We start from the raw sequence: 57,671 nt of genomic DNA on the forward strand, positions 1-57,671 counted from the left end.
AACTTAAATTTTATCTTATTTTACCTCTAATTAAAGTCTGCTTAAACTCGCAATTTTAATATAAGGTGCATCCAATTACTTGGAGGCTTATTTCTCTTGATTAAAAAGGGAAGAATCATTGATTTCTATCACTACTCTAATCAGTGATATCAGTTTATTGTGAGGAAAATCGAGATGAAAATAGTTCCAAAATTAGCCATTGCTGCTGCTAGCCTAACTTTAGGTTTTGCTGTTGTAGATGCAAAATCTGTATCTGCTGCAATTATTAATTACGCTTTCACAGTTGATAGTCCTGTAACTAAGGGAAATGGCTTTTTTAGCTTTGACGACTCAACTCTGAGTAATGACTATACTCCCGAAGCTACTATTAAGTCACTCTCTTTTCAATTTGATGGTGATTCTACCATTTACACAGAACAAGATGATACGAATTATCCAGACTTTCCTGTTGCATTTCAAACCACATCTTTAACAGGACAAACATTTTTTACATTAGATTATCTGTTCAACGATAAATCTAATCCTGCCAGTTCTATCAGTTACGAAATCATCGGTGAAGATTTTACAATTTTCTCTAGAACTTCTCCAGATGCTGAACCCATATCAGGTAAAGTTTCCTATACACAAGTACCTGAACCTACACCTTTATTTGGCGCTCTCTTTGCTTGTAGCTTTGGCTTGATGATGAAGAGAAAAGTAACATTGATGAAAAAAGTTAAAATCTAACCTTCATTAAGTTGATATTAATGCTTTCTTTGCCAAAAATTAATCTCTTATTAGTAGGCTTTTCTGTAGCGACATAACATCTAACACATTGATAATAATGGGAAAAATGGGAATTAAAACCTGATTTTGGTAAGGGAATTAATTACGAATTTTGCCTACGATTACCCTGCCTTCTTTGTGTTAGCTGTTGCTGTGCTTTAACTTACCTGTTACTCAGGAGTAGAGAATGGTAGATTACCGGAATTTTGAGCAGTTCTTGCATAGTCGAATGAAACGACGCAACTTAATTATCGGGGCAGGAGCATTGTCTGGTTTAGCGATCGCTAATCAATTTTCTCATCAAACAGCGATCGCTACAGGTAGATTTTCTAATTATCCTTTTACCTTGGGTGTAGCGTCGGGCGAACCCTATCCTACCAGCGTAGTGATTTGGACTCGTCTGGCTCCTGAACCCTTAGAGGGAGGTGGAATGCCACCTGTGAATGTGCCAATTCGCTGGGAAGTAGCAACTGATTCTGACATGAGGCGCATTGTCTCTAGAGGTACGGTACTTGCAACCCCAGAACTAGCTCACTCAGTGCGAGTTGTGGTAGAAGGATTACAATCTGATACTTGGTATTGGTATCGATTTCTGGTTGGTCAAGATGCTAGCCCTATTGGTCGCACTCGTACAGCGCCTTTAGCAAATAGCTATTTGAGTAAATTTAACTTTGGTCTAGTCTCCTGCCAAAACTATCAGCAGGGATTCTATACCGCCTACAAATATCTAGCACAGGACGACCTTGATTTAGTAGTGCATGTTGGTGATTACATCTATGAAGGGGGAATCTCAACTACTAGTCCCAGACAACACAACAGTACAGAAATTCTCACCTTAGAAGATTACCGCAACCGTCACGCCCTTTATAAAACTGATACCAATCTGCAAGCAGCCCATGCAGCATTTCCTTGGATTGTTACCTGGGATGACCACGAAGTAGAAAACAACTATGCCAACAATATTTCAGAAATTGATACTGAACCAGATCAGGATCGAGCAATTTTCCTCCAACGGCGGGCTATTGCTTATCAGGCTTACTACGAACACATGCCACTGCGCCCCTTATCGCGTCCCGTTGGCCCCGATATGCAACTTTACCGTCGGCTTTCCTTTGGTAATTTAGCAACCTTCCATGTCTTAGATACCCGCCAATATCGCACCGATCAGCCATGTGGTGATGGTACTAAAGAACGTTGCCCAGAAAATTTAGATCCGAATGCAACCATTACCGGTAAGGCACAGGAAGATTGGTTATTCGATGGTTTAAATAGCTCACAGTCCAAGTGGAATGTTTTGGCGCAGCAGGTTCCCATTGCTCAACGAGACATGAAACCAGGAGAAGGCGGAACTTACAGCATGGATAAATGGGATGGTTATGTGGCTTCGCGCGATCGCCTCATGGCTTTCCTCGGACAGCGCCAGCCCTCTAATCCAGTATCCTTAGCAGGCGATGTGCATTCTCATTGGGCGATGAATCTCAAAGCTAACTTTGATAATCCACAATCCGCCACAGTTGGCAGTGAATTCGTCTGTTCTTCAATTAGCTCCGGTGGAGATGGATCAGACACCACCCCCGCAGTTGAAGCTTACTTACCCGATAACCCACATATTAAGTTCTTCAATAATCAACGGGGCTATGTTCGTTGTTCCCTGACTCCCACAAACTGGAAGACAGACTATTTGGTTATGTCAAATGTCACAACCCCATTTGGCACGATTAGTAAACGGGCTTCATTTGTGGTTGAAGATGGTCGTCCCGAAATACAACAAGTCTAATGGTTTAATTCCCAGGTATTGACACCACATAATCACAGATGGATACAGAGAAATTATCAGTGTTCATCTGTGTTTTTATTTTCATAAAATTGACTTTTGCAAGTCGATGCTTTCTAGCATCCACTCAATCGTTTCAATCCCTAATAGGGATTTTGATAAATTGCAATTTTGGCTTTGGCGGTGGTTCTGGTATTTTTCTGGTCTGTTTCAATCCCTAATAGGGATTTTGATAAATTGCAATCTTGTAAAGTTGATGAGCGTTCATATCAAATGTCGAGTTTCAATCCCTAATAGGGATTTTGATAAATTGCAATTATTGCTACAATATCTATTAGCAGTACGGGTTTGTTTCAATCCCTAATAGGGATTTTGATAAATTGCAATCCACCCCCGACACGGTGCTTTCATTCTCTCCAGAGTTTCAATCCCTAATAGGGATTTTGATAAATTGCAATGTGGAGTTGCGTTAGCTCTTGCGCTGCTTACCGATGTTTCAATCCCTAATAGGGATTTTGATAAATTGCAATATTAATCTTGCAGATATAGCTATTAAATAAAAGGTTTCAATCCCTAATAGGGATTTTGATAAATTGCAATTTCAGAAATTTGTTTACCATAAAATCCCAATTTCTGCGTTTCAATCCCTAATAGGGATTTTGATAAATTGCAATAGTGAATTGCTACTGCTGCGGAGGTGCAGTACCAGTTTCAATCCCTAATAGGGATTTTGATAAATTGCAATAAGTCGCAGCACTAGAGAAAGTGCTAGTAATCTGAGTTTCAATCCCTAATAGGGATTTTGATAAATTGCAATTTCCCCTCCCCCTCCACCAAGGGCGAGCGTTCCGCCTGGTTTCAATCCCTAATAGGGATTTTGATAAATTGCAATGTATCATCCCAATTTTTTGCCGACTTAGCGCACTCGTTTCAATCCCTAATAGGGATTTTGATAAATTGCAATGGATGGAAGAATTTTAGAAGTGTGGTATTTTTGTGTTTCAATCCCTAATAGGGATTTTGATAAATTGCAATTTGAAAAGCATGAGCGCCTTGGTGGTGGTCGTTGGTTTCAATCCCTAATAGGGATTTTGATAAATTGCAATGCTATTCAACGCAATATCACAAAGTACCTTCCTAAAAGTTTCAATCCCTAATAGGGATTTTGATAAATTGCAATGGTATTAACTGCCAGGTACTCTGGGTTGATCGGAATCGTTTCAATCCCTAATAGGGATTTTGATAAATTGCAATTTCAGAAATCTGTCTTCTTTTTGCTGCCCTTAAGTTTCAATCCCTAATAGGGATTTTGATAAATTGCAATCAACTAGTCAAACCGTGCGATCGCACTATTTTAGGTTTCAATCCCTAATAGGGATTTTGATAAATTGCAATTGTGTTGGCTTGTGTTTGCCATGAATCAAATAGTTTCAATCCCTAATAGGGATTTTGATAAATTGCAATTTACCCTGCTCAATTAAAGCTGCAACGCGATCGCGACTAGTTTCAATCCCTAATAGGGATTTTGATAAATTGCAATAGTATAGATTTACGGCTAGAAAATAGCTACAAACTAGTTTCAATCCCTAATAGGGATTTTGATAAATTGCAATTCCAGGTTTTCGTTACCTTCCCAGAGGTAAGCTGTTTCAATCCCTAATAGGGATTTTGATAAATTGCAATACTCATCGCGCATTTTACCCCAAAGGATTAATAATGTTTCAATCCCTAATAGGGATTTTGATAAATTGCAATAATACTAAAAAGGTTAATCCACTGGCTAAGATTTGGTTTCAATCCCTAATAGGGATTTTGATAAATTGCAATTCTATGCGGTCTTTAGGTACTGAGAATGGATTCAAAGTTTCAATCCCTAATAGGGATTTTGATAAATTGCAATTTGCGTCGGTTCAGCGCATCCACTACCGCATAGCCGTTTCAATCCCTAATAGGGATTTTGATAAATTGCAATTTCCGTCGTCTATCTTTTTCTGGCGCTCTGTGTCGTTTCAATCCCTAATAGGGATTTTGATAAATTGCAATAACAGCAGATGCTAAATGTCCACGTGCAGTCTCACGTTTCAATCCCTAATAGGGATTTTGATAAATTGCAATTCCACTATAGATACCCAATAGTAGTTAGGGTCAGGTTTCAATCCCTAATAGGGATTTTGATAAATTGCAATTCATTCTTGGTGTCATTTTCGATGTCATAAAAGATGTTTCAATCCCTAATAGGGATTTTGATAAATTGCAATCTCATTAATTCCTCCCAATATTCCAGGAATTTTTGCTAGTTTCAATCCCTAATAGGGATTTTGATAAATTGCAATCCTTTGGATGTTGATCGTTACCCAAACTATTACCCGTTTCAATCCCTAATAGGGATTTTGATAAATTGCAATCCAATAGGTTTACCGGACTTTCAAAGGGCATTAAGAGTTTCAATCCCTAATAGGGATTTTGATAAATTGCAATCATTACCAAAGGTTGAGCCGATGCTGCCATAGTTGTTTCAATCCCTAATAGGGATTTTGATAAATTGCAATCAGAATCAATGGGTTTATAGACCCGTTTATCGAGGTTTCAATCCCTAATAGGGATTTTGATAAATTGCAATATTATTCAGGAACTCCCGCTTTCATGCCAGGGGTAAAGTTTCAATCCCTAATAGGGATTTTGATAAATTGCAATTTTTGACATTAAAATTCTTCCTTAACTTTAGTTAGGTTTCAATCCCTAATAGGGATTTTGATAAATTGCAATAACTATTGCTGCGATTTGCACAAATTACCAAAGCTTGGTTTCAATCCCTAATAGGGATTTTGATAAATTGCAACCTTATTACTATCGTGATTGTCACCTCCAGAAAAAGTTTCAATCCCTAATAGGGATTTTGATAAATTGCAATGCGGGAGCCTGAAACCCGAGCTGTATTTAGTTTTCAAGGTACAGTTGCGCGATTCAAGGGCAATCATAACATTACAGAATTTGTTTGGAAAGAGCGCCAGGAAAATTTAAAGGCTGAAATCGTGTTTTGATAAGCATTTTAGAGATTGCGCGGATGAGGATTAGGGGAATAATAGGTTGAAAGCCTTACTGTGCTTGGAATATAATCACTTTTTGGGGGCTATAGAATTTGTACACCTACCCTTCCGCGCATTTGAGATATGGGAACTTAGCCAGAATGGAACTCAGTACAGAAAATTGTTTATTCCAGTGGCTTATTCTTTGCCAATACAGGCGGCTTTTCTCTGACAAGAGCCACATAGAAAAAACATTTGGACAGCAAACGAATCTAAGATATTACGGTAAGCTGATTCATAAATTTTAATATTTGTTGTCGTACTACTGTACTGATAACCAAAAATCAAGTTTCCGCCAATTTAAGGTAGAGATGATGAAAGAAATAACACGCCGCAAATTTATCGCAACAAGCACCTTGGCGACGGGTTTTGCCTTGGCAGTGCAACCCATTTCTGCTCAAGTCACCGCTACCGATGCTAAGGGGTTGGTAGCTGGTGCAGTGAAAATTCCCGTCGTCAAAGATGGCGAAATTCCTGCTTACAGAGCAGCACCGGCCACTGGTGAAAATTTCCCAATTGTCTTGGTAATCCAAGAAATCTTTGGTGTACACGAGCATATTCAAGATGTTACTCGTCGTTTTGCTCAGTTGGGATACTTGGCGATCGCACCGGAATTATTCATCCGTCAAGGTGATGTCACTAAGTTAAGCAGTATAGACGAGATTCGCCCAATTGTTGCCAAAGTACCAGATTCTCAAGTGTTATCCGATCTCGATGCCACGGTAAAATGGGCTGTCAAATCAGCTAAAGGCAATGCCAATAAATTGGCGATTACAGGTTTCTGCTGGGGTGGGCGCATTACCTGGTTGTATGCGGCACACAATCCCAAGGTGAAGGCAGGTGTTGCATGGTATGGGCGACTTGTGGGCGATGCTACCGAACTTCAGCCCAAGTATCCAATTGATATTGCATCAAAACTGACAGTCCCCATTCTCGGACTCTACGGTGGCAAAGATACGGGTATTCCTCTTGATACAGTAGAACAGATGCGCGATCGCTTAAAGTCTAGCAGCAGCAAATCTGAAATCATCGTCTACCCTGATGCACCCCACGCTTTTTTTGCCGATTATCGACCCTCCTACCGCGAAAAAGAAGCTAAGGACGGTTGGAAACGTCTTTTGGCGTGGTTTAAGAAAAATGGTGTTTCTTAAGCTGTTATGTCATTAGTCATTGGTCATTGGTCATTGGTTTTTAACAAAGGATAAAGCAATACGCTTGGGTTAAGCATTTCTTTGTTCTCTTTGCGGTAGCCTGCGGCAAGCCGCTCCGCATCTACGTTAGAAAAATTGACTTTGGCAAAGAGTTTTAGGCTTAACTGAACTGCATTGAAGGACAAATGACAAATGACAAATGACACATAGAAAAGCCTCCCGATAATGGGAGGCTTGAATGTGAGCGGAGACAACTTGCTAAACTACGGCCTTGCAGCCAGCGCTCCTCCTAATGCAGAGAAAACGGCGGAGACGGATGCTGTGGCAAACAGCCACCACGCTGCTGTAGCTGCGGCTTTGCGGGTTTCTTCAGCTTGTCGCTGTGCTTGATGCTTTACCTGTTCTAGGCGGCGTTGGGCTTCTTGCTGTATGCGTTCTGCACGTTGCAATACTGTGTTGCGGGCCCGTTCAATTTGGTCGATGATCCGGTTGGCATCTTCCTCAGAGATGTCCTCACGAGAACTCATAATTGCTACTAAAGTCTCACGATCAAAAGAAGATAGGCGATCGCGCAGGGCATCAAATCCCGCTTGAGGATCGTCAAAAAATATGCGGACATCGCGCTTGATACTATCGTAATTTAGTTCCGGGCGATCCAGAGAGTTAAGATAGTTGCGGATGCGGGCAAAAACCCCATCAATTGCATCTTGAATGCCTCGTTGGATATTCCGCACTTGTTCTACAAATTGATCCCTGACGGATACAATATTATCGGCAATCCGCGCTGCTTCTTCATCAGACATATCTTCCCGAATTTTCAGCAGGGCGATGATTGTAGAACGGTCAAAATGGGAAAGGCGATCGCTAAAACTTTCTACCCCCACTCGCGGATCGTGCAAGAGTAATTGTAGGTCGCGTTTAATACCTTCAGGATTGAGTTCTTCTTTACCAGTTTGGCGCAGATACTCTTCCAGATAAGCTTTGAATGTTTCTGCTCTTTGCTGTGTACGAGTAGCTAAACGACGAGGCGCACGTATAAAGTTACGAATCGAAGTTTGTGTGGAATCAATAATTTCATTGACTTGTTGTTCGCTCAAATCTTGACGTTGACTGAGCAACTTCACCAGTGTATCTCGGTCTAACTGCGACAATCGACGGCGCAGTGCGCTGGCTCCCTCTTTAGGATTTTCAAACAATTTGGTCAAATCTCGTTGAATACCTTCAGGATTGAGTTCTTGTTTACCAGTATTCCGTAGATAATCTGCGATCGTGGTGGTAACAGAGTCGTATTGCTCTTTGGCTTTATCCACTACAGCTTGGGGTGTGTGGCGAATATTATGCCACGACTCCTCAGCCGCATTGATGATTTGATTAACTTGATCTTCACTCAAATCTTGGCGCTGACTCAACAATTGCACCAAGGTATCGCGGTCAAAGCGAGACAACCGCGCCCGAATTGAGCTAATTCCAGCTTGGGGATCTTCTAATAGCTTTTTGAACTCCGCGCGGATAGCATCAGGATTCAGTTCAGATTTCCCGGTGTTACGCAGATATGATTCTACATTCAACCACAGGGTTTCTGCTTGATATTGTGCTTGTTCAGCTAATCCTTTGGATTCTATCAAGACGCGATCGCGTTGTTTTTCCAATTCATCCAGAATGCTGTCTACTTCATATAGCTGGATATCATTCCGTTCTAGCAATATCTCCCGAATTTCCTGACGTTCAATGTGCGCCAGTCGTAATGTCAGGGTCTCATAATCTGCATCTGGGTCTTGCAACAGTGGTTTAAAATTCTGTTCAATGCCTTCAGGTGTCAAATCTGTTTTCGGGGTAACGAGCAGATAACTTTCTACTGCGCGTTGCAAGTCTTGGACTATTTCTCTTTCTTCGATACCTGTAACTGTCACCAGCACATCTTTGCGGACAACTTCTAGCCGATCTGCAATGCGCTGAATTTGGCTTTGGGTAAGTAGTCCTCGTTGTTGGAGAATTTTGACGAAATCGTTACGTGATAATCTTTCTAGTTCTCTGCGGACTATTCCAGGATCAGCTGCTGGGTCGTAAATTACATCACGAAATTCTTGGGCAATTTTTTCTGGGCTTAGTTGCCAAGCATAAGTGTTGTACAGATAATTTTCGATATCAGATCGAATTGGGCTATAGGGTTGTGATGGTGTTGGCAAACCTAGCTTATCTGCTTGTTGGGTGACTTTATCTTTGGCTGTGGTAAGGCTACCTAAGATTTTTTCCACATCCAAATCAGATAAATCTGTGCGTCCCAACACAATGCCGGTTAATGCCGATAGTCCTTGCTGGATGGTACTTTGAATTGGCCCAGTAGTAGATGCCTTTTGGTCAGCATCCTTGGAACCACGTGTTTCTGCAACTAATCGATCCAGCTTGGCGTTAAGTTCATCTGTCTTACTTTGTCCTGCTGGAAGTGATTTCAGATAATCCATTAACTCACCCATCCGGTCTTCGGTGGGTGAATGTTGGCTCACTACCTGTTGCCAAACCTTATATAAAGTATCAGCAATGCGGGTAACGTCTTTTTTGGAAAGGTCGGTACGGCTGCTGACTAACTCGATAAACTTTTGGCGGTCAATGTTGCGAATATCTGGAGTCCCTGCGATCGCTTTTAATTGGGGATCGTTGAGTAAATTTTCAAAATCACTCCGAATTTTCGACACATCTAACTCTGGTGGACGCAGCTTATCTAAATAATCTTCTATGTTCTCCCGAATACTTCCAGGGTCGATGCCGCTTCCTAGTTCTCGGCGGACGGCGGCGGCGGCGGCTTCAGCTGTTGCTACAACTTGATTATTGACAGCCTTCGCGCCTAGTGCGGCTGTAGCTGTGCCCATAATCGCCTGAAAACCAGAAGTTGCCGTATTTACGACTGAGCCAATTAAGGAACCCACAGTAGTGGAACTCACCCAAACCAGGAGTAAAAAGTAAGCACCCCAAATTACCAAACCGAGAATTGCTCCTAAGCCTGGGTCTAAGATTACAAGGCTTAATTTAACTGCCAGAAAACAGGCAATTAATAAAGCGATCGTTACAGTGAATAACGTCCAAATCCCAACTGCTGTACCGATTTTGCGAATGTTGCCGCCCAAACTTCCGACTTCCCCAGAATCTGAATCCGAGTCAGATGAGTGCCCCAGATAGGAAATACCTGCTGCAAGGGAGAGATTAGTTAGAACTAATTGGAAAGCAAAGGCTAGGATCACGCCGGAGATTAAGGCCACAAAAAAGCGCGGCCCGGAAGTCAGAACCGATGCCTGTGCTGGCGTGACGTTTGAGGGATCTACTGGAATCTGTGCTAACCACAATAGTGGTTTGTAGAGTCCCAGCATGATTTCCGTATTTTGGAACATTGTATTTCCTTCTACTAAGTTTAAATTTGGGGAATTAAGATTTTCTTGAGAAGCAACTCTTAGTATTTTTGTCTGTACCTATGGCAATACCTAACTGTTTAGTTCAGAATCGTAGAATTTAGCTGTTGAAAGCATCTCTCCAAAGGCTGAAAACCATATACAGCAAAAGATATAAATTTTGTTATCTAACGGTAAAAGTAGTTAAAAACTTGGTTAATTATTGGTAGCCACACTCTTAATTTTAACTGCTTAATCAAAATGATTGATTTTGATTAAGCTATAGTTTAATTACTAGAACTTTACATTTATTTATAATTATCTTTTTATCACCCTCTCAGGGTGGATTTGTCTGCACTAATATGTTGTTGAGTATCGTCCAGAAGAAGTGCCTGTAGTTTGTGCCTACAGGCAGAAAGCAATCTAGTTATAAATAGCTACATTAAAGTTAACAAATGAATTGTTGACGACAACAAGATGGCAACTCATTATTCCAGAGATTTGCCAATACTTGTAAAAGAGTAATTTGCTTTGGAATTTAGTCGGTGATAGTGTCCAGCGCGATGTCTTACATCTGATTGGCTGCTAGAAATTCAACATCTAAAAAGCTAAGAAATTTTGGAGAAACAAATGGCAACTCAAGAAACTCGGTCTTCTACTGATTTACCAACTGTTGCACCAGAATACAACGGTGTAGATCGCAACGCTTTTCTGTTTGGCTGGACTCCTCAAGCCGAAATTTGGAATGGTCGTTTGGCAGCAATTGGTTTTCTCGCCTATTTACTTTGGGATTTAGCTGGCTATAGCGTTTTACGCGACGTACTGCACTTAGTTGGCTACTAAAGATTGAACCTTTGAAAACTTACTGGATATTGGAGAAAAAAATGGAACCTCGATCTTCTACTGATTTAGCACCTGTTGCTAAAGCCTACAATGGTGTAGACCGCAATGCTTTTTTGTTTGGCTGGACTCCTCAAGCCGAAATCTGGAACGGTCGTTTGGCAGCAATTGGTTTTCTCGCCTATTTGCTTTGGGATTTAGCTGGCTATAGTGTCTTACGCGATGTATTGCACATAATTAGCTATTAGTATCCACAGCTATATAAGACTTCTGCAAATAATAATCTAAACCCTAGTTTCCAGGTAGGGGCAATTTATGAATTGCCCCTACCTTTATCTAAAGCAGAAAGCGAAACAACACATACAAAGCCGAAGCTACCAGTTGCAACAGCATCACTGGAATGCCGTAGTGAAGGAAAGTTTTAAACGAGATGCGTCGTCCATGCTGCTCAGAAATACCGGCAGCGACGATATTAGATGATGCCCCTACTAATGTGCCATTACCTCCCAAAGTTGCACCAAACATCATGGCATAAAAAAGCGGTAATACTTCTGGGGGAAACTGCCCTTGAAAATCTTGCGCTAGAACTTCTGCGGGTGCTAATCCCACAGTAACAATGTATTGTTTGAGTAAGGGAACCATCCCCACCACTAAAGGAATATTGGGGACTACGCTGGATAATATACCTACAAAAAATAATAAAACTAGGGAACCCAAGATAATATTTTTTCCTAATATTGCTGCCAATATTCCTGATAAACCATTAATTACACCTGTTTTTTCTAACCCTCCAATTAGCACAAAAATACTCATAAAAAATATTAATGTACTCCAGTCTACATCCCGCAAAATATTGTTAACTGAATCGATTTTGCTATGGTGAGATAACAGCAAAGCTAAAGCTGCTCCTAACAAAGCTGCGGCAGCAGGCGAAACCGGAACTGGTAGAGTTTCTCCAACGACAAAAAATAGCAGGACGAAAAATACTATAACTGCACCAAAGCTTAAAGCTCGTGGATGATTGATTTGTGGATGTGGCAGTTCTTCTAAATTATCTAACTGGGTATTCCAAATTTTACGAAATAAAAATGGTAGTGTTGCAATTACTATAGCAACGGCAATTACCCCTCCTAAACTCAATTCCAATAAATAATCTGTAAAGCTGATATTCACAGCATCACCAACAATAAAGGTAGCTGGATCTCCAACTAAAGTTAGGAGTCCGGCACTATTAGCAACAAATACCATTAAAATTAACAAGGGAACAAAATTTATCCCCACTTCCTTTGCCATTGGTGGAATTAAAGGCGCTAATAACATTACTGTTGTGGCATTTGGTAAAACTGCACAGATGGGTGTCACAATAGCCACAATACCGAGTAATAGACGCTTACCTTGTCCCTTAGCCAGGAGTACTATTTGAGTTGCTAAATAATCAAATATCTTGGTAGGTTCAAAAGCTCGTACTAGCACCATAACTCCAAAGAATAAACCTAGTGTTCCATGACTGTTGCCGATATAACCAACAGCTTCTTCTAAAGTCATGACGTTGGTAAAAACTAATAATAATGCTCCCAATAATGCCGCGATGGTGAGATGTACCCATTCGGTCATCACTAAAATAATGACACTTATAAATGTAATTACACTAAGGATTGCTTGCCAGTTGTCCACATCTCACTCCTGAAGTTTTATTTGTTGCATATTAGCGAAAAAAGCCACCTAGTTTTAGGTGACTTATCTATGATTGCAATTGGATAAAAATTACTGAAATTTTAAACAGCGATTATTCATCAATACAACTGGGAATACCCAAAACTGCGCAGGGGAAATTATAACCTAATGCTTCAATCATCGGATGATTAACAGATTGGCAACCGAGAAATAGAATATCGGCGGCTTCTGATTCAACAACTTTGTGAAGTTCTGTGGAAATGCTGCCAAACCGCAAATGAGATTTGAAAGAACCTTGCCATTCTTCAGCCAGACTTCGGGCTTGCCAGAGAATTATATCTGCTTGTTGCAAGGGAGTTACCACTGTCTGCAATTTGGGTTGAGTTAACACCTGTGTAACAGACTTTGATACTTCACTAATTTGACATTCTAATGAAGGCTGTTGTGGAAAGCTCAAGATATTTGGATATTGACTGCTTTGATTGTCTTCTAATACATAAACAGCCTGAACTGTAACTTCTGCATTAGTAGCTAGACGGGTTTGATGGGCAATCCAGAAAGCAATATCTAGTGCTGTATGACTGTTAGGAGATGCGTTGTATGCAACAATTAAGTTAACTGCTTTTGATTCTTGAGGTTTTTTAGAAAAAGGTTTTTTGGGTTCTGGCAGCAGTACCATTTGTTCAATTAAGTCATCTCGACCTGTGGCACTTTGCAGACGTGCTAACATTGGCTTGATTTTCACAGCTTTACTTCTCCCAATGAAATGAATTAGTAATGAGAAAGAAGCAGGGGGACAAATTTTAGATTTTTAGACTTCGGCTATCCTTAGTCGAACAATTTTGGATTTTAGATTGAGTAACGATAACCAAAATTGCAAATCTGAAATCAGTCAAGGAAACCCCAATAATAACTGTATTACAGCCAAAATCTTGGGAGTTCCTTCCATTGCCTACGGAGTTAGCTGACGGGCTAAGACTGGAAGGTGTCTCTCGTAAGATTAGCCCCAAACATTGGTTCCTCCGTTCCAAATTCAGCTTTGATGAATTTGAATTAGGCTACCCACTAAAAAAAATGATAATCTAAATTTACTCGTCTTGGGCAAAATATCGATCGAGGAAATTCAGGGCGTGGTTGCGGAGTTCAAAATATTCTTTTGAGTTTCGCATGGCGGCGCGATCGCGTGGACGCTCAAAAGGAACTTCTAAAATCTCTCCTATACTAGCAGATGGGCCATTGGTCATCAAGACGATGCGATCGGACATATAAATTGCTTCGTCTACATCGTGGGTAATCATCATCACTGCTTGCCGATGGTTTTCCCAAATATCCAATACCTGCCGTTGCAATTTGCCGCGAGTTAGCGCATCTAGTGCCCCAAAAGGTTCATCCATCAGCAACATTTTGGGACGAATTGCTAAGGCTCTGGCAATACCTACTCTTTGTTTCATCCCTCCAGAGATTTCATCAGGATATTTGTCAGCTGCCGCCGTCAAGTTTACCATTGCCAAGTGTTCATTTACAATGCTGATTTTTTCAGCCCGATTAGCATTTTTTAGCACTTCATCCACAGCTAAACGGATATTCTCTCGCACGGTTAACCAAGGCAACAATGAATAGTTTTGAAATACCATCATCCTTTCGGCTCCTGGTTGACGGATTTCTTTGCCATCAAGCCGAACTGATCCGGAAGTGGCTTTTTCTAAACCAGCTACTATCTTTAATAGAGTTGATTTCCCACAACCAGAGTGACCAATTACAGAAATATATTCATCTTCACCAATCGTTAGATTAACTCCATCTAAAACGACAAAGTTATCTTTATCAGGTGTCGGATAAGACTTGACTAAATTTTCAATTTCTAAAAATCCAGTGCGGGGCAGAACTCCTGTCTGGGTATTAATAGGTAATGAGGTATATTCCATCATCAAAGGCTCCCGAAATAATTTAGTCAATCAATTTTGGATTAACCGCGATTTGTACCGAAAATCTAAAATCTAAAATTGCCAAGGTCAAGATTTAAAGTTGGGATTTAAGACATGAAAAAGTTAGTGGGAGCGTTAGCCCTGATAGCAAAACTATTCAGATAACCCACAGGATCGCTGGGATCGAAGCCTTTCTTATCTATAAATACCTCTGGTGGTTCGATTTTGTAATCATCCTTGGGACACTCGATGCCCATTTCAGATGCTATCTCTCGATATAAATCTGTTCTCCAGCCTTGTCCGGCTAGTTTCTCCGCATTTTTGGGGAATTCCTTAATTTGTCCCCACCGTGCTGCTTGTGTCATTAACCAGATACTTCTCGATCGCCATAAGAATGTTGAGTGTTCTCCTGGTTGTTTCGGAAGGTTGTCAGGAATATCGAAGAAAATCGTGGTGTCGGCGGCTTTGATGGTGCGGTCTTTGCCGTCAAAGCCGCCATAGTTATAGTTGCCGAGAATTCCGGGACTGGTAAACTTCGCAATTGGGGCATCTTTCTTTTTGGGTCTTGCACCTGTAAAGGAACGTTCTGTAAGCAGCTCAGCAACTTCTTGGCGATTTTCTGCTTTGCTGCAATATTGGCAAGCTTCAATCATTGCCTTAACTAGGGAACGATAGGTTTTGGGATATTTATCGATGAAAGATTCCATCACTCCCAATAAACGATCTGGGTGTCCTAACCAGACTTCCTTACCTTGTGCAAAGGTAAAACCGATGTTTTCGTTACCTGTTATTGCCCTTGTATTCCAGGGTTCTGCAACCATGTAAGCTTGCATTGCACCAATCCGCACGTTTGTCACCATTTGGGGTGGCGGTACGATGATGACGCGGAACTCCTTCAGGGGATCAACACCTGCGGCAGCGGATAAGTAACGGATAAAGTATTCGTAAATGGAAGAACTTAATACTACTGCCCAAACTCTGTTTTCTGGTGGTTGCTTGTCAAAGTAACCTCGGAAATCGCGCCCAAAGGCTTCTAAAGCACCATCGCCATATTTTTCTTGATACTCATACCATGGGCGCAGCCCAAAATCCCACATGGCTTTGTTCATCGTCATGGCGTTACCGTGGCGGTGAATGGTCATTGCTGCACACAAGGGGGCGTGACGTGCGCCTTCTGCACCAATTCTGGCGTTGGTGACGGCACCAGATACTACGGGTGAAGCATCTAGGCGACCAAAAATTAAACCGTCGCGGGAGGTGGCCCAGCTAGCCTCGCGGTTGAGTGTGACGTTCAAACCATATTTGCGGAAGAAGCCTTTTTTCCAGGCGATCGCAAATGGCGCACAATCATTAACGGGAACGTAACCAATGGTGAGATCGGATTTTTCTAAGTCTTGCGATCTAACTACTGGTTGTACAGCCAAGGCTTCTTCTGTTAGCCCTTTGGCGGATCTATCTCCTGAAATTCCACAGGAGGACAGCGCTATCCCAGTTGTGGTTGCTCCTATTCCCTTAATAAAATCTCGTCGAGTCCAGTTTATATCACCCATTTTTATAGCTCCATTTGTGATGAATTGCTCACGCAGAAGCGCAGAGTTTGGTTACATCTTGCTGTTTTGATCGCAGTCGAATTTTGTTAGTTGGAAGTTTTCGGACGATGGGTTACTAATTCTTCGAGTTTGCCCACGGCGTAATCCAAAACTAACCCGGTTAAGCCAATTATGAATACAGCTAAAAAGACTGAACTCAGGTTTAAACGACTCCATTCATCCCAGACGAAAAAGCCGATACCAATACCACCTGTAAGCATTTCCACAGCAACGATTACTAGCCAAGCTATACCTAAACTAATCCGTAAACCTGTAAAAATATACGGTAAACTTGCAGGCCAAATTATTTTGGTAATCCGTCTCCAACGGGGCATTTCTAGCACTTGTGCCACATCTAAATAATCTTTGGGAACACTAGAAACTCCTAAAGCGGTATTAATAATTGTCGGCCATAAGGAGGTAATGAAAATGACAAAAATGGCTGAAGGATCTGCTAAATTGAAAATTGCTAAGGCGATAGGAAGCCAAGCTAAGGGTGATACGGGTTTAAAAATTTGAATGATCGGATTAAGCGCTAGCATTGCCGATCTAGACATCCCAATTAAAAACCCCACAGGAATCGCTACTACTGCTCCTAACAAAAAACCCAGTAATACCCGGCGCAGACTTGCGATCAACAACCAACCAATTCCCAAGTTCCCTGGGCCTCTTTGGTAGAAGGGATTTAAGATGTAGTCTAGATTAGCAATGAGTGCTTCTGGTGGAGTGGGCATTAATTCATGGTTGGCAAGTGCAATAATCCACCACAGCACAATTATTCCCAAGAAGCCCAATACTGGTAAAATAAATACATCTCTGAGGATGACAGGTTTTGTCTTTTTCCACGCAGCTTGTGTTGCGATCGCAGCGATCGCAGCCAAATTTAGTTGAAATATCATTTACGACCTCAACAGATTTAAGTGCAGGTACAAAGAATCCGAGCAGTACCAGCCTTGGACACCGATGAGATCGGAACATTATAAAAATGCCGTCTCTTCAGTCTCCTCCCAATGCCTACGAAGTTAGCTGACGGGCTAGGGCTGAGAGATGCCCTTCTTTTAAAGTGTTGAGTACCAAGTGCTGTTAGCGGTAGCGGGGCGTTTAGCCCATGCTGAGTTAACTCTTCACTTCTCACTTTTAACTCTTCACTTTCTATAAGATACGCCCCACAATTTGGTTCCTCCGCTCCAGCGTTATGCACTGTGACACGCTGAATTAGGCTGACTTACTCTAATGGATACTAAATTATGCACAATATAACATTGATGCTCAGTAAAAGCCATCTGTTCGATGATAAATATTGTTGATTTTAATACTGCAATTCGGCGTATCTCCTTGATTTTTGGGTATAAATAAAATTTATATTTTTAGTCTGTTGTAAGTGAATTACTTGCACACAAAGCTAAATAATATAGTTGAGTCAAGCATTAATCTTGTTATCCGCTTGCTTAATATTTCTTAACTTAAAATAGATTATACTGGAGAAATTTTAGATACGGAGAGTTAATCAGCAAATAAACGAATATGTAAAATCTATTTCTTTTGGTAGGTGAATTAAATTCATAAACTTGGTAAAAACCCACTGCACTCGCTAAACTAATTGGATATGGCAGTTTGCTCATCTATCTCCTAGCTGAATTTAACATAATGGATTTTAGTCAAGTACTGGCTGAAAAAACGGACACCATCATCGATAAATGGGTTGCAGCAGTTCGCAAGGATAGACGGATTGAAAGTGCTGATGACCTATCTTATACAGCAGTGAAGGATCATATCCCTGATGTTTTACAAGCAATGGTAACAGTGCTTTCAAAATCTCAGGATAATGATATTCAGTCGATAGTGACTGCTAGTTTTCAGCATGGAGCTATTCGAGCAGAACAAGGTTTTGACCCAGCAGAAATTGCCAGAGAATATCATCTGCTGAGAACGGTAATATTTGATGCCATACACGCAGATTTATTAAAGGGAACACCTGTAGATATAATTCGTTCTATGCGTTTGATTGACGCTATCATAGACGAAGCGATCGCTCGATGTTTTAAGAGTTATGTTGACGAACGCTTGCGAGAATTACAGCAGTTGCAATTATCACTAACGCTACATAATGAAGAACTTACCCGCTTAATGAGCGCCAATCAAGAGTATCTTTCGCAACTAGCCCACGAATTGAAACATCCTCTAACTTCCATTATTGGTTACTCGGATCTGTTTTTACGCCAACAACGACGCAATACACAGATAAAAGACACCTCAACCAATTTAGAACATATTGAGAGGGTACTACGTAACGGTAGACAATTACTCCACCTAATTAACGATGTATTAGAACTTTCGCGCTATGAAGCAGGACAGATAAAACTTCAACTAGCACCCACAGATGTGCCTGAATTAATCAATAATATCTGTGAAATGTTGGAACCTTTAGCTGCTGGGAAAAATTTAAAAGTCGTAGTAGATTGCGATCGCGCTCCCAAAGAATTAATCACAGATCCTTTTCAATGCCAACAAATTATTACAAATCTTATTAGTAATGCGATTCGCTATACAGAGTCGGGGACTATTATTATAATGTGTCAGGTATTGGAGAACCAGAGATGGGCAATCGCAGTTTCTGACACTGGAATTGGCATTGCACCAAAAAACCAAGCCCAGATATTTGAACCCTACTTTCGCGTCAGTTTTAGCGATCGTCCCTATCTCCCTGATAGTACAGGATTGGGGTTAGCGATCGTTTCGCGGTTAGTAAAACTACTACAAGGTCAAATTAACTTAGTTTCTGAGGTGGGAGTTGGTTCTACTTTCACTGTAATTTTGCCCTTACAAATAGAGAGTTGATTTCGCGCCAAGACGTAAAATTATTGTCTACACCTCTGCGTGAAATCAAAAAACATTTTTACAACAACCCTTGTTTTTTCAACTTAGTTAGCGCATCCTCAGCAGCAGCTTTCTCTGCTTCTTTCTTATTCCGTCCCTTACCTTCGCCATAAATTTTTTCATCTACCAATACCTTGGCTATGAATTCTGGTGCATGAGAAGGGCCACCTATTTGTTCTGTGAAATATTTAGGAGGAGTGGGGGTAACGTTGCGTTGCACCCATTCTTGAAAGCGATTTTTTGAGTCTACATTAGAACGAGACACAACTATGTGCTTAGGATCTACAGAATCAAATAGTGGTTCTATAATTGCTCGAACTGCTTCAATATTGGAAGCATTATCCAAATAGTAAGCACCAAGGACTGCTTCAAACGTACTACTAAGTAAATTAGGATTTTGGTAGCCTCCGTCTCGAATTGCGCCTTTTCCTAACCGCATCCTAAAGTCTAAACCTACTTCCTCGGCGAACTTTGCCAATTGTTTCTCATCTACCAGCGCCGAACGCCGCCGTGTTAATTCATCTTCTCCCATTTCTGGGTGACAACTATATAGATACTCACCACTTAAGAAATTCAGCAAAGCATCACCGAGAAATTCTAGCCGTTCATTGTGTTCGCCTTCCCCAGGGTTTTCATGAACGTAAGAACGGTGGGTAAGTGCTTGTCGCAGAAGTTTTTCATTATGAAATATTAGAAGTTTGTGCATTTTATCTTGTGTCTTGTTGCAGAAATTGACTGTTGGGAAACTTTATGGGTGCTATTGTATTCAGACATAAAAAAACCGCAAATAGCGGTGTTGAGAAAACCCAGCTTTGATTCAACTGGGTTTTTAAAAGCTCTTTTAAGCAGCTAGTTTGTCTAACAACTCAACTAAAAACAATTCCTGACCTTGTCTATGGACTTTACCATCTCTTACAGCAGCATCAACAAACTGACTAAAGTTTTTAAACTTCTTGCCGTCAGACATAGAAATAGAGGAAAAGCCTTGATATTTATGGCAACGTTGACGCATCAAATTGTCAATGTATCCAAATACGGTAGATTTGCCTTGGCTTAAAGAAGTTTTAGTAGATTCAATTAGGTACATAACAGCGTCATCGTAATTAATTTGAAACTCAATCTCAGTGGTTTTAAGCTGAGTATTATTGACAACCAATTGAGGCAATTCATCTACAAAGTAAAGTTCGTCAACAAGGTTTTTCAGACTTTGTTTTACATTACCTCGCCGTGCAAAAATTATGACATTTTTATTTTTGTCTTGCAGGAATTTAACTGGATTTGCAAAGTCGCCATCTCCTGACACAAGGATAAAAATATCTGGGGACTGATTGTTATATACATCATCAATTAAATCAGATTTAAGTTGATTGTCTGCACTGTTTTTTAAAGAGCAGGTAATGTCTTCACATTGAAAACCAATACGTTGAAGATTCTCTTTTGCAGAAACCTGGTTTTCAAATAGTGAATTATAGTAGACCCTTCTAATAATTAAACTCCCCCTTGCTTTGGCAAAAGCCAGCAATGAACTTGCTATATTTTGACTTAAATAAACATTTTGAAAATCGCAATAGATGCCAACTTTTACTTGCTGCTGGTTTGTTTCTCTATTGGAAGATTGATTAGCGTGTGGCATTGTAATGTATCCAGTATTCTTTGGTGAACTGGACAGCTTCAACAAATTACACATCTAGCAGTAGCAAGGCTTTATACGAGGAATTTGTACTCAAAAAGTACTACCCTGCGATAAAGCTCTCTACCGTCGCTTTCGTTTGGTTCAAGTCTCAGCCGTAGAACTTCTGGCTTCCTACCAAGTTTCGTGTCATCCTTTCCCCTGAACATTAATCCAAATATCTTGTCTTCCTGTTGAAAGTCTAGTCAATCAGTTGACCTGACATTGGACTGAATATTCAGCCGAAGGGATGACGCGAAGCTTGGCAGGAAACTAGGAATTCTGCTGCTGAGACAACACCAAAAACCTGCGCTTTAGAGTGCGGTTATTTTGCTGCCTTAAGTACACATTGTCACATCTAATGCTAGATGTCAATAAAGTTACTTATGAAGATTTCGTAAAAGTGTAGATGCGTAGCGGCTTTTCGTAAAACATCGCCTTCTATGGTATTTTTTCACAATCACTATTTTTTTAGTTAATAAATGATTTATGGTTTGCTTTGCGCGATTGCAGCATACAAAATACCTAAAATTTTCTTAATATCCTTAATATAATATTCGCTCAAATCAATCGAAACTACATTGCCTTCAAGCTTAAGAAATTGCCAGAGCGTACCTATAGTAACAGCACCATATATAGCTTTTATTTGATTTCCACCTCTCTCGTTAAATAACTGAGCAGCTACCATTTCAGCAATACATTGTGCTAAACCAGACCTCAAATTCTCATTTTTACTTTCTACTAAGACAATCACCGGACTACGTACAAGTAACTGCTCAGAAGAAAGACTCAAAATAAAATCACAAAAGCCGTTTAATCCTCTTTGACTATCAACAGTAAAGTCCACTCCCGAAAAAAAGCTGATTTCATAATTAAATTTGCGTCTAATCTCTAATAAAATTGGACTAATTATCATTTCACTTCGAGCTTTTTCTGAACTTATTGCTACTGCTAAATCAACATTTTCCCTTAGAATAGTAGATAATAAATCACTACATTCTTGCTCCTGCATATTTGCAAATAGTCCAGATGACTCCTGGATAACTAAGCCAAAGGAATCAATAACTTCAATAAGTTTAAAATCACTATAAGCCATAAAACTTACTCCTTTGTCTTATGACTGAATCCTATAACAAAGTTTAAAAATTAAGCTTTGGCGGAAACACCCTAGCTAAATCAAGAGATAAATCAGGGAAGCAGGGAAAACTTATTACCTCATTTGACAAGAAAATTCGCTTATTTGAATAACCATATCTGCCTTGATTATCCTGATATGGTTCACTGTAAGCTTCCAAATAATTATCGAATAAATTAAATATCCAATAATCAGTAATACCTGCTTTAGCATAGAGAGGTATTTTAACATCTTGGTCATAGGCCAAAGAAGAATCTGCAACCTCCATTACTAAAAACACATCAGCCGCTTTAGGATGACCCGAGAGATAATCATCAGCACGGTTTTGAACAATCGCAAAATCCGGTTCAGGTTCGCTGTTAGGTGGCAAATCAATCGGTGCTTGAGATTGCAAAGTAGCCTTGTCTCCTATTATTTTGGGGAGTTCTTTCCACAGTTTTCTTAAACAAGTTTCATGAGCTTTACCTTTGGATGCCATTTCAATAATTTCCCCGTTGATTAATTCAATGTGGTCATCTTCATGGAAAAAGCCTAATTCTCCAAGTCTGTGGTATTCATCCAGCGTGAAGCGTTTAGCCTGAGCAATACTCATAACCTTACCTTTCTCTCATTGCCATAATCCCTATTCTAAATGTGCCAGAAATTGGTATGCTAAAGGCCGAGACTCGCTATGAAAGCAAACAATGCCTGCGCCTACTATCAACCCCACAATCACTGCCTTTCCCTTAACTGCCGTAGTCGGTCAAGAAGCAATAAAATTAGCCTTGCTGTTAGCAGCCGTTGATCCTGGTTTGGGAGGAGTAGCGATCGCAGGTCGTCGCGGTACGGCAAAATCTGTAATGGCTCGTGCTATCCACGCTCTACTACCACCGATTGAAGTTGTCAAAGGCTCAATTAGTAATTGTGACCCCAACCACCCAGAAGAATGGGACGATCAACTTCTGGCGGAGTACGCAGACAAAGACATTCAAGATGTACCCGTCGAAATCATTCCCGCACCTTTTTTACAAATTCCTCTAGGTATCACAGAAGACCGACTATTAGGTTCAGTGGATGTTGAAAAGTCGGTAAAACAAGGTGATACCATTTTTCAGCCTGGATTACTTGCTACAGCAAACCGGGGTGTACTGTACGTAGATGAAATTAATCTATTAGACGACCAAATATCAAATCAGCTTTTAACAGTATTATCTGAGGGACGCAACCAGATTGAACGGGAAGGAATTAGTTTTCAGCATCCGTGCAAATCCCTATTTATTGCTACCTACAACCCAGAAGAAGGCGGATTACGAGAGCATTTGTTAGATAGAATTGCAATCGCACTCTCTGCTGACGGTGTACTCGGCTTAGATCAAAGAGTAGAAGCAGTTGAACAAGCGATCGCTTATTCTAAATCTCCCCAAGACTTCCTCAAACAGTACAACGAAGATTTAGACTCCCTCAAAACCCAAATCATTTTGGCACGGGAATGGTTAAAAGAAGTCATCATCACCTACGAACAAATTGCCTACTTAGTGGATGAGGCCATTCGCGGCGGAGTTCAGGGACATCGCGCCGAGTTATTCGCCACGCGGGTTGCCAAAGCTGCTGCGGCTTTGGAGGGACGAACAACAGTTAATGCCGAAGATTTGCGCCGTGCTGTAGAACTGGTAATTGTACCACGCGCCACAGTTGTGCAGACACCGCCACCCGATCAAGCACCGCCACCGCCTCCACCCCCACCGCAACAGAATCAAGAAGAACCCCAAGACGAATCTGAAGACGAAGAACAAGACGAACAGGAAGAACAGGAAGAAAATCAAGAGCAAGAACCCCCCAGCATCCCGGAAGAATTTATCTTTGATCCAGAAGGGGTAATCCTTGATGACAACGTGCTGTACTTTACTCAAATGGCGAAGCGGCAAGGTAAATCTGGTAGTCGCAGTGTCATCTTTTCCGATGACAGGGGACGCTACATTAAGCCAATGTTACCCAAGGGGAAAGCGCGACGCATTGCAGTAGATGCTACCCTCAGAGCAGCTGCTCCTTATCAAAAAGCACGCAGAGAAAGACAACCAGATAGAAAAGTTATTGTCGAACAACCTGATATTCGCTCGAAACGCCTGGTACGTAAAGCCGGGGCGTTGGTAGTGTTTGTGGTAGATGCTTCTGGCTCAATGGCCCTGAATCGAATGCAATCGGCTAAAGGTGCAGTGATGCAACTATTAACAGAAGCTTATCAAAACCGCGATCAAATAGCATTAATTCCTTTCCGGGGAGAACAGGCAGAGGTATTATTGCCTCCAACACGTTCTATTGCTTTGGCGCGTAACCGTTTGGAAAGGTTGCCCTGTGGTGGGGGTTCGCCCTTAGCGCATGGTTTAACTCAAGCTGTACGCGTCGGCTTAAATGCCCAGATGAGTGGAGATATTGGGCAAGTTGTCCTTGTAGCAATCACCGATGGGCGGGGTAATATTCCCTTAGCGCGTTCTTTAGGTGAACAGCTTGAACCAGGAGAAAAGCCAGATATCAAAGGAGAATTATTAGAAATTGCTGCTAGAATTCGTGCTTTGGGGATGCAACTATTAGTAATTGATACGGAAAGTAAATTTGTGTCTACTGGCTTTGCTAAAGAATTATCGCAAACAGCAGGCGGTAAATATTATCATTTGCCAAAAGCGACAGATCAAGCTATTGCTGCTATGACCAAAGGTGCGATCGCTGATTTAAAATCTAGATAATTAGTCATTAGTCATTAGTCATTAGTCATTGGATTTTTGACTCAGCACGACTACGAACCAGTGGGCATTACCTGTGGTTGTAAATAGCAAATCAAATCCTGAATTCCCTTTTGCAGATAGCGCGTTACCGTCATTGGACTAGTACCAATATTTTTAGCGGCATCTTTGCGAGAAAGTTCCTTCAAAAATACCATTTCGACTGCCATACGGGGCTTTTCTTCCAACATATTGATTGCACCTTGCAGTTGTTGGCGTTCTTCTTCTTGTTGTAAAAGAACATGAGAACGAGGACAAGGAAGTGCTTCACCCAAGGTTATTTGGCAATCAACATAGTTAACTGCGGTTGCATCTAAACTTAAAGGCATCCGATTTTGAGCGGCTAACTTGGTTTCTTGCCATTCTTGTACAGATACTCGAAGTTCGCTGGCAATTTCAGCATCTTTAGGCTGGCGACCTAAAGACATTGCCAAGTCCTTGCGAATCTTTTGCCCTTCATTGTATAATTCTTGCCAACGACGAGGAATTTTTAATAGAGTACTGCGATCGCGCAAAAAGTGCAGCATCTCACCGCGAATGTATGGCACAGCAAAGGAACTAAAAGCATATCCTTGGCTGGGATCAAAACGCTCAATAGCCCTAATCAAACCAAAATACCCAATTTGTTCTAAATCTTCATAAGGTTCATTACATTGATGGCTGAATTTATGAGCCATCTTCCGTACTAAGCCAGTATGTAACTGTACAAGTTTATTACGAAGTTTTATAGAAGGATTCTGGTGGTACAAGTGTAATAATTCGATACCATCAGTTCGTAAAGAGGACTCACTTGTTGCCATATACATTCCTTTGTTGAAACTCCTATTCCTCAGAAAATGGAGTTGCGTATATTTTCTTCTAAGCTGTTATTATTTTGCTCAGTCAGGGAAGAATAAGCCATCGTCGTTTCACTGAACTTATGAGGGGTCGAACTCCATAATTCAGTATTTGTACGCATGATTTTGCTAACCTTTCTGTTGCAGGTTATTTTTGTTTTTTACATAACTCTTGAATGGCACATAATCTTTAGCTTTTGCAACAAAAACTAGCTATTTATGCTGAACAATGCATAACTGACCGAATAGCCATCTGTCATACTGAGAGGAACATGAATCGGTACTGAATTAATCGCAAAAGAGACGGGCAATTTTATCTTTTAGTACGCACCGTCATTAATAAAGGTCGAAAATCCAAATTGAAAGTTGGGTAGAAGAACAAAAGCTAAACTACAAAAAACAGAATTCTGACTCATTTTTATGGGGATTTGTACTTAGTTGGGTCTTGAGGTACATTTCTATTCAATATTGGTAAGATGGAAACTTAGTGGTAAACATGCTTGCTACTAACCGCATCTATTACCTACACCTCACCCGCCCTAAAGTGGTTGCGTTTAAATCCTTGGCTGTTAACCGCAAAGATTGGTAACAATAGGAATAAGCACAACGTTTTCCTAAAAAACAGTTTTTCAATATGAGCAATACCAGTAATTTTCGTGAAGCTATCCGTGAGGCTAAATCTCACGCCCTCGTTGGCCCTAACGTGATTGCCAACGCCCTCCCCTACGTTGGTGGTGGTTTGGTGCTAACGGCATTAGGAACCTACGGCGGTTTGGGAGTTATCCGTACTAACCCCGAAATATTCTTTCCCACCTTCATTGGTGCGGTGATTTTGGAGTTAATTTTGTTCTTTGTTGCCCAAAATGTTGCCCAAAAAGGTAACAAGGGTCTTGCACTACCCCTGTTGGCAACCTACAGCCTCTTGTCTGGATATACTCTCAGTGGCCTGGTGTATGTCGCTTTGAGATCCCAAGGTGTTGGCATTCAAGGCATTGGTTTAGCTGCCCTTGGTTGTGGCGTTACTTTTATTTTCGCCCGTCAAATTGGTTCAAATCTCTCTGAACAAGATGGAATGGCTTTGACGAAAACCATCAATCTTGGCGTTATTGCCTTGGTGGTTGTGTGCCTTGCCCAATTCGGCTTTGCCATGTTTGGTGTTTACACGCCAAATTGGTTAGAAATTGCCATCTCCGGTTTAGGAGTATTTCTGTTTGTTGGGGTTTCTGTTGTCGACTTCTACATCTTGCCCCGCACTTACAGCGATGACCAATATCTACCTGCTGCTTTGTCGATGTACCTTACTTACATCAACTTGTTCGTCTTTATCTTGCGGTTGCTAATTGCCATCAATGGCCGCGATTAATTGCCTATAGGCAATAACACAAGTAAAGTTTTATAAGGTGAAACCGTGGTTAAATTTTTCGCAGCCACGGTTTTTTTCATCCGTTTAACAGTAAAATATGTAGACTAAGTTAAGCCTCAGTGAGCAAAACTATGCTTGAACTCTTAAATATCAAAATGGAAGTAAAAAGGTTGTCTAATATCTTGGGAAAGGCTGAGGACTGTCTTTGACCTCCAATATTTGACTGCAAAAATTCAATATTTAGATCAAGTAATTGCTCAACCGGATTTTTGGAATAATCCAACCCGTGCTTATGAAGTACTTCAAGAAATTGAATACTTGATATTCTACAAGCATCAGGAATATCAGCGCTGGTGTTCGATTCTAGAAGATATCAAGGCTGCGTTGGAATTGCTCGAATTATCAGCCGATGAACAATTGTGGCAAGAGGTGCAAAGCAACCTTACCCAACTCCAACAAGAACTCGAAACCGTAGAAATACAACAATTGATGTCCGACCCCTGCGACCAAAAAGGTGCATTTCTCACTATAACTGCTGGGGTTGGTGGTGTAGATGCTGAATATTGGGCATATATGTTGCTGCAAATGTACTGGCGTTGGGCAAAAAGCCACAATTACCAATTGGATGTAGTAGAGATTTCTGATGGGAATGAGGCCGGAATTAAGTATGCAACCTTAGAAATTACAGCACGTTCTACATACATACGGCTGCCTCAAATCAGAAACGGGCACACATCAGCTACAGCAAATATCGCCCTTTGATGCTGCTAACAGCTTGCAGACGAGTTTAGCAAGTGTAGAAGTTATCCCAATATTGGATGAGTCCGTTGAGTGGGAAATTCCAGAGAAGGATTTGGAAATTACTTGGTATCGCCATCGAGAGAATGTCAACCGCCCAGAAATATGGGTACGGGTGCTTCACATTCCTACCGGGATTAGTGTATTTTGCGACCAACAGCGTAGTCAGATGCAAAACAAAGAGAAAGCCTTAGCTATTCTCAAGAGTAAACTGTTTGCGATGCCTATGGCTGGCTACGCCTACGCACTAGCCCAAGTGTCCAGCAAGTTGACAAAATTCAACCCCAGCAGATAAAACCTCTATCCAACAAGCTTATCCGTGAATATATCTTGCATCCTTACACCTTGGTGAAAGATTTACGCACTAATGTAGAAACACTTGCTGCGACAGAGGTATTAGACGGTAAAATTGACTTGTTTATCAAAGCCTATCTGCAACAGCTATATCTCACTAATTCGGGGGATAAGGAAGTGCTTGATAATTTCAAGTAACTTTTGTAACCTATACAAGTAGTGCAGAAAAAATTTGCCCAACTACAGCTAAAATCAAGAAACATAAAAAGAGCAATTTTCCAATCCAAAGCGCTCTATCTATCATTCAGCAAGCATTATGGATGTCCTAGAACTCAAACGCGAAATCGAAACGTTGTCTGGCCGCCTGGGTAAAACCCAGGACTATCTTTGACGTACCTGCACTGACAGCCAAAATTCAAGACCTCGAAAAAATATCCGCTCAACCAGAATTTTGGAATGAGCAAACCCAGGCCCAACAAACGCTGCAAGAACTTAACGACCTGAAAGCCCACCTCCAGCAATACGATCGCTGGCACGCCAATCTGGAAGATACTAGGGCAGTTGTTGAATTGTTGGAGTTAGAAACCGATGAGGCACTACTCCAAGAAGCAGAATCTACCATCACTAAACTCAATCGTGACCTTGACCAGTGGGAGTTACAACAGTTACTTTCTGGCCCCTATGATGCGGAAGGTGCTGTACTAACGATTAGTGCTGGTGCTGGTGGCACAGATGCTCAAGACTGGGCATTTATGCTGATGCGAATGTACACCCGTTGGGGCGAAGCTCATGGCTATAAGGTAACTTTAGCTGAAGAGTCGGAGGGTGATGAAGCTGGAATTAAATCGGCAACCCTAGAAATTACTGGTCGCTATGCTTATGGTTACTTGCGTTCAGAGATGGGTACTCATCGCTTAGTGCGGATTTCACCTTTTAATGCCAACGGTAAGCGACAAACCAGTTTTGCAGGGGTGGAAGTGATGCCGCAGATTGACAATTCTGTGCAATTAGACATTCCAGATAAAGATTTGGAAATCACCACAACCCGGTCTGGTGGTAAAGGTGGGCAAAACGTTAACAAAGTAGAAACTGCGGTGCGGATTGTTCACCTTCCCACTGGTCTTGCCGTGCGCTGTACAGAAGAGCGATCGCAGTTGCAAAATAAAGAGAAAGCCCTGAATCGCCTCAAAGCAAAACTTTTAGTCATCGCCAAGGAGCAACGCGCCCAAGAAATTGCCGAAATTCGTGGCGATATGGTGGAAGCCTCCTGGGGAAACCAAATCCGTAACTATGTCTTCCACCCTTACCAAATGGTGAAAGACTTACGTACAAATACAGAAACAACGGCGATTGGCGATGTGATGAATGGCGAACTTGATCCATTCATCCAAGCTTATTTACGCCAAGAAAACAAATTAGTAGAAAACCCTGATTCATAATTTGGGATTATTTGCAAGTGCTAAGTAATGATTTTTCAACATTACTTAGCACTTTTGATTTTTGAGGATTTTAGATTGGCGCGTTTTGAGAGAAATTTCTGAGTAATATGCAAGCGATCGCTATCCTATCCCAGACCAACTGTTACAGTTATAAAAGAGTCTGTAGACAAATAACTATGAGCAACTCTCCTTCAACAGAACCTCAACCTAGCTACGTAAAACTCGCCATGCGAAACATGGTGCGGAAGGGTGCAACTTCCCTGAAGCATTTTGCGTTGACTGCTGTAGGGCTTTTAGCTCTCCTTGTCGGTCTTGCTTACTTAACTCACTAAGCTATTACGCAACTGGTGAGGGTTATCATTAGTCATTAGTCATTAGTCATTTATCTTCCAAAGGACAGATGACCAATGACAAAGGACAGTCTTAACAACAAACCTCAGACAAGGAGACTATGTGCCCCTGAGCGTTGAACTATATGTGGAGGATTCTTTTTACGATTTGTCCCTGACAACATCTGTAAAAATTGCTGACACTGATACTCGAATTCCTCCTGAAACTTGGGAAAATTGGTTTAATCACTGGTTGGAAATACTTCACCCTCAAATTCCGCCAGCGCCAAGTTATGAAATTGGGCTGCGTTTGACAGATGACTCGCAAATTCAAGAACTGAATGCTCAGTATCGTCAACAAGATAAGCCTACAGACGTTTTAGCTTTTGCTGCTTTAGAAGTGGATTTTCCGCAGAGCAAAGAAATGCTTGCATCTGTACCATTATACTTAGGTGATATTATCGTGTCTGTAGATACAGCACAGCGTCAAGCTAAACAGCAGGAACATAGCTTACCAACTGAACTAGCTTGGTTAGCATCTCACGGTTTATTACACCTGTTGGGCTGGGATCATCCTGATGAAGAAAGTTTGGGGCGAATGTTAAAACAGCAAGTAAGATTGCTGAACGCGATAGGTATTGCTATTGACATGGAATAGCAGTAGTTATATGTTCTTAATGTTAATTTTGGGTAATACTTTTATAATACTTCTGTGCAAATTTGCTTAAAGATTGCCTCAAAGTTAATTCTGCCATTAAGATCGGCGAATATTCCCACTGTAGCAACTCTATTTTTGTATTTTTAAGTCTATGTCCCCAAAAATTTCTTCATCACCAACGCCTACCTCGTTACAAACACTGGTGTCTAACGAACGGGAATTTTCCTGGAAAGTAGCCTCTAATTTATTTGTTAGTTTTAAATATGCCTGGGCTGGAATCAGCTATAGTTTTCAAACTCAACGTAATTTTCGCATCCACGTAAGCGTTTGTGCTTTAGCAATCGGTTTAAGCGTATTTTTGCACCTGCAAGCTGTGGAAATAGCGGTAATTGGTATAACTAGTGGTTTAGTTTTGGCATTAGAGTTACTAAATACAGCGATCGAGTCTCTTGTGGACTTAACCGTTAAGCAGACATATCATGAATTGGCAAAAATTGCTAAAGATTGTGCGGCTGGTGCAGTTCTTGTCTCTGCTTTGGTAGCGGTGCTGGTAGCTGGTACGCTATTGCTCCCTCCTCTGGTAAGGTTAATTATATCCGCTTTGTAAATATAATTTGCGTAGGCATAGCCCAATCCAGGTATCGCCACGTGACTTGGTAAAAGGATCGTACTCTACCCAATTCACTGTGGAGAAGACATTATAAGAAATTAAAAATTTAAGAAGTGGCTTGTTATAAAGTAGCCGCTTCATATTTATGTGTCTACGTTAGCGTTATTTTTAATCTAGCGAACAATCAATATAGTATCAGTAATCTGATGAGAGCTAAAAACCAGGAGTGATGAGCTTTGATTATAGTTATCGACAATTACGACAGTTTTACATATAACTTAGTGCAATATCTGGGAGAATTAGCGGCAGAATTCTCAGTAGCAAATGATATTAAAGTTTTTCGTAACGACAAGATATCCATAGATGAGATTCGGGCATTAAAGCCGGAAGCCGTAGTTATTTCTCCTGGGCCTGGCCGCCCGGAAGATGCGGGTATATCCTTAGAATTGATTGAACAGCTAGGACAAGATTTGCCAATTTTAGGTGTCTGTTTGGGACATCAAAGCATCGGTCAAGTATTCGGTGGTAAAATAATTCCTGCTCCAGAGTTGATGCATGGCAAAACCTCTCAGGTATCTCACACTGGGGTGGGGGTTTTTCGGGGATTAGAAAATCCTCTCATCGCCACTAGGTATCATAGTTTGGTAATCGAACGTGAGACTTGCCCAGATGTGTTAGAAATCACCGCTTGGGTTGAAGATAACACCATCATGGGAGTGCGACACCGGAACTATCCTCACATTCAGGGTGTCCAGTTTCACCCAGAGAGTGTCCTGACATCTTCAGGAAAACAGTTATTACGAAATTTTCTCGAACAGTTACAGTCAAGAGCATAATTAATGAAACGACGACAGTTGATGGGCTATGCTGGGGCGGGGTTGGCCACAGCTTTAGTTACTACCTTGGGTTCTAAATCTCAAGCTGACGCACAATCTAGCGGTTTATCAGTTCAGTGGTTGGGTCATACTTGCTTTCTTTTTACTGGTGGTGGTGCGAAAATTCTCGTCAATCCATTTCGGACGGTTGGCTGTACTGCTAAATATCGAGTACCAAAAGTTGCAGCAGATTTGGTACTGATTAGCAGTCAATTACTAGATGAAGGTGCGGTGGACGTACTACCAGGAAATGCAAAACTCATCTACGAACCAGGAGTTTATGAGTTTAAAGGTATTAAGTTCCAAGGAATTGCCATAGACCACGATCGCAAAGGTGGTAAGCAATTCGGCTCAAATACTGCTTGGAGTTGGAAGCAAGGCGGGATTAATATCTTACACTTAGGGGGAGCCGCTGCACCTATTTCCATTGAGCAAAAAATCTTAATGGGACGACCTGATGTATTATTCATTCCGGTGGGAGGCAGCGCAAAAGCCTACAATGCTCAAGAAGCAAAGCAGGCTATTCAAGTATTAAATCCCAAGCTGGTGATTCCGACCCATTACCGGACACAGGCGGCTGATGCTGCTAAGTGCGATATTTCACCACTTGATGATTTTTTGACCTTAATGCAAGGTACGACAGTGCGGCGTAGCAATGGAGATAGTGTTTCCATTAGCCCTGGTAAATTGCCAGAAAAGAGTGAAATTCAGGTTTTGACTTACAAGTTTTGAGGAGCAGGAGATGAGGGGATAAGGGAGCAGGGGAAGCAGGGGAGGCAGGGGAAGCATTTGATAATTCCTCACTCCTAACTCCTCACTCCTAGCTCCTAGCTTTTAGAATGTATACCACTGTGGGCCAAGCTTATCTGCATCGCTGATGGGATTCTCAACGGCTGTTGTTCCATCTATAGTCCAAATGTTGTCTGAGCCTGCGGTCTGATCGCGCCAGTAGATATCGGTCTTACCGTCGCCGTTGAAGTCACCAAGGGATGGTGTCAAGGCCGCGTTATTAGTTGGTAAGAAAGCTTCAGTCGCAACTGTTGTACCATCCATCAACCAAGCAGTGTTCGCACCTGTGGTTCCATTGTGCCAGAAGATATCGGTCTTACCATCACCATTGAAATCACCAATTTTGGAAGTCCAGGATGAGTCAAGTGTTCCCAAAGCGCCTTCTGTGACTAAGATGCCTCTCATCGTCCAAACCTTGTTCTCACCTGTTTGAGCGTTTCTCCACAGAATGTCAGTGCTTAAATCGCCGTTGAAATCACCAAGGCTAGCAGTCCAGGCTGCGTCTTGAGATTGCAGCGCAAATTCAGTCTTTTGGGCACCATCCATAAACCAAGCGCTGTTATCGCCAGTTGTCCCATTGCGCCAGAAAATATCGCTCTTGCCATTGCCATCGAAATCAACAATGGTAGGAGTTAGAGCTGTGTCTGTAGTGTCTAGAACAGTTGCAGTGAGAACTGTAGTGCCATCCATCTCCCAAATAGCGTTCTCACCGGTTGTAGCATTATGCCAGAAGATATCAGTTTTGCGATCGCCATTGAAATCCCCAATCTGAGGACTCCAGGCTGCATCAACGCTAGATAGAGCAGCCGCAGAACCAACTCTAGTTCCATCCATCAGCACAATGCTGTTCTCACCGGTTGTCTTATTGCGTAATAAGAAGTCGGTTTTACCATCAGCATTGAAATCAGCAATTTTGTAATCATAGGCGGATAGGTCAAATTGACCCAAAGATCCCTGTTCGACAACTTTTGTGCCATCCATCAACCGAATAATAATCTCACCAGTTGTAGAATCGACCCAAACTTTATCTGTTTTGCCATCACCGTTGAAGTCAGGAACAATCGCCGCACTGGTTAAGTAAGGATTAGGATTAGGATTTGCTGACACCACCGCAGATTGTTGTGGTTGGTAGGAACTCTTACTCCCCAAAAACGAATCAGAATTTAGAGGAGTTACGCTATCAAGAGGAGATGATAATGCTTGTATTTTTTCGGAAGTTTGTGTCCATTGTGCATTCAAAGTTTTTGAAGTATTTTGAGTTCCAAACATGGTGTGTTTTTATGATTGGTTGTCATATTTTTTTAACTTTTTTTTGAAGCCGCTTTCTGTAACGAAATAACATTTTCTAGGTTTTCCATATTTCTTTATAACTATTTTTTATTTATTAATATCATTATTTGAAGATAAATCTTTGTTTGTTTTAAATGATAATTACAAAATTTTCAAGTCCTATATAAACAATTCTAAAATTCTTTTTGCTCATTATGTATATGATGATTTACAGATAAAATTTTATTGCTTTATCTGCTTTGTTTGACATTAAAAATTTTTATCAAAATTCTACTTATATCTTTAATGGTTCATTAGTCAGACAAAAAGTATTCACACTAGGCTATAGGACTAATATTTGATTGTCTAAAATAACTCCGTACAACTCAAAAAGCCTTCTTGACTATTGCCTCCTACCTGCCTAGTAAGGCTACGCCACGCTATGCGAACAAAAATAAAAGCGGCTTCCTCTAGTAGCTTTTCAAACTTAAATTCATTGGTAAGTAAGTTCGCAGGAAGGAATTTAGTCCTTATTTTTTAATTACTCAAATGTTTGATAAAAAATTTCAAAATTAGCTTTATAAAGTAATATCCGTATTTATTACAAAGTTACAAATATGCTAAAATAAAAATAATCGCTACATTAGTTATAATAATTTGTGTAATAAGTCCTTCTTTTATGGTGAATTTCTCAATTGTTTGCGGAATCACTACTATTTTTTATTTTGTGGAATAGCTCTAGATGTCTGCTTACTTTCTTCAACTGTACCAATAAGTAATTGCACGCCAGCTTCGAAAAAATTCGTATATGTAAATACCACGAATTCATCTTTGTTGACCACGTAAGCGACCGCTTTTATTTCTGTGGGTTGAGCAGACATATTTTTTACAGTGTGTTGTGGAATTTATTAACTACCAAAATTGCTATGGAATAAGGCGATAAAAATAATTTATTCTTTTATGAATATACTAAATCATTCGATAAAAACAATATTTCTAAGTTATTTAAAAATTAGGAAATCTGAGTATTTCAAGATAATTGATTATTCTCCAACGATTTATGGCTGGAGTGGAAACAAATATTGGTTAGAATAACTTAGATTAGCAACTATTTAAGAGGCCTGAACTGTGCATCTACCAGTTGCTAAAAGTGTAAAATAATACAATACTTTCATAAAAACATCAGCTATGCAAGCAGAATATCGGCAGCGTCGTGAGCAGTTAATGGCAAAAATTGGTGATGGCACAGCCATTTTTCGCAGTGCGCCAATGGCAGTGATGCACAACGATGTCGAGTATGTTTATCGCCAAGACAGTGATTTTTTCTACCTAACTGGTTTTAACGAACCACAGGCAGTTGCAGTGTTAGCGCCACATCATTCAGAACATCGGTTTGTGCTGTTTGTCCAACCGAAGGATCGCGAAAAGGAAGTATGGACTGGTTATCTTTGTGGGGTAGATGCAGCCAAGGAAATCTATGGTGCTGATGAAACATACCCCATTAGCGAGTTAGATGAAAAGTTGCCGCAGTATTTGGAAAAAGCCAGCCGCCTTTACTATCACTTAGGACGCGATCGCACTTTTAATGACCAAATCCTAAGACATTACCAAAGTTTACTGCGGACTTATCCTAAACGCGGTACTGGGCCGATCGCTATTGAAGATACTGGCCCTGTTCTCAACAGCATGAGACTTATTAAAAGTGAAGCTGAGTTGGGGTTAATGCGTCAAGCGGTTGCGATCGCCACTGAAGCACACAATTACGCCCAAGAAATCACCGCACCTGGACGTTATGAGTACGAAATTCAAGCGGAGATGGAACGCATTTTTCGAGTGCGGGGTGGCATGGGGCCAGCTTATCCTTCGATTGTGGCTTCTGGAGTGAATGCTTGCGTACTCCACTACATTGAAAATAATCGTCAAATGCAGGATGGAGAATTACTGCTAATAGATGCCGGTTGTGCTTACGGTTATTACAACTCGGATATTACGCGGACATTTCCTGTAGGGGGTAAATTTACGCCTGAACAAAAAACGCTGTATGAGATTGTATTGGAGGCGCAAAAACAAGCGATCGCTCAAGTGAAACCAGGTAATCCCTTCAAATTAGTTCACGATACAGCAGTGCGCGTTATCACCGAAGGTTTAGTTGAACTTGGCATTCTCAAAGGTGAAATTGATAAGTTAATTGAAGAAGAGAAATATAAGCCATATTATATGCACCGCACTAGTCATTGGTTAGGTTTGGATGTTCATGATGTAGGAGTTTACCAGCACGGTGAAGACAAACCGCAGATTTTACAACCAGGCCAAATTTTGACAGTGGAACCGGGATTATATATTGTGCCTGATACCAAACTAGCAGAAGACCAGCCACAGACTGATCCTCGATGGATTGGCATTGGTATTCGGATTGAGGATGATGTGTTAGTTACACCTGATGGACATGAGGTGTTAACTGCGGGAGTTCCCAAAGGAGTGGATGAACTGGAACGATAAAAAAGGGAGAAGGGGAGCTAATTTCCAAGTCTCTCTCCCAATTTGGAAAACGTTAGAAAACCCGGCTTCAACAAAGTAAGCCGGGGTAATTTATGCACTTATATAAAAATGAGGCTTAATCTGTGCGATCATCACTTTTGGCACTAGGAGCAATAGCAGAAAGTTCTTAAATCAAGAACAGCCCTCAACAAATTCAACTTCTGGTAGTTTACCTGAGCGAAACTGAGTAACAAGCTTACCATCAGTCTCGAAAATAACGCGATAGTTCCGATCAGCACGGTCTTTCGGGACAAATGTCAAGTAGTGTCCGCCTTGGACGTATTTATGAGGTGTGATTTTAATTTGTCCTGGGTAAAGAGACTTGATTTGTGCTTCGGTATCGCCAATTTTTGCACCTTTGAGGGTAGTAATCTGGGTATTCTGCCGCACATCTACTCTAGAAATGCGACCTCCTGTCACCATGAACGAAAGATTGTTGGGTTAATTTTGTGGCTTAACATAGTAGCAATTGTTATTGGGTGGATCGCCCACTAACTTAGTACCAGCAGCCTTTGTTGCTTGGGAAACAGTCATCCCAACTCGTACTGCACCGATTCCATTGATAAACAGTTTTGCCTGATTTGTCAGTTTCGCCTGTGCTACAACTGTGCCGACAGTTAGAGAAGAAACTGCCAACGTTAAGGAAGCAAGAGTTAAGAATTTAACTTTATTATTCATAAATTGTGGGAATAAAAGTAGTAGATTTTTGCATACTGTATCTATGCTACCAATTTCAGATTTTCAAGTTTTTGACTGGCGAAATTGTGATATTACTTCAATCAAACCAACAATATTACGATTGAACTCAGGTAAATCTTCCACAAGTATCCAATATTCCTGATGTATAGAACCGCCCACAGCTCTCTTTCCTTCTGCCTTCTGCCTCGATCTACTTAATATCAAAGGGTTAAGCGATCGCAGGACTGTTAGCCAATGTATCTGAAATAACTCTGTTCCCTTGATTGGTGATATTTTCCCCGTCTTGGCTAAGTTACTAACATAGCCACTCATCTGTATCTGTAGTGCTTGTGCAAAAGACTCTGGTGATAAACCACAAGCTGTTTTGCTGGTAGTTAATTGTTTGAGACGATCTTGATGAGTCTGCCATTGTACTGATACTTCGCCAGTATAAACATTAGTTTTTAACTATGCTTAGTATTCCCTGACACTACATAAAATAGCTTAGTACTACAAATACCTAAAATAAAAATGGGTATAGCCTTTTGACCATACCCATTTCAGTGATTTTAGAAAACTTGTTACAGTTGCGGTACGTACTGCTGTTTCTCAGGGACTTCAGCGTACTCAGCCACAATTTGGCGGAATTCTTCGCCGTCAATGGTTTCTTTTTCGATGAGCAAATCGACTAAGCGATCGGTGACAGTGCGATGATCGCGGACAATTTTCTTGGCATTGTCATAGCATTCTTCCACGATCGCTCGGACTTGTCCATCAATGCGGGAAGCGATGGATTCGGAATACTCAGATCGGGTTGTCCAGTCACGACCCAAGAATACTTCACCCTGCTGGCTTTCCAATGAAAGTGGCCCTAAGTCGGACATCCCGAACCGAGTCACCATCTGCCGTGCCATTCCCGATAACTGCTGCAAGTCTCCACCAGCGCCAGTGGTAACTTCGGCAGCCCCAAAAATTACCTCTTCAGCAGCGCGACCGCCCAAAGCACCAGTAATTCTGGCTTTCAACTGAGAACGAGAAATTAATCCTTGTTCTTCGTTGGGAGTAAACCAAGTCAAACCTTGCGCTTGTCCTCTAGGAATTAAGGTAACTTTCTGCACTGGGTCATGGTCTTTTAACAAAGTTCCCACTAAGGCGTGTCCAATTTCGTGGTATGCAATTAAGCGCTTGCTCTTGCTATCCACCAAAGGAGTACCTTCCATCCCAGCGACTACCCGATCCACCGCGTCATCAATTTCGCGGAGGGTGATCGCTTCTTTACGTCTTCTAGCGGTCAAAATTGCTGCTTCGTTGAGCAAGTTAGCTAAATCAGCACCAGTGAATCCAGGAGTGCGGCGAGCGATCGCATCTAAAGATACGCTAGGGTCTAGTTTCTTGTTGCGTGAATGGACTTGCAAGATTTCCAAACGCCCTTTGATATCGGGTGCATCAACTGTTACTTGGCGGTCAAAGCGACCGGGACGTAACAAAGCTGAATCTAGTACGTCGGGACGGTTGGTAGCAGCAATAATAATGATGCCTGTGTTACCTTCAAACCCGTCCATTTCAGTGAGCAATTGGTTGAGGGTTTGCTCTCTCTCGTCGTTACCGCCACCGATACCAGCGCCCCGTTGCCGTCCTACTGCGTCAATTTCATCGATGAAGATAATACAAGGGGCGTTGTCTTTGGCTTTCTTGAACAAATCGCGGACACGGGATGCACCCACACCAACGAACATTTCCACAAATTCCGAACCGGAAATACTGAAGAAAGGTACGCCTGCTTCGCCTGCGATCGCTTTTGCTAATAAAGTTTTACCAGTTCCAGGAGGCCCAACTAACAGCACTCCCTTGGGAATCCGTGCGCCTACAGCAGTAAATCTTTCTGGCTGTTTCAGGAAAGTGACGACTTCTTGTAGTTCTTCCTTAGCTTCTTCAATACCCGCTACGTCATCAAATTTAACCCCGGTTTTCGCCTCCATTTGGAAACGCGCCTTAGATTTGCCGAAGTTCATCGCTTGACCTGGCCCGCCGGGGAGGTTACTAGAACGCCGGAACAAAAAGAACAACCCAGTAATCAATAAAACTGGAAACACAAGATTACCTAACAATCCCCAGATTGCGCCATCATTCCGCATGGGGTGAGCATCAAAACTAATATCTTTTTCTTTGAGCTTGCTGATTAACTCAGGAGCGTTAACAGGCAAATCTACCCGCCACCTTTGGACGCGATTTTCGATGTCTGGATCGCGGGCTTCGATAATAGCTGTCCTACCGCCTTCGTAGAGATCAACACTGCTGACGCGATCGCCGTCCAAGTATTCTAGAAAGCGGCCATAAGTCATGCGGGTATTGGCTGCATTCTTACTCATGTCAGTAGGAGCGCCTGCAAAGGCCCCTTGCCAGAAGAAAAAGCCAATTACCAAAGCCGGCAATGTCCAGAGTACTACGACTTTCCAAGAGAATTTCATCTTAATTTGCCTCTAGATGCCTATACAATTCATTAGCTCTAGTAACCAAGTGTTCATCACTCTGTCACTTTAAGCTGTTAAACGGATGTTTATAAATCCATTTTGTTTAATTTGATCTCTTATATGCACTGTCATAAGGCAATTAGAGCATTATGGCGATGCCAACAAGAATCTTAATCAAAGTTAACTTAATTTTAATACAAAATCGCACGAGAAAAGGGAGCGCAACGGGATGCAAAGCCACGGAGAATTTCTCCACAACGCTTCTCATATCGTTTCAACCCCTGACTGAAGGGGCAGGGGGCAGGGGGCAAGGGAAAAACCAATTCCCAATTCCCAATGCCCAATTCCCAATTTTCTACTTAACTTCTGTAATTTTGAGAGTGTAAGGAAGATACTTACCTTTTTCGTAGGAACCAACCCAAACTTGGTAACTTCCAGCTAGCCATTCACCAACAATGCCGGCATTTTTGCCATCAAAATCGTCATTACACCAAGTACCACCAGGCCCCTTGATAATTATGGTGGTGTCTTCAGGACTTTGGACTTGCAACTTTAGGTAGTCGAATTTACTTGTTAACGCTAATGTGTGGTCTGGTGTTTCATCAACAAATCCGGTACAAGGGCCAGTGGCTGTTTCAGTTCTCCCACCTACTTTACTCCCAGATATTGAACCACCACTCATCCCGCGAACTGTCAGGGGGTCTGGCGAAAACTGGGGACTAATAGTTACATCTCCAAATATCGTTGGCGCTTCCTGAGCATCAGTCACAGCGTTAACTGTCGATGTGATGAAGAGCGTAACTATCATCAACGATAATCTCATCCCTCTATTGAGCGCTTTTGTCGGCATTGTAATTACGTTCGCTTCTAAGTGGTTTTGAAGACATGAATTTTACACACCAAGTTCCCAATATGGGGATAATTGACTACCTATTTTATATTTGAAATTGGGGATAATTCATTAGTAATGAGTCAATGATTTGTTGTTCTTATAGTTGCTCTACCTTATGGATAGGGGCACACGTTTGTGCGCCCCTAAAATCTAAAATATTTCTAAAATCTGGAAGTAATCGCTAATTAGCTTCTGTTATTGCCCTACTCAAACGCGACTTGTCTAAACCAATCTGATTTAGTAGTAACCAAGATTGAATGAGGTCGGGGCCATGAACATCCCCAGTTAAGGCTGCTCGGAGCGATCGCATTACCAAGCCTTTTTTAACTTTTTGCTCTTTCACCACTTGTTTGATAATGTCCTGGGCGGCGGCTTCCGAAAGTTGCGGCTGATTTTCTAAAGCTGTGACAATCGCCTCAAGGACAGCAGTAGAACCTTCTTGCTTTAGTTGTGTACTACCTTCTTCGCTAAACTCAACTGTGTCGTTAAAAAATAGTTGGCCTTGAGGTACTGCATCTACTAAACGAGTCAAACTTTGGCTAATTAAAGTTACTAGCTGCTCTAACCAGGCGCGATCGCGTCCACCATCAAATTTATAGCCAGCCGCTTCCCAAAAGGGTATGAGTAAATCTGTGAGTTTATCTACTGGTGTATTGTGGATATACTGACTGTTCAACCAATCCAGCTTGTCCCAGTCAAACTTTGCACCTGCTTTATTTACACGCTCAAAGCCAAACTCTTTAGCTGCTGTTTCTAAGGTAAAAATTTCTTGCGTCGAGTCTGGTGGCGACCAACCCAGCAATGTCATGTAATTTACCAAGCCTTCAGAGGTAAAGCCCATTTTCTGAAAGTCGGAAATGGAAGTAACACCATCCCGCTTAGAAAGCTTGCGCCCTTCCATATTCAAAATTAACGGCGTGTGGGAGAACTCTGGAATTTTTGCACCCATTGCTTCATACAGCAGAATTTGCTTGGCGGTATTGGCGATGTGGTCTTCTCCGCGAATGACATGGGTGATTTGCATATCGATGTCATCCACTACAACTACAAAATTGTATAGTGGTTGACCGCTACCCTCCTCTGAGGCGCGGGCGATGACCATATCACCACCTAAATCGCTACCTCGCCAAGACATTTTTCCCCTTACTAGGTCATTCCAGACAATTTCCCGCCCATCTTCGATTTTGAAGCGAATCACATAAGAACGACCTTCTGCTTCAAAAGCAGCACGTTGTTCTGGTGTGAGGTTGCGGTGACGGTTGTCATAGCGGGGAGCTTCACCTCTCGCTTTTTGGGCTTCTCTTAGCGCTTCTAGTTCTTCGCTGGTGGTGTAGCAGTGATAGGCTAATCCTTGATCTAGCAGTTTTTGTACTGCTTCTTTATAAAGATCCAGGCGTTGAGACTGGAAAAATGGCCCTTCATCCCAGTTCAGTCCTAGCCAGCGCAATCCTTCAAGAATATTGTCGGTGTATTCGGGACGCGATCGCTCTAGGTCTGTATCTTCTATTCGCAAGATAAATTTCCCGCCGTGGTGACGGGCAAATAACCAGTTAAATACAGCCGTTCTAGCTGTACCAATATGTAAATTTCCGGTTGGACTCGGCGCAATACGGACTCTGACAGTCACAGTTAATTCTCTCTTTCGCAAAGCATGATAAATGTAGCTTATATTCAAACCCTCAATTCTGGGTCAATCCTTTTGGGGAATTCCAAATCAAAAATCACCGAACTTCGGTGATTCACTACTTATAAATTTAGAACGGGACTGACGGGGCTCGAACCCGCAACTTCCGCCGTGACAGGGCGGTGCTCTAACCAATTGAACTACAGTCCCTTGTTTGGTCAACTTTGCTATTATCACTATTTTTTTTCTGCTTGTCAAGCATTTTGGAATGGGAAATTAGAAATTATTTTTATCCCGTCTCTCCAAGGTGCGAATTTACCGTTAAATAGAGCTTGATAATACAACCTGGGGCTTAGATTCTAGATGCTGCAATATCCGGGATTGCATTTGTTTATACTGCTGTTTTAATAGCTGTTTGCTGACTTGGGGCACAGAAGCTGGTGGTAGGCTATGAGTTTGTTGCACCCAGGTTTTCAACATTTGTCGCTGAGTTGGCTCAATCCGACTGCTGAGAACGTTGGCGCAGGAATGTGGTGCTTCCAGAGTAAAGAAAATCAAAGGATAGTGTTCATTTTCAGCCAGGAAACTTACCATTTTAAGATTTTGGGGATTTTGCATATCTAAGTAGCACGGTAGCCACTTAGGAGCCAATTGCCGGTTGTAGAGTACAGTTACCCACAACAGCATTGGGTGAGGGGATGTCATGAAGATAAACTGGTTGTAACGGGTGGAAAGAGCATAGTTTTTGATTTCTTGTTTAGGCAACATCAACCATAGTGCGGTCATAGAGTCTTGTGCAGTATCTATAAGCTGGGGAAAAACAATTTCTTGAATTGGTTTATTTGGAGGCCACAAAAGTTGTCGGCAGCTTTGTTCTACTGCAATTGGTAATCCAGAATCTAGGGGACGGCTAAGGATGGGATTAGAGGATAAATTTGTTGGTAAACTGGTAGAATTAGATTGTTCTAAGCTATTTAATACTTGCAAAATTTGAGCGATATTTTGTGGGCGATCACTTGCTTTTTTTGCAAGACAAGACATGATTAAATTATTTAGCTTCTGAGGTATTTTCAGAGTTGGTTTAACATCTGCGATCGTTTTGGGTTGTTCAAAGTGATGTGCTTTATACCAAGCACCAAAGTAATCAGTTTCTGGTTCCCAAGGTTTTTTGCCTGTGAGCATTTCAAACATCATCACACCCAGGCTATAAATATCAGAGCGACTGTCTAACTTTTCTCCATCTAACTGTTCTGGAGAACAGTATGGTAAAGTACCATTAAATCCCCTGCTTGTACTAGCTGTTGATGCATAATTTAAAAATCTAGCAATCCCAAAATCGAGGATTTTAACTAACTGACCTAATATCGGATCGGGAATAACTAATATATTGGCAGGCTTAATATCTCTATGAACCAACGGACAAATGTTGCCGTCAATATTAATACCTTGATGGGCACACTGTAAGCCCAAACAAATTTGGCGCGAGAGAGTCAAAAACATCGATAATGATAGCGGAATTAAGTCCTTTAAACTCTTACCGCATAGATATTCCATCACGTAGTATGGTTTTCCTTTCTCATTCACACCATAATCATACGCCCGTACTATGTGTAAGCTCTTTTGACTCAAAGCTGCGCTCATTAAAGCTTCACGAGCAAAGTCTTGTTGCATCTTGCTATCGACAACAGTCTGAGTTAAAAACTTGATAGCAACTGGTATACCTCCTAACAAAATATCATTTGCTAAGAAAACTTCACCCATGCCACCGCTACCAATTAATTGCTTCAGTTGGTAACGATTGGCAAGTAAGCCCGTACTACTTGGAGATGTAAATGGGCTTTGATTCACTTTATTCACCTCTGCTGCTGAGTCTATTTAAAGTTAGTAATATACACATAAAAATATAACTAGGTAATGGTGGCAAGTATTTTAATCACGCACTTTTAAGAACGCGATAAAAGTTTAAAAAAAATCTCCAAGAATTTATCCATCCAATTTTTTAACCCTTCTTTCTCAGCTTTATGATCTGCGGCTAACTTTTGTAAAATGTCTAATTTTAGTTTTTCGTACTCTGTTTTTAGAAGATTTTTAGCTTGATTAGACAAAATTAATTCATTTGACCGTTGACTCATGTCTAACCAATCTACAAGTTGCTGACGCTGATTAACTGTAAGACTTAAGGTTGTTACATGAGAGCAACGGTTTGGCTCTTCTAGGGGAAAGAATAGTAGATGATAGTAGCCTACATCTGCTAAACTACGTGCTATATTCTGCCCTTTATTATCTTTTAAATCTAGAAAATAAGGTAGCCACTTAGTCATAGAAGGCTGGGCATCGTATAGGACTGTTACCCACAACAACATCGGATATACATTAATTTTGCTAATAAATTCGGTGCTGTGTACTTTATTCAAAAATTTTGCAATCTCTTGTTTGGGCAACATTGCCCAAAAAGTTGGTATAGGTCTTTGAGGAGTTTGTAATAAATGGGGAAAACCAATTGGCGCAATTGGTTTGTTCTTAGGCCAATTTTTCTGCAAACATTCTTGTTCTGACAAGAATGTTGCCGGTACTAATTGAACTGGAAGTGAGGCTTTAAGAATGTCACTACTATTGTTAGCAATAACATCATTAATCTGACTATTAACCTTTTCTAAACCTTCTAATATTTGGTTGATATTTTGCGGGCGATCGCTTACTTCTTTTGCTAAACAACTCATCAACAGTTTTTCTAATATCTGTGGTACTTTGACTTGCGGGTTGACTTCTTCAACTGTCGGTGGCATTTGAAAGCGATGCGCTTGATACCAAGTACCAAAGGAGTTACTTTTTGTCTGAAATGGATGTTTTCCTGTTAGCATCTCAAACATTAATACTCCTAAACTGTAAATATCAGAGCGCACATCTAGCAATTTGCGCCCTTCCATATGTTCTGGAGAACAGTAAGGTAAACTGCCAATAAAAGAATCTGTCAGGGTCATCCCACTTCGTTCTGTTAAAAATTTGGCGATGCCAAAATCGAGTATTTTAACAATTTCTCCTTCTTTACTATCTTCACTAATAAATATATTTTCGGGTTTTATATCTCTATGAACAATGGGATAAATCTCTCCTTTGAGGCTAATACCTTGATGGGCACATTTTAAGCCTAAACAAATTTGATTACAAATCTCCAAAAATTTCGATATTGTTAAGGGCTGAATTTTGAGAATTTGTTTGAGATTTTTTCCTTGGAGATATTCCATTACATAAAATGGAGTTTTATCCTCAGTAAATCCATAATTTAAAATACGAACAATATGTTTACTTTTGCGGCCCAATTGAGCCCCAATAAAAATCTCTCTGGCAAAACGTTGGGACATGTGCTGGTTCGCCAAACTAAATGATAAGATTTTGATTGCGATTGGCATACCACCTTTAGCAGTATCTTCTGCTAAATAAACTCTCCCCATCCCCCCTTTGCCGATCAAATCTTTGATTAAATAGCGATTATCTAAAAATTGCCCGATATAATTGTCTAATTCTGCTTTTTGCCCTACCATATTCTCAATTTTTTTTTGTGGCATAAAAATCATTTATGAAAAATACTTTTGGCAAATTAGTTTAATCAGTCTAGTTAAGTACTAAATTTAAATCTAAAAATATCAGAATTTTTCGGAAATTAATAATATACTGCCATTATGGTTAATCTGCCTGCAAATTTTCTTAAACATTATGTAACATATTTATTAAGGAATACGGTTGAGAAATTACACGTAAACTACGAATAGGCTAGATAAAGTTACCTAGTAGATTCCGTGAATACACAGGAATAAGCAGAAATAACTAAATAGCAGTAAACGGGGGATGGTTGTGTCCAGTTAACGATTGAGATTCGGCAGTAAACGGCGTAATAATCTGATCAGTGGTGTTTCAATTTTCATTTTAAAGGCTAGTATCTGGGTACGTTGTAGTGAGTTAAAATTGTTATCACTTACAAGAATTAATGATTGTTGACCATCGGGTAGTTTAGGGCCAAGAGTTAAGCCTTCAATGTTGTCTAGCAGTACATCTAGGGTTCTCAAATCTAACAGTAGTTTTTTCTGAACTGGTTTAATATTTTTGAAGTCAATTGCTAAAAGACTATCTATGTGATGAATATCATCAGCTTGTTCTAAAGAAACCTGAAATAGGGAAATAGCAAATCCTAAACCAGTAAAAGACCTTTCTAAACTTAGGAAGTGCCCTTGATTATCAAGAGCAAGTAAATCAGGTAATCCACTAGCAAATTTGCCAGTCAGATTCAAAAAGGGTGAAACTGGTTCTGTCTGGTAAAGAAACTCCTTTTCTGGCTGGCTGTTGAGTAAGTTGTATTGCAAAATTCGGCAAGGACTACCGATGTTAGGTTTAGCGGCAACACCATCTTGAATGAGAGCATTTTCGGTGGCTGTAAATAGATTCTTTTTATCGGGTGTGATGGTGAGGCTTTCAAAAGCCAAATTGTTGCGGATACCTTGTTTACCAGCTTTATCTGGCAAAAATTTGTTTGGGATGGGAAGTGTTGTAATTTCTTTACCAGAAGATAGTGAGAATTCTTTAATAAAAGGATTAATTAGTTTTGCAGTGTCGCCTTCAGAAGAAATAAATATAGTTGATTTATTAGTTAATGCAATACCTTCTGTATCAGTTTCACTAGGGCGAAATGTTCGAGCATTTTCATTTAATAATGTGGTAACATCAACAGGAATAACTCCGCTCTTTTTTAGAGAACCCTTGCTTAAATCTATTTTCAGGGTGTAAAAGCGGGCAGCAGCCTTTTGTCCACGGTCATCAGAGATAGCATAATAAAGGTTGCTTTTTGCATCATAAGTAATTCCAGATAAACCTCCAACCTCAGTTTTCTTAAAAATTAAACCTTTCGGTAAAGTAGCTTCACCGATAAACTCTATGCTACTAACTTCAACAGCACTTGATGATAATTTTGTTAATAAAAAACTGATAATTAGAATCGGGATAAAAAAGTAAATAATTCGTGGAATTACGAAGGTTTTTTTGATTAGCTGCATAGAATTTTTTGTTAGAGTATAAAATTAACAAATAAGATATCACGCTGAATAATATAGCGCTACACATCTGTGCGCTGCTAAAAATAATCTGTATTCCAACAAATTGAAACCCTTTATAAATTACGAAATTACTTAAGCTAGTCGCAAACCATATTCTTCCTGAAAAAAGTTTACAAGCCAGTCTTTTACTCTGTGGGTAGCGCGGCAGTCATCTTCGTTGTAGCTTTGGATAATTTCTAGTAAGGTGCGATCGCCAGTTTCTAGCCACTGATCGTACCAGTAAATACATTTGGCACCACTTGCTTCTTTTTCCCGCCACTCAAATCCTAACCAACGCGCGATCGCTTTGAGCGCATAACTTTCTACAGGTAATGCTACACTTTGGGTTAATTGTTCATACACATCCACAAATCTATTCAGCACAGGACGCACTGAGGCGTAGGGAGTGTTGTAAAGCTTTGCTAGGCGTTTGACTGTATCAAACTCGTAGACACAAAAATGATAAATTGGCGCTTCGGGATATTGCCAAACTAAATCCAAAAATTGCTGCCAAACTAACTCTTCGTCTTCTGGTTTATCTGCTAAAAATGAATAAAACTGTTCTGTATTGGCAAGTCTATCAACGACCAAAACCCCCAAAAGATAATTTAAATCTAAGTCTGGCTGTGCCTCAATATCAAAGTAAAGTTCTATGGGTGCTGTGAATGTAATATTTTCTATTGGTAACGGATAGGGTAAAACTAGGGGTCGTTTTTCCAATGCAGATTGAGCTTGCACTACTAGCTTGGGTGCTACTTTCGGATCAAAACCAACTAGATTTTCTAAGGTGCTGGGACTGGTATTAGCAAGAGATTCTAGTGTGGTGATGGCTACGTCTTGGAGTTGAGTGTAGCGAAGAGGTGTTACACCTGGTAATAGTGAGAGATGTTTTTCAGATTGAGCGATCGCATAACATTGACTATACCAATGGCAAAAATTGCACTTTTGCCGAGAAATAAACACCTCTGGTGGATTCGGTAACTCTAAAACTTCAATAAAATCCTCTAGAATTTGCTGCATCCGTGGAATCCATTTAAATAAATCCACCGTATAGTTACTGTTTTTGGTTCGCAGTATCAGCAAAGCTGTTTCTGGTACAACTCCCTGCACTGTTGCCAAGACTTGAGTATGAAATGCAGCGACAACTTGATATTCTTGCTTAGGACGCTTACCTAGTTCAATACTGGCCGGGACATACATCCAATCTCCAAAACGAGACTGTCCTGGCTGTTTGACGAGTAAATTTGGGCGACTCAGCAGGGTATATTCGTCAGAATAATTTGCTAGCAGTACTCCTTTATAAATATACTCAACGCCACGCTCCATCAATTCTAAAGTTGCCTGCTCTGCTATTTCCCAGTTTCCATAAGAATAATCTGGTTGGTGGTAAGTCATCTGTGCCAAAGCATTTAGCTGATGAGCGATTTTGTCCTGTTGCAGTTTCCGCAGCAACTCATTGGGTGCATCGCGCTGACTTTTGTCACCGTGGATATCTAGAAAAGTTCGGCGTTTACAACGTTGGTATTGCAGTAGGAGTTCAGCATTAATTAGCATTCTTTTAAGTTAACAAGAATTAGTATTATGTGGGAGTAACTTAGACAAGTAAAGTTTGCAAGTGGCGATACCTTTTCTGCGTTCGCGCAGCGTGTCGTAGACAGACGCTACGCGTAGCTTGCTTCCCCTATGGGGTATGGTGGGCTACGCCAACGCCTTTACACCTGATTTGCCGTTTATTCTATACAGTCAACAACTAAGTGTTTGCGTTTCTCTTGGGTGACAGATGAGGGAGAATGACAAAATCACCTTTTATCCATCATTACAAGGGTACATGACAGAACAACATGAGCCATGCATCATCTGTGAGCGTGTCACACTCTGGAGAAGCGGTAAAAATCCTTACTTCATCCACGAATTTGAGCATTCAATCTTTGTGATTGGCGATCATCAATTTCATGGCGGATACTCCCTGATTCTTCTAAAAAAACATATTAGAGAGTTGCATGAACTTGCTCCACCTATCCAGTCTGCCTTATTTCAAGAGGTGATGCTGGCAGGACAAGCGATCGTTAATGCTTTTAGTCCGTGGAAAATGAATTATGCCTGTTATGGCAATAGTGAACTACATATTCATTGGCATCTCTTCCCACGCTATGAGTCTGATCCTGATCGCCAAAGTACCCCGTGGCTTCATGCATCAGAATTCAAACACCATCTAATTACGCCTCAAACAGCGCAGAATTTAGGAAAAAAAGTCAAAGAGCATTTATCGTTACTGATTACAAGATAAGATTTGGCTGCGATCGCTAAAATTAATCTCATCCCTATTTTTACCATTGCTACTAAGTATCAATAGGCTGTAAACAACAGATATCCCTTGGAAATTATGACTAGTCTTTCTGTCGCCCAAACCAAGCTGCAAAGCTATCGAGAGCAATTTCCTGCTTTAGCCAATAAGACTTATTTCAATTATGGGGGACAAGGGCCAATGCCCCAAAGGGCAATGGATGCTATGACCGAAACTCAGGCTTATGTTCAGCAAATAGGACCCTTTGGTAATGAGGCGTATCGCTGGATAGCGCCGCAGACTCAAGCCGCTAGAGTTGCGATCGCTTCAGAGTTAAATGCACCAAGTGAAGCAATTACCCTTACCCAGAATGTCACAGTTGGCTGTAATATCGCTATGTGGGGCATTGACTGGCATTCTGGCGACCATATACTGCTCTCAGACTGCGAACATCCAGGCGTGATTGCCACCACACAAGAAATCGCACGGAGATTCGCGGTAGAAGTTACCACCTGTCCCCTGAAGGCGACTTTAAATGAGGGCGATCCTGTAAAAGTTGTTGCTCAACACTTACGTCCTAATACCCGTCTTGTAATATTAAGTCATGTTTTCTGGAATACTGGTCAAGTTTTACCTCTTGATAAAATTGCCGAAGTATGCAGAAATAATCATTCTTTTTTATTGATAGATGCTGCCCAGTCTGCTGGTTTATTGCCTTTAAATTTAACAGAATTGGGTGTAGATTTTTATGCTTTCACTGGTCACAAATGGTTATGTGGCCCTGCGGGTGCTGGTGGTTTGTATGTCCGACCAGAAGCACGAGAAAGCCTGAAGCCTACGTTTATTGGCTTGAATGGCATTGTTGTAGATAGTCAATCTCAGCCTGTGGACTGGCTTCCAGATGGGCGACGATATGAAGTGTCTACATTAGCTTATCCGTTGTATTTTGCGTTAAAGGAAGCGATCGCAATTCATCAGCAATGGGGAACTTCACAAGAACGTTACGAACAAATTTGTCAAAGCAGTGGCTATCTTTGGCAGCGCTTAGTAGCGTTACCCAATGTTAAATGTTTGCGAACATCCCCACCCGAAAGCGGTATAGTCTCGTTCCAACTTATAAATAATCAGCCCCAAGCAAATCTCAAGTTAGTACAATTTCTAGACTCACAAAATATATTAACTAGAACAATTGCCGATCCTAGCTGTATACGTGCCACCATCCATTACCTGACTTTAGAATCAGAAATCGACCAATTAGTTGAGGCCATTCAAAGTTTTTGCAAAATGAGTTAAAAATTAGGAGTTATGAGTTTAGGACTTACGCAAAATATCTCTCAAACTCTTATTTCTCCGTGCCCTCTGAGCCTCTGTGGTAGCCTGCGGCAAGCCGCTCCGCGTCTACGTTATTCCGTAACTTTTGTGTAAGTCCTAGAGTTATCAGTCTAGTAATTACAATTTTAAGTTCTAACTCCTAATACCAATTCTTTGTAAGGCTACACCAAATTTTCTTTCGTCCTTTGTCTACTTTGCTCATATAATTTGACGCAGCTTCATACAGACGTATAACTCCTCACTACTACCTCCTATCTTTTAAATGGAACGCCCAATTTTATACTTAGCTATCACTAACCACGGCTTTGGACATGCTACACGCATGGCTTCCGTCGCTGCGACAATTCAAAAATTATGTCCAGAAATTTTGCTCATTCTTGTTACCACTGCCCCGCGCTGGTTGCTAGAGTGCTATATAGAAGGAGATTTCATCTATCGTCCCCGTGCATTTGATTTGGGTGTGGTGCAAACCGATAGTTTGACAATGGATAAAGTAGCGACTTTAGAAAAGTTACTGGATATTAAAAAACATCAAAATTCGCTGATTGCCTCAGAAGTGAATTTTATCCGCCAAAATCGCGTTCATCTCATTTTGGCAGATATTCCCTTCCTGACTCCTGGGTTTGCCAAAGGTGCAAATATCCCTTGCTGGATGATGAGTAACTTTGGCTGGGACTTTATTTACCGAGGTTGGGGAGGGGAATTTACAGCAGTTGCAGATTGGATTAGTGATTGGTACTCAAAGTGCGATCGCCTATTTCGTCTCCCTTTCCACGAACCGATGAAAGCTTTCAACAATATCACAGATGTCGGTCTAACAGGTGGTTCCCCTCATTACTCTGCTGATGATTTACGTTCTCTTTGGGGAATAACTGCACCTATCGAAAAAACTATTTTATTGACCTTTGGCGGCTTGGGTTTGCAGCAAATTCCCTACGATAACCTGCGGCGATTTCCAGATTGGCAATTTATCGTCTTTGATCAATCTGCGCCTGATTTACCTAATTTAGTGAAAATTAATGACCGTAAATACCGCCCAGTAGATTTTATGCCTATTTGTGGGCGAGTCGTCTCTAAACCTGGCTACAGCACTTTTGCTGAAGCTACACTATTGGGAGTACCTATTGTTACTATTCCCCGTGAGGACTTTGCCGAAGCAACTTTTCTAATAGAAGGCATAACAAATTATAACCAGCATCAAATCATCACCCCATCTGAGTTTTTTCAAGGGACTTGGGATTTTCTGTATCAGTTACCCCAACTACCAAAGCAATCCCAGCTAATTGCTAAGGATGGTAATGAAGCGATCGCTCATGCTATTCTCAATTATTTACAGATAAAATAAAGTTATTGAAAACAACATTACTGTAATAATACGAACTCGAAGCATAGATAAATAAATCTACGTCTCAAGAATACAATTTACAGATGTTAACTGGCTTCAAAAAGATTTATAATAACCATACTCAATCTAGCGATCAACCAATAGCAAAACAACCAAATAAAGCAGATTGAACTGCTAATTAGCTTTTACTGTCATCAATCATTACTGTTTTAAATGACTCACTACCAAAAGTTACTAAAAATTTCTACTACTGCCAAATCTTTTTACAACATCACCACTAAAATTGAAGCCGCAGTTGCAGAATCGGGGGTTGAAACTGGTCTTTGTACTTTATTTTTACGCCACACTTCAGCCAGTTTAGTTATTCAAGAAAATGCCGATCCTGATGTTCTTGTGGATCTAGCTAATTTTATGGCGAAACTCGTCCCAGAATCAGGCAAATATATTCACGATGCAGAAGGCCCCGATGATATGCCGGCACACATTCGTACTGCACTTACCCACACTTCTGAACATATCCCTATTAATCGTGGTCATCTGGTACTGGGAACTTGGCAGGGAATTTATATTTGGGAACACCGCCAGCACAGTCATTCAAGAGAATTGGTTATTCACATATCTGGATAGCTAATTCGTTTTATTGAAGCGGTAGTTTTGTAGAGTTTAAATACTCTGGTATAATACCTAAATTTTGGGTATAATTTCCTAAACTCATGGTGATATACATTAAATAAATTTCACCGTGATAGCTTCCTCATGAAAATTATTGATACAAAACTAACTAGATATAGACTAAATAATTCGTGTATATTTGTAAATTCAAAAGTTAAGTTTATTTGTGATTATTAAATAATCTACTTCTACCGATTACACTAATATTAAGTGTAAGCTGTCTGGGCTATTTCTATTACTATGAAGCAAGAATTAACACCAACTCATACTTTTCAATTTATTGATGAAATCCTTGCCCAGCAGTCTGTTAATTTATTGTCACTTAGTCCTGAAAAGACATTAATGACCAGCTTTGCAGAATTGGAAAATTTAATTACTGAACAAAATACTGACATTCAAATTATCACAACCATTCAACAAACTCTCGAAAACATAGTCCGTACTCAATTGCAAAACTTCCCAGAAAATATCTTCTGGGATTTTGATTTTCTAGTAAGTAGTATGCTTAGACAGGCTTTAACCGCAGATGAGGGTGCTATTCCTTTCTTAAAAGTTTTTGATGAAAAGATGATTTCCCTGACGGAGATGTTTGGAAATAAAACGGAAATGCGCTTTCGTTATGTGCATGATTTTATGTATGGATTTGATTGGGCAAGATGGGTACAAAAAGAGCCACAAAATCGCGCACACGTAGAACCTTTTAGTCTAATTTTTTTGGATTATTTGCTCGCTAAAGGTAAGGAACTATTACAACGTATTAGTCATGGTCAGGTCATATCTTATAAATTGTGTGAGACTGGCTACCGCAATCCTTTCACCTTTTCTCGTGAACCAGAAGATGAATACCGTCTGCTAACTTGTCTTGCTGAGGAACAACTTATTCCAGTAGCGGCATGGAATTGGAATGCTAACCCTATATGGAATAGACCTTTCCAGGAGATGCGCCAGGAATTAGCATTAAAATTAAATATTCAACCACAGAAACACTGATTAGCAATTAAAAATTGCTGAAATAATTATGAAAATTGCTGATTTAATTACTTGGTTTGAAGCATGGGCAAATCCCGCTTGGTGTGAAAGCTGGGATAATTGCGGTTGGCAGATTGAACCAGGAGTGTTGCAGGAAAAAGTACGGGTTTTGGTTTGTTTGACACCGACTTTGGCAGTAATGCAAGAAGCGATCGCAGAAAATGCTAATCTCATATTCGCCCATCATCCCTTGATTTTTAATCCTCTCAAATCTTTACGCACTGGTGAAGCGATCGCAGAAATGGTACGGTTGGCTTTTACCCATAATATTGGTATTTACAGCGCTCACACCAATTTCGACCAAGTGCAGGATGGTACAGCTGATGTATTAGCTCAAATTTTAGAACTCAAGCAAGTTACTCCCATAGTACCAACACAAGCAGGGTTAGGATATGGTCGTGTTGGTTTGCTAGAGCCATTTTTGACACTACAGGAATTACTCACAGCTATTCAAACCCGGCTTGCTCCCCCTAATTTGATTTTTTCCCCAACTACTGACTTACAGCAAATAATTTCACGAGTTGCTGTTTTGGGTGGTTCGGGGGCTGGTTACATTTCAGCCGTCGCCAAAACTGGTGCCCAGGCTTATCTAACTTCTGACTGTAAGTTTCATCAGTTTCAAGAAAGCCGCGACCGCAATCTTATTTTAATAGATGCGGGACATTATGCTACCGAACGTCCGGCTTGCGATCGCTTGGTGCAAAAATTCCAGTCCCTAAACTTAGACTGGGTGCAATTAAGCCAAAAGGATGAAGATTTCCGCCAGTTTTTTGCTTGATTGCTTATGTTTCACTACATTTTAATATTGTCAAACTATTTAGCTTACCAAGATTAATGCTGAATATCTTTGTATTAAAATCTCCCCGTATACCCCGATGAGTCCCATCTAAATCTTATATTTAATAGCATTTCTGTGATAAGGATCACTGCTTACGTGTAATTATAATCACATAATATTAATGTTTCATATCAACTAGTCGCAGAAAAAAATGTTCCACACTTGATGTAACAAATTGTTTACTCTGTCCTAACCAAGATGATTCGCACAATCGTTGAATCTGCTTTCCAAACTGGATATCTTAGTGTTGAATCTGAGGGTTTACTCCAGCAAGTGCTAGCTACAAAATGCTATCAGTCAGAGGATTTGCCAGACCTTGCAGCCCTATATGACGCAGTTCGTGCAGGTAGAATTAAACGAGAAGCATCCTCATCGAACTTGCTTATAGAATTTCCCCTCCCACATAAATCTTCCTGATCCTCCAAAAGAACCAGAGGAACCGAGAAAAGCTTGTTGCAAGTATTTATGCTCACTCACTATTCCATTCTCTTGCCCTTTTTTTACCCATCATCAGGCAAAAAACCTTAAAAATTCAAAACTCTTTGGGTGTTGTTGCTGAAAACCATCAAGGTCAGCAAGAGAATGAGTTAAGATCAGATACAAGTGGGTAAAAGTAAAGCCGAGTCCCCGGACTTCCCAGCAATGCCAATGAGTAAAAGTAGGCAGATTAAACAACCGCAATCAACGATTGTTTTGGAGTATTATTTATTACATAATGGTAAGAATGACTCACCAAGAAATATGAACCTGATTAGGACAGATTCCGAATTGTTTGACTTCTATGAAGCAGACGTTCCTTAGAATAAGCTGAAAGGAGATTGAATTCATTGCCAGAGCAATTCATGATTTATTACCCAATATTTCCCAATATTTTGACAACTACAGGCAAATTTTGGCATTGAGTGATAAAGCGTACTTGTTCTCAACGGTGAAATTAGCCTCCCAAAGGTGTAATGTAATGGGGTAGAACCCAGATTTTGACAGGTTTAACTACGTTGTTTAAAAAGGCAGAAACAGTACATGCTACACCGCAAGATTTATCAACTCTGTTGCGATGGGCGCGAGGTATGTGTTTTCTTGCGGGACCAGCAACGCTGGATTGAACGCGCCCGCATCATCGACATAGAGGGAGATTTAGTGACCCTACGCTATGAAACAGAAGAAGAGGACGAAGTTTGTTCTTGGGAAGAAATGGTTCGCCTCGAGAGCATTGGTGCTGTAACGCAAAAACTGGCTTCAGTGCCACGCGGAAATGTGGAACCTCTGATGACTGAAGACTGTCCCGAAGCTGAACGCATCCACAACCGTTACACTGACTCGAATCCAGAATAATCAGTGTTGAGGAGCCAGTACTAAAAACAGGTTTCTCATTGGAGGTGACTGGTTTCTGATTCTGCCAGCTTATTCGCTAGGCTCTCCCCTTGCCCCAAAGGGAGAGCCTAGCGTCAAGGGAAAAGCCACTGGTGCCTAGTGCCGAGTTCTAAGTCATAAATCCTAACTCAGGACTCAGCACTAGATAAACCTTCAAAAGCAGGACAGTAACCTTCGAGAGTTACCTTAAAGTTATACAACGGCGAAGCTGGGTTCCAACACCTCTGTCCCCTTTGATGTCGGCAAGTACCACAACAATCGACATCCGTCCATGTATAGCGATCGCTATTTTGGCTAAGAAGTTCTCGTTGAGACAATCCCCTTAAGACTAGTTCTTCCCCTTGCCAACGAGCTTCGATTAAACCAGTATCGGCAAATTGCCGCCAACGCGGATCGGCAGTAATCATATTGGGTAGGGTAATTGTGATTACTGTTCCCAACTCTGTCAGTTCGCCTTCGTAGTTAGTCTCTGGTGCTGCTGGTTGTAAAAATGTGTCGCCTATAGGCAATTCTACTAAAGTGTTAGCCGCCGGAGAATGTATATGGTAGCGGTTTTGCAACTCTTCCAAGCTAGTCAGGTCTGCTAAGTAAGCAGGAGAACCGTGGACAAAAATGACGTGCTGGGGTCGCAAATTATGAATTAGCTGCGTAGTACCAGGGCCATCACTATGTTGTGCTAAGAGATAGCTTTCAACAGTGGTGGGTGCTAAATATTCTTTATTAACTTTTATATCAATTTTTTCTGGAAGAAGGATCAGCCAAGGGCCGGTGTCTAGTTGACAGTGTTTGCCTAAATCAGATGTCGAGTCGGTGAGAACTATACAAGGTGACTTGCCCACTGTGGGACGATGTTCTGCTTGTAAGCGACGCACGCGAGGACGTACCCGTTCATCCCAAAATAAGGGTTGATGGCGGGCGAAGTTTTGCACAGATGGGGGGAGGTGGGGTAGCAGTTCTAGGTAAGCATCGCAGCCAGTAGCCACAGCACCATCCACCCAGATATCTAAATCTCTTCCGGTGAAATGGTGATGAGAGCGTAACAGCATTAGCATCTCTTGACCCAATCCTAAAGCAGGAGTGGGAAGGATTACAGAACAATGGTCAGCGATCGCTCGATTAATTCGCTCTGCTAGTTGATTTTCCTGGTTGCGGCGGTGAGGATGACGGGATGTGCCATAACTGCCTTCAATGATCAGCACATCCAAGTCTAAGCCCCGCAGTTCTTCTAAACGCAAACCTTCTACCAACCGAGAATTTGATAAGAAAAAATCCCCTGTATAGAGTAATTTGTAAGTACGCTGCTTGGTGGTGTAGGTAAGGAGAATGGCCACTGCCCCTGGTAGATGCCCGGCGGGAAATAATTCTGCGACTAAACCATCTTGAAATTCCACAGGCGATCGCAACGGCAAAGCATGACAAAATTTGGAAATTTCCTCAGCATCTTGATCTAGCCAATTCAGTGGCAGTAACTTGCTGGTTACTTCGCTACCATAGATAGGTAACTTAGGAAAAGCTTTATGTAGTGCCAGCAAGCCTCTGGAGTGATCTGGGTGGGCGTGACTAATCAAAACTAAATCTGCTGGTAGGGGCGAACTAGATGCACGTTCCGACCTAGTAAGCCCCTTAGCCAGC

At 41.1% G+C, this 57,671-nt stretch carries 48 protein-coding genes, 1 tRNA gene, 1 pseudogene, 1 CRISPR repeat array and 2 riboswitches (1 of these 53 cut by a window edge); of the genes and pseudogenes, 24 read left to right on the forward strand and 26 right to left on the reverse strand.

Features of this window, described 5'->3' with window-relative positions; all coding sequences use genetic code 11:
• Window positions 1-174 precede the first annotated feature (174 nt).
• The 3 genes from H6G86_RS05300 to H6G86_RS05310 all read left to right on the forward strand — a co-directional run bounded on the left by H6G86_RS05300 (window position 175) and on the right by H6G86_RS05310 (window position 6,776).
• Complete coding sequence (locus H6G86_RS05300) at window positions 175-726, forward strand: PEP-CTERM sorting domain-containing protein (RefSeq protein WP_190933447.1); 552 nt, start codon at window positions 175-177, stop codon at window positions 724-726.
• Window positions 727-952: 226 nt separating this feature from the next.
• Complete coding sequence (locus tag H6G86_RS05305; protein ID WP_190933448.1) at window positions 953-2,542, forward strand: alkaline phosphatase D family protein; 1,590 nt, start codon at window positions 953-955, stop codon at window positions 2,540-2,542.
• 130 nt (window positions 2,543-2,672) lie between these two features.
• A CRISPR array of direct repeats spans window positions 2,673-5,450; the repeat unit is 37 nt; unit sequence GTTTCAATCCCTAATAGGGATTTTGATAAATTGCAAT.
• A 489-nt stretch (window positions 5,451-5,939) separates the two neighbouring features.
• Complete coding sequence (locus tag H6G86_RS05310; protein ID WP_190933523.1) at window positions 5,940-6,776, forward strand: dienelactone hydrolase family protein; 837 nt, start codon at window positions 5,940-5,942, stop codon at window positions 6,774-6,776.
• A 23-nt stretch (window positions 6,777-6,799) separates the two neighbouring features.
• Here H6G86_RS05310 and H6G86_RS05315 read toward each other — a convergent pair whose 3' ends face one another.
• Both H6G86_RS05315 and H6G86_RS05320 read right to left on the reverse strand, forming a co-directional pair.
• A complete protein-coding gene (locus H6G86_RS05315) occupies window positions 6,800-6,982 on the reverse strand; it encodes a hypothetical protein (RefSeq protein WP_190933449.1) in 183 nt (60 codons plus the stop codon).
• Between the two features lie 57 nt (window positions 6,983-7,039).
• Window positions 7,040-10,159: an MFS transporter gene (locus H6G86_RS05320; protein ID WP_190933450.1), complete on the reverse strand. Its 3,120-nt coding sequence runs from the start codon at window positions 10,157-10,159 to the stop codon at window positions 7,040-7,042.
• 627 nt (window positions 10,160-10,786) lie between these two features.
• On the opposite strand from H6G86_RS05320, the gene H6G86_RS05325 reads away from it, so the two are divergent.
• The gene (locus H6G86_RS05325) at window positions 10,787-10,999 is read left to right on the forward strand and encodes a high light inducible protein (RefSeq protein WP_190933451.1); all 213 of its coding nucleotides are present in this window, start codon (window positions 10,787-10,789) and stop codon (window positions 10,997-10,999) included.
• Window positions 11,000-11,040: 41 nt separating this feature from the next.
• On the forward strand, window positions 11,041-11,244 hold the full coding sequence (locus tag H6G86_RS05330; RefSeq protein WP_114084105.1) for a high light inducible protein: 204 nt from the start codon (window positions 11,041-11,043) through the stop codon (window positions 11,242-11,244).
• A gap of 88 nt (window positions 11,245-11,332) precedes the next feature.
• On the opposite strand, the gene H6G86_RS05335 is transcribed toward H6G86_RS05330, so the two are convergent.
• From H6G86_RS05335 to ntrB, 5 genes are all read right to left on the reverse strand, one after another.
• Complete coding sequence (locus tag H6G86_RS05335; RefSeq protein WP_190933452.1) at window positions 11,333-12,670, reverse strand: SLC13 family permease; 1,338 nt, start codon at window positions 12,668-12,670, stop codon at window positions 11,333-11,335.
• Between the two features lie 112 nt (window positions 12,671-12,782).
• Window positions 12,783-13,400, reverse strand: coding sequence for a universal stress protein (locus tag H6G86_RS05340; protein ID WP_190933524.1), 618 nt, complete (start codon window positions 13,398-13,400; stop codon window positions 12,783-12,785).
• A gap of 207 nt (window positions 13,401-13,607) precedes the next feature.
• Window positions 13,608-13,719: riboswitch (cyclic di-AMP (ydaO/yuaA leader) on the reverse strand.
• Between the two features lie 39 nt (window positions 13,720-13,758).
• Complete coding sequence (locus H6G86_RS05345) at window positions 13,759-14,595, reverse strand: ABC transporter ATP-binding protein (RefSeq protein WP_163929682.1); 837 nt, start codon at window positions 14,593-14,595, stop codon at window positions 13,759-13,761.
• A gap of 107 nt (window positions 14,596-14,702) precedes the next feature.
• Entirely contained in the window at window positions 14,703-16,145 is a 1,443-nt protein-coding gene (locus tag H6G86_RS05350) for an ABC transporter substrate-binding protein (protein ID WP_190933453.1), read from the reverse strand.
• Window positions 16,146-16,231: 86 nt separating this feature from the next.
• Complete coding sequence (ntrB, locus tag H6G86_RS05355; protein ID WP_190933454.1) at window positions 16,232-17,083, reverse strand: nitrate ABC transporter permease; 852 nt, start codon at window positions 17,081-17,083, stop codon at window positions 16,232-16,234.
• A gap of 97 nt (window positions 17,084-17,180) precedes the next feature.
• A riboswitch (cyclic di-AMP (ydaO/yuaA leader) is annotated at window positions 17,181-17,416 on the reverse strand.
• Between the two features lie 415 nt (window positions 17,417-17,831).
• Here ntrB and H6G86_RS05360 point away from each other — a divergent pair.
• Window positions 17,832-19,022, forward strand: a complete 1,191-nt coding sequence (locus H6G86_RS05360) for a sensor histidine kinase (RefSeq protein WP_190933455.1) — start codon at window positions 17,832-17,834, stop codon at window positions 19,020-19,022.
• A gap of 58 nt (window positions 19,023-19,080) precedes the next feature.
• On the opposite strand, the gene rnc is transcribed toward H6G86_RS05360, so the two are convergent.
• From rnc to H6G86_RS05380, 4 genes are all read right to left on the reverse strand, one after another.
• Window positions 19,081-19,767, reverse strand: a complete 687-nt coding sequence (gene rnc, locus H6G86_RS05365) for a ribonuclease III (protein WP_190933456.1) — start codon at window positions 19,765-19,767, stop codon at window positions 19,081-19,083.
• 135 nt (window positions 19,768-19,902) lie between these two features.
• The gene (locus H6G86_RS05370) at window positions 19,903-20,694 is read right to left on the reverse strand and encodes an NYN domain-containing protein (RefSeq protein ID WP_190933457.1); all 792 of its coding nucleotides are present in this window, start codon (window positions 20,692-20,694) and stop codon (window positions 19,903-19,905) included.
• Between the two features lie 523 nt (window positions 20,695-21,217).
• Complete coding sequence (locus tag H6G86_RS05375) at window positions 21,218-21,826, reverse strand: hypothetical protein (protein WP_190933458.1); 609 nt, start codon at window positions 21,824-21,826, stop codon at window positions 21,218-21,220.
• A 43-nt stretch (window positions 21,827-21,869) separates the two neighbouring features.
• Window positions 21,870-22,457, reverse strand: a complete 588-nt coding sequence (locus H6G86_RS05380; RefSeq protein ID WP_190933459.1) for a Uma2 family endonuclease — start codon at window positions 22,455-22,457, stop codon at window positions 21,870-21,872.
• A gap of 91 nt (window positions 22,458-22,548) precedes the next feature.
• On the opposite strand from H6G86_RS05380, the gene bchD reads away from it, so the two are divergent.
• A complete protein-coding gene (gene bchD, locus H6G86_RS05385) occupies window positions 22,549-24,585 on the forward strand; it encodes a magnesium chelatase ATPase subunit D (protein WP_190933460.1) in 2,037 nt (678 codons plus the stop codon).
• A gap of 50 nt (window positions 24,586-24,635) precedes the next feature.
• Here bchD and H6G86_RS05390 read toward each other — a convergent pair whose 3' ends face one another.
• On the reverse strand, window positions 24,636-25,421 hold the full coding sequence (locus tag H6G86_RS05390) for an RNA polymerase sigma factor SigF (protein WP_012408070.1): 786 nt from the start codon (window positions 25,419-25,421) through the stop codon (window positions 24,636-24,638).
• Between the two features lie 670 nt (window positions 25,422-26,091).
• Between H6G86_RS05390 and H6G86_RS05395 the strand changes: the two genes are divergently transcribed.
• The 8 genes and pseudogenes from H6G86_RS05395 to H6G86_RS05430 all read left to right on the forward strand — a co-directional run bounded on the left by H6G86_RS05395 (window position 26,092) and on the right by H6G86_RS05430 (window position 32,555).
• Window positions 26,092-26,820 (forward strand): Bax inhibitor-1/YccA family protein, encoded by a 729-nt coding sequence (locus tag H6G86_RS05395; protein WP_190933461.1) that lies wholly within the window; start codon window positions 26,092-26,094, stop codon window positions 26,818-26,820.
• A 131-nt stretch (window positions 26,821-26,951) separates the two neighbouring features.
• Window positions 26,952-28,110: pseudogene (locus H6G86_RS05400) on the forward strand (PCRF domain-containing protein).
• A 118-nt stretch (window positions 28,111-28,228) separates the two neighbouring features.
• A protein-coding gene (prfB, locus tag H6G86_RS05405; RefSeq protein WP_190933462.1) for a peptide chain release factor 2 occupies window positions 28,229-29,351 on the forward strand; the annotation gives its coding sequence in 2 pieces (ribosomal slippage) (window positions 28,229-28,300 and window positions 28,302-29,351; 1,122 coding nt in all).
• A 176-nt stretch (window positions 29,352-29,527) separates the two neighbouring features.
• Window positions 29,528-29,683: a DUF3285 domain-containing protein gene (locus H6G86_RS05410; protein WP_012408076.1), complete on the forward strand. Its 156-nt coding sequence runs from the start codon at window positions 29,528-29,530 to the stop codon at window positions 29,681-29,683.
• Window positions 29,684-29,810: 127 nt separating this feature from the next.
• Window positions 29,811-30,338, forward strand: a complete 528-nt coding sequence (gene ybeY, locus H6G86_RS05415; protein WP_190933525.1) for an rRNA maturation RNase YbeY — start codon at window positions 29,811-29,813, stop codon at window positions 30,336-30,338.
• Window positions 30,339-30,489: 151 nt separating this feature from the next.
• Window positions 30,490-30,945 (forward strand): diacylglycerol kinase family protein, encoded by a 456-nt coding sequence (locus tag H6G86_RS05420; RefSeq protein ID WP_012408078.1) that lies wholly within the window; start codon window positions 30,490-30,492, stop codon window positions 30,943-30,945.
• Window positions 30,946-31,184: 239 nt separating this feature from the next.
• On the forward strand, window positions 31,185-31,784 hold the full coding sequence (locus H6G86_RS05425; protein ID WP_114084118.1) for an anthranilate synthase component II: 600 nt from the start codon (window positions 31,185-31,187) through the stop codon (window positions 31,782-31,784).
• A gap of 3 nt (window positions 31,785-31,787) precedes the next feature.
• A complete protein-coding gene (locus tag H6G86_RS05430; protein WP_190933463.1) occupies window positions 31,788-32,555 on the forward strand; it encodes an MBL fold metallo-hydrolase in 768 nt (255 codons plus the stop codon).
• Between the two features lie 102 nt (window positions 32,556-32,657).
• On the opposite strand, the gene H6G86_RS05435 is transcribed toward H6G86_RS05430, so the two are convergent.
• Complete coding sequence (locus H6G86_RS05435; protein WP_114084120.1) at window positions 32,658-33,881, reverse strand: FG-GAP repeat domain-containing protein; 1,224 nt, start codon at window positions 33,879-33,881, stop codon at window positions 32,658-32,660.
• Window positions 33,882-34,594: 713 nt separating this feature from the next.
• Window positions 34,595-34,762 carry an NUDIX hydrolase gene (locus H6G86_RS05440; protein ID WP_190933464.1) on the reverse strand — a complete coding sequence of 56 codons (168 nt, stop codon included), beginning with the start codon at window positions 34,760-34,762 and terminating at the stop codon, window positions 34,595-34,597.
• A 307-nt stretch (window positions 34,763-35,069) separates the two neighbouring features.
• Between H6G86_RS05440 and H6G86_RS05445 the strand changes: the two genes are divergently transcribed.
• A complete protein-coding gene (locus H6G86_RS05445) occupies window positions 35,070-36,380 on the forward strand; it encodes an aminopeptidase P N-terminal domain-containing protein (RefSeq protein ID WP_190933465.1) in 1,311 nt (436 codons plus the stop codon).
• A gap of 171 nt (window positions 36,381-36,551) precedes the next feature.
• Here H6G86_RS05445 and H6G86_RS39825 read toward each other — a convergent pair whose 3' ends face one another.
• From H6G86_RS39825 to H6G86_RS05495, 11 genes are all read right to left on the reverse strand, one after another.
• Window positions 36,552-36,842 (reverse strand): hypothetical protein, encoded by a 291-nt coding sequence (locus H6G86_RS39825; protein ID WP_313930526.1) that lies wholly within the window; start codon window positions 36,840-36,842, stop codon window positions 36,552-36,554.
• A gap of 18 nt (window positions 36,843-36,860) precedes the next feature.
• Entirely contained in the window at window positions 36,861-37,097 is a 237-nt protein-coding gene (locus tag H6G86_RS39830) for a hypothetical protein (RefSeq protein ID WP_313930528.1), read from the reverse strand.
• A gap of 63 nt (window positions 37,098-37,160) precedes the next feature.
• Window positions 37,161-37,430, reverse strand: coding sequence for a hypothetical protein (locus tag H6G86_RS05455; RefSeq protein ID WP_190933466.1), 270 nt, complete (start codon window positions 37,428-37,430; stop codon window positions 37,161-37,163).
• A gap of 248 nt (window positions 37,431-37,678) precedes the next feature.
• Window positions 37,679-39,565 (reverse strand): ATP-dependent zinc metalloprotease FtsH2, encoded by a 1,887-nt coding sequence (gene ftsH2 / locus H6G86_RS05460; RefSeq protein ID WP_163937849.1) that lies wholly within the window; start codon window positions 39,563-39,565, stop codon window positions 37,679-37,681.
• Between the two features lie 358 nt (window positions 39,566-39,923).
• A complete protein-coding gene (locus tag H6G86_RS05465; protein ID WP_190933467.1) occupies window positions 39,924-40,418 on the reverse strand; it encodes a hypothetical protein in 495 nt (164 codons plus the stop codon).
• Window positions 40,419-40,641: 223 nt separating this feature from the next.
• Window positions 40,642-42,087 carry a glutamate--tRNA ligase gene (gltX, locus tag H6G86_RS05470; RefSeq protein ID WP_190933468.1) on the reverse strand — a complete coding sequence of 482 codons (1,446 nt, stop codon included), beginning with the start codon at window positions 42,085-42,087 and terminating at the stop codon, window positions 40,642-40,644.
• A 133-nt stretch (window positions 42,088-42,220) separates the two neighbouring features.
• Window positions 42,221-42,294, reverse strand: a tRNA-Asp gene (locus H6G86_RS05475).
• 111 nt (window positions 42,295-42,405) lie between these two features.
• Window positions 42,406-43,932 (reverse strand): serine/threonine protein kinase, encoded by a 1,527-nt coding sequence (locus tag H6G86_RS05480; protein WP_190933469.1) that lies wholly within the window; start codon window positions 43,930-43,932, stop codon window positions 42,406-42,408.
• A gap of 95 nt (window positions 43,933-44,027) precedes the next feature.
• Complete coding sequence (locus H6G86_RS05485) at window positions 44,028-45,650, reverse strand: serine/threonine protein kinase (protein WP_242064698.1); 1,623 nt, start codon at window positions 45,648-45,650, stop codon at window positions 44,028-44,030.
• A gap of 294 nt (window positions 45,651-45,944) precedes the next feature.
• On the reverse strand, window positions 45,945-47,129 hold the full coding sequence (locus H6G86_RS05490; protein WP_190933470.1) for an esterase-like activity of phytase family protein: 1,185 nt from the start codon (window positions 47,127-47,129) through the stop codon (window positions 45,945-45,947).
• A 132-nt stretch (window positions 47,130-47,261) separates the two neighbouring features.
• Window positions 47,262-48,722 (reverse strand): TM0106 family RecB-like putative nuclease, encoded by a 1,461-nt coding sequence (locus tag H6G86_RS05495; protein ID WP_190933471.1) that lies wholly within the window; start codon window positions 48,720-48,722, stop codon window positions 47,262-47,264.
• Window positions 48,723-48,996: 274 nt separating this feature from the next.
• Here H6G86_RS05495 and H6G86_RS05500 point away from each other — a divergent pair, with 274 nt between their 5' ends.
• The 8 genes from H6G86_RS05500 to H6G86_RS05535 all read left to right on the forward strand — a co-directional run bounded on the left by H6G86_RS05500 (window position 48,997) and on the right by H6G86_RS05535 (window position 56,000).
• A complete protein-coding gene (locus H6G86_RS05500) occupies window positions 48,997-49,455 on the forward strand; it encodes an HIT family protein (protein WP_190933472.1) in 459 nt (152 codons plus the stop codon).
• A 96-nt stretch (window positions 49,456-49,551) separates the two neighbouring features.
• On the forward strand, window positions 49,552-50,745 hold the full coding sequence (locus tag H6G86_RS05505) for an aminotransferase class V-fold PLP-dependent enzyme (protein ID WP_190933473.1): 1,194 nt from the start codon (window positions 49,552-49,554) through the stop codon (window positions 50,743-50,745).
• Between the two features lie 301 nt (window positions 50,746-51,046).
• Entirely contained in the window at window positions 51,047-52,129 is a 1,083-nt protein-coding gene (locus H6G86_RS05510; RefSeq protein ID WP_190933474.1) for a glycosyltransferase family protein, read from the forward strand.
• Window positions 52,130-52,342: 213 nt separating this feature from the next.
• Entirely contained in the window at window positions 52,343-52,756 is a 414-nt protein-coding gene (locus H6G86_RS05515) for a secondary thiamine-phosphate synthase enzyme YjbQ (RefSeq protein WP_190933475.1), read from the forward strand.
• Window positions 52,757-53,041: 285 nt separating this feature from the next.
• Window positions 53,042-53,791: a hypothetical protein gene (locus tag H6G86_RS05520; protein ID WP_190933476.1), complete on the forward strand. Its 750-nt coding sequence runs from the start codon at window positions 53,042-53,044 to the stop codon at window positions 53,789-53,791.
• Between the two features lie 28 nt (window positions 53,792-53,819).
• Entirely contained in the window at window positions 53,820-54,608 is a 789-nt protein-coding gene (locus H6G86_RS05525; RefSeq protein WP_190933477.1) for a Nif3-like dinuclear metal center hexameric protein, read from the forward strand.
• Between the two features lie 258 nt (window positions 54,609-54,866).
• On the forward strand, window positions 54,867-55,085 hold the full coding sequence (locus tag H6G86_RS05530) for a hypothetical protein (RefSeq protein ID WP_114084135.1): 219 nt from the start codon (window positions 54,867-54,869) through the stop codon (window positions 55,083-55,085).
• A gap of 603 nt (window positions 55,086-55,688) precedes the next feature.
• A complete protein-coding gene (locus H6G86_RS05535) occupies window positions 55,689-56,000 on the forward strand; it encodes a DUF6679 family protein (RefSeq protein ID WP_012408115.1) in 312 nt (103 codons plus the stop codon).
• A 167-nt stretch (window positions 56,001-56,167) separates the two neighbouring features.
• Here the strand turns inward: H6G86_RS05535 and H6G86_RS05540 are convergent, their stop codons facing one another.
• On the reverse strand, window positions 56,168-57,671 hold the 3' portion of the coding sequence (locus tag H6G86_RS05540) for an MBL fold metallo-hydrolase (RefSeq protein ID WP_190933478.1). The gene runs 167 nt beyond the window's last position; the window shows 1,504 of its 1,671 coding nt (coding positions 168-1,671); the start codon falls outside the window, past its right edge; the stop codon is at window positions 56,168-56,170.

The sequence above is a fragment of the Nostoc sp. FACHB-133 genome (genome assembly GCF_014698055.1).
Lineage (GTDB): Bacteria > Cyanobacteriota > Cyanobacteriia > Cyanobacteriales > Nostocaceae > Nostoc.

Coding starts and splice junctions, on each gene's coding strand:
- H6G86_RS05300 (WP_190933447.1), top strand. CDS start 175: ATGAAAATAGTTCCAAAATTAGCCATTGCTGCTGCTAGCCTAACTTTA.
- H6G86_RS05305 (WP_190933448.1), top strand. CDS start 953: ATGGTAGATTACCGGAATTTTGAGCAGTTCTTGCATAGTCGAATGAAA.
- H6G86_RS05310 (WP_190933523.1), top strand. CDS start 5,940: ATGAAAGAAATAACACGCCGCAAATTTATCGCAACAAGCACCTTGGCG.
- H6G86_RS05320 (WP_190933450.1), bottom strand. CDS start 10,159: ATGTTCCAAAATACGGAAATCATGCTGGGACTCTACAAACCACTATTG.
- H6G86_RS05325 (WP_190933451.1), top strand. CDS start 10,787: ATGGCAACTCAAGAAACTCGGTCTTCTACTGATTTACCAACTGTTGCA.
- H6G86_RS05330 (WP_114084105.1), top strand. CDS start 11,041: ATGGAACCTCGATCTTCTACTGATTTAGCACCTGTTGCTAAAGCCTAC.
- H6G86_RS05340 (WP_190933524.1), bottom strand. CDS start 13,400: ATGTTAGCACGTCTGCAAAGTGCCACAGGTCGAGATGACTTAATTGAA.
- H6G86_RS05345 (WP_163929682.1), bottom strand. CDS start 14,595: ATGGAATATACCTCATTACCTATTAATACCCAGACAGGAGTTCTGCCC.
- H6G86_RS05350 (WP_190933453.1), bottom strand. CDS start 16,145: ATGGGTGATATAAACTGGACTCGACGAGATTTTATTAAGGGAATAGGA.
- ntrB (WP_190933454.1), bottom strand. CDS start 17,083: ATGATATTTCAACTAAATTTGGCTGCGATCGCTGCGATCGCAACACAA.
- H6G86_RS05360 (WP_190933455.1), top strand. CDS start 17,832: ATGGATTTTAGTCAAGTACTGGCTGAAAAAACGGACACCATCATCGAT.
- rnc (WP_190933456.1), bottom strand. CDS start 19,767: ATGCACAAACTTCTAATATTTCATAATGAAAAACTTCTGCGACAAGCA.
- H6G86_RS05370 (WP_190933457.1), bottom strand. CDS start 20,694: ATGCCACACGCTAATCAATCTTCCAATAGAGAAACAAACCAGCAGCAA.
- H6G86_RS05375 (WP_190933458.1), bottom strand. CDS start 21,826: ATGGCTTATAGTGATTTTAAACTTATTGAAGTTATTGATTCCTTTGGC.
- H6G86_RS05380 (WP_190933459.1), bottom strand. CDS start 22,457: ATGAGTATTGCTCAGGCTAAACGCTTCACGCTGGATGAATACCACAGA.
- bchD (WP_190933460.1), top strand. CDS start 22,549: ATGCCTGCGCCTACTATCAACCCCACAATCACTGCCTTTCCCTTAACT.
- H6G86_RS05390 (WP_012408070.1), bottom strand. CDS start 25,421: ATGGCAACAAGTGAGTCCTCTTTACGAACTGATGGTATCGAATTATTA.
- H6G86_RS05395 (WP_190933461.1), top strand. CDS start 26,092: ATGAGCAATACCAGTAATTTTCGTGAAGCTATCCGTGAGGCTAAATCT.
- H6G86_RS05410 (WP_012408076.1), top strand. CDS start 29,528: ATGAGCAACTCTCCTTCAACAGAACCTCAACCTAGCTACGTAAAACTC.
- H6G86_RS05420 (WP_012408078.1), top strand. CDS start 30,490: ATGTCCCCAAAAATTTCTTCATCACCAACGCCTACCTCGTTACAAACA.
- H6G86_RS05430 (WP_190933463.1), top strand. CDS start 31,788: ATGAAACGACGACAGTTGATGGGCTATGCTGGGGCGGGGTTGGCCACA.
- H6G86_RS05435 (WP_114084120.1), bottom strand. CDS start 33,881: ATGTTTGGAACTCAAAATACTTCAAAAACTTTGAATGCACAATGGACA.
- H6G86_RS05440 (WP_190933464.1), bottom strand. CDS start 34,762: ATGTCTGCTCAACCCACAGAAATAAAAGCGGTCGCTTACGTGGTCAAC.
- H6G86_RS05445 (WP_190933465.1), top strand. CDS start 35,070: ATGCAAGCAGAATATCGGCAGCGTCGTGAGCAGTTAATGGCAAAAATT.
- H6G86_RS39825 (WP_313930526.1), bottom strand. CDS start 36,842: ATGGTGACAGGAGGTCGCATTTCTAGAGTAGATGTGCGGCAGAATACC.
- H6G86_RS39830 (WP_313930528.1), bottom strand. CDS start 37,097: ATGAATAATAAAGTTAAATTCTTAACTCTTGCTTCCTTAACGTTGGCA.
- H6G86_RS05455 (WP_190933466.1), bottom strand. CDS start 37,430: ATGAGTGGCTATGTTAGTAACTTAGCCAAGACGGGGAAAATATCACCA.
- ftsH2 (WP_163937849.1), bottom strand. CDS start 39,565: ATGAAATTCTCTTGGAAAGTCGTAGTACTCTGGACATTGCCGGCTTTG.
- H6G86_RS05465 (WP_190933467.1), bottom strand. CDS start 40,418: ATGCCGACAAAAGCGCTCAATAGAGGGATGAGATTATCGTTGATGATA.
- H6G86_RS05485 (WP_242064698.1), bottom strand. CDS start 45,650: ATGCCACAAAAAAAAATTGAGAATATGGTAGGGCAAAAAGCAGAATTA.
- H6G86_RS05490 (WP_190933470.1), bottom strand. CDS start 47,129: ATGCAGCTAATCAAAAAAACCTTCGTAATTCCACGAATTATTTACTTT.
- H6G86_RS05495 (WP_190933471.1), bottom strand. CDS start 48,722: ATGCTAATTAATGCTGAACTCCTACTGCAATACCAACGTTGTAAACGC.
- H6G86_RS05500 (WP_190933472.1), top strand. CDS start 48,997: ATGACAGAACAACATGAGCCATGCATCATCTGTGAGCGTGTCACACTC.
- H6G86_RS05505 (WP_190933473.1), top strand. CDS start 49,552: ATGACTAGTCTTTCTGTCGCCCAAACCAAGCTGCAAAGCTATCGAGAG.
- H6G86_RS05510 (WP_190933474.1), top strand. CDS start 51,047: ATGGAACGCCCAATTTTATACTTAGCTATCACTAACCACGGCTTTGGA.
- H6G86_RS05515 (WP_190933475.1), top strand. CDS start 52,343: ATGACTCACTACCAAAAGTTACTAAAAATTTCTACTACTGCCAAATCT.
- H6G86_RS05520 (WP_190933476.1), top strand. CDS start 53,042: ATGAAGCAAGAATTAACACCAACTCATACTTTTCAATTTATTGATGAA.
- H6G86_RS05525 (WP_190933477.1), top strand. CDS start 53,820: ATGAAAATTGCTGATTTAATTACTTGGTTTGAAGCATGGGCAAATCCC.
- H6G86_RS05530 (WP_114084135.1), top strand. CDS start 54,867: ATGATTCGCACAATCGTTGAATCTGCTTTCCAAACTGGATATCTTAGT.
- H6G86_RS05535 (WP_012408115.1), top strand. CDS start 55,689: ATGCTACACCGCAAGATTTATCAACTCTGTTGCGATGGGCGCGAGGTA.